55 protein-coding genes and 1 pseudogene (2 of these 56 cut by a window edge) are annotated in these 55,132 nt (G+C 63.2%); 25 read left to right on the forward strand and 31 right to left on the reverse strand.

The window, feature by feature from the left end:
- Nucleotides 1–691 carry the 5' portion of an IS110 family transposase gene (locus ACKWRH_RS19595; protein WP_445216185.1) on the reverse strand. 344 nt of this gene lie to the left of the window's left edge, so 691 of the gene's 1,035 nt are visible here — the first part of the coding sequence; the start codon lies at nt 689–691; the stop codon falls past the left edge of the window.
- Between the two features lie 900 nt (nt 692–1,591).
- On the opposite strand from ACKWRH_RS19595, the gene ACKWRH_RS19600 reads away from it, so the two are divergent.
- Both ACKWRH_RS19600 and ACKWRH_RS19605 read left to right on the forward strand, forming a co-directional pair.
- The gene (locus tag ACKWRH_RS19600; RefSeq protein ID WP_445221926.1) at nt 1,592–2,257 is read left to right on the forward strand and encodes a CPBP family intramembrane glutamic endopeptidase; all 666 of its coding nucleotides are present in this window, start codon (nt 1,592–1,594) and stop codon (nt 2,255–2,257) included.
- Nucleotides 2,258–2,693: 436 nt separating this feature from the next.
- A complete protein-coding gene (locus ACKWRH_RS19605) occupies nt 2,694–3,284 on the forward strand; it encodes a glutathione S-transferase C-terminal domain-containing protein (protein WP_445221927.1) in 591 nt (196 codons plus the stop codon).
- A 215-nt stretch (nt 3,285–3,499) separates the two neighbouring features.
- Here ACKWRH_RS19605 and ACKWRH_RS19610 read toward each other — a convergent pair.
- From ACKWRH_RS19610 to ACKWRH_RS19625, 4 genes are all read right to left on the reverse strand, one after another.
- Nucleotides 3,500–4,448, reverse strand: a protein-coding gene (locus ACKWRH_RS19610) for an IS630 family transposase (RefSeq protein WP_445215585.1) whose coding sequence is annotated in 2 segments (ribosomal slippage) — nt 3,500–4,111 and nt 4,113–4,448 — 948 coding nt in all. Because the reading frame shifts where the segments join, the coding sequence is not laid out codon by codon here.
- 214 nt (nt 4,449–4,662) lie between these two features.
- The gene (locus ACKWRH_RS19615) at nt 4,663–5,592 is read right to left on the reverse strand and encodes a hypothetical protein (RefSeq protein ID WP_445221928.1); all 930 of its coding nucleotides are present in this window, start codon (nt 5,590–5,592) and stop codon (nt 4,663–4,665) included.
- Between the two features lie 670 nt (nt 5,593–6,262).
- Nucleotides 6,263–6,586, reverse strand: coding sequence for a hypothetical protein (locus ACKWRH_RS19620; protein WP_445221929.1), 324 nt, complete (start codon nt 6,584–6,586; stop codon nt 6,263–6,265).
- 33 nt (nt 6,587–6,619) lie between these two features.
- The gene (locus ACKWRH_RS19625; RefSeq protein WP_445221930.1) at nt 6,620–6,781 is read right to left on the reverse strand and encodes a hypothetical protein; all 162 of its coding nucleotides are present in this window, start codon (nt 6,779–6,781) and stop codon (nt 6,620–6,622) included.
- Between the two features lie 502 nt (nt 6,782–7,283).
- Between ACKWRH_RS19625 and ACKWRH_RS19630 the strand changes: the two genes are divergently transcribed.
- The 5 genes from ACKWRH_RS19630 (at nt 7,284) to ACKWRH_RS19650 (ending at nt 16,099) form a co-directional block, all read left to right on the forward strand.
- Nucleotides 7,284–8,273 carry a formylglycine-generating enzyme family protein gene (locus tag ACKWRH_RS19630; RefSeq protein ID WP_445221931.1) on the forward strand — a complete coding sequence of 330 codons (990 nt, stop codon included), beginning with the start codon at nt 7,284–7,286 and terminating at the stop codon, nt 8,271–8,273.
- A complete protein-coding gene (locus ACKWRH_RS19635) occupies nt 8,270–10,786 on the forward strand; it encodes an arylsulfatase (RefSeq protein ID WP_445221932.1) in 2,517 nt (838 codons plus the stop codon). Before ACKWRH_RS19630 ends, ACKWRH_RS19635 begins: the two co-directional genes overlap by 4 nt.
- 123 nt (nt 10,787–10,909) lie before the next feature.
- Nucleotides 10,910–12,376, forward strand: a complete 1,467-nt coding sequence (locus ACKWRH_RS19640) for a DUF1254 domain-containing protein (RefSeq protein WP_445221933.1) — start codon at nt 10,910–10,912, stop codon at nt 12,374–12,376.
- Nucleotides 12,377–12,547: 171 nt separating this feature from the next.
- Nucleotides 12,548–13,981 carry a DUF1254 domain-containing protein gene (locus tag ACKWRH_RS19645; RefSeq protein ID WP_445221934.1) on the forward strand — a complete coding sequence of 478 codons (1,434 nt, stop codon included), beginning with the start codon at nt 12,548–12,550 and terminating at the stop codon, nt 13,979–13,981.
- 495 nt (nt 13,982–14,476) lie between these two features.
- The gene (locus ACKWRH_RS19650; protein WP_063983614.1) at nt 14,477–16,099 is read left to right on the forward strand and encodes an ABC-F family ATP-binding cassette domain-containing protein; all 1,623 of its coding nucleotides are present in this window, start codon (nt 14,477–14,479) and stop codon (nt 16,097–16,099) included.
- A gap of 189 nt (nt 16,100–16,288) precedes the next feature.
- Here the strand turns inward: ACKWRH_RS19650 and ACKWRH_RS19655 are convergent, their stop codons facing one another.
- A complete protein-coding gene (locus ACKWRH_RS19655; RefSeq protein WP_445222439.1) occupies nt 16,289–18,505 on the reverse strand; it encodes an alkaline phosphatase family protein in 2,217 nt (738 codons plus the stop codon).
- A gap of 458 nt (nt 18,506–18,963) precedes the next feature.
- Between ACKWRH_RS19655 and ACKWRH_RS19660 the strand changes: the two genes are divergently transcribed.
- Together ACKWRH_RS19660 and ACKWRH_RS19665 are read left to right on the forward strand one after the other, a co-directional pair.
- On the forward strand, nt 18,964–19,740 hold the full coding sequence (locus tag ACKWRH_RS19660) for a class I SAM-dependent methyltransferase (protein WP_445221935.1): 777 nt from the start codon (nt 18,964–18,966) through the stop codon (nt 19,738–19,740).
- A 72-nt stretch (nt 19,741–19,812) separates the two neighbouring features.
- Entirely contained in the window at nt 19,813–20,688 is an 876-nt protein-coding gene (locus ACKWRH_RS19665) for an MBL fold metallo-hydrolase (RefSeq protein ID WP_445221936.1), read from the forward strand.
- 285 nt (nt 20,689–20,973) lie between these two features.
- On the opposite strand, the gene ACKWRH_RS19670 is transcribed toward ACKWRH_RS19665, so the two are convergent.
- Together ACKWRH_RS19670 and ACKWRH_RS19675 are read right to left on the reverse strand one after the other, a co-directional pair.
- Nucleotides 20,974–21,468 carry a hypothetical protein gene (locus tag ACKWRH_RS19670; RefSeq protein ID WP_445221937.1) on the reverse strand — a complete coding sequence of 165 codons (495 nt, stop codon included), beginning with the start codon at nt 21,466–21,468 and terminating at the stop codon, nt 20,974–20,976.
- A gap of 86 nt (nt 21,469–21,554) precedes the next feature.
- The gene (locus ACKWRH_RS19675) at nt 21,555–22,664 is read right to left on the reverse strand and encodes a DUF937 domain-containing protein (RefSeq protein WP_445221938.1); all 1,110 of its coding nucleotides are present in this window, start codon (nt 22,662–22,664) and stop codon (nt 21,555–21,557) included.
- Between the two features lie 929 nt (nt 22,665–23,593).
- Here ACKWRH_RS19675 and ACKWRH_RS19680 point away from each other — a divergent pair.
- Nucleotides 23,594–23,857: a DUF3551 domain-containing protein gene (locus ACKWRH_RS19680; protein ID WP_445222440.1), complete on the forward strand. Its 264-nt coding sequence runs from the start codon at nt 23,594–23,596 to the stop codon at nt 23,855–23,857.
- A 102-nt stretch (nt 23,858–23,959) separates the two neighbouring features.
- Here the strand turns inward: ACKWRH_RS19680 and ACKWRH_RS19685 are convergent, their stop codons facing one another.
- From ACKWRH_RS19685 to ACKWRH_RS19695, 3 genes are all read right to left on the reverse strand, one after another.
- A complete protein-coding gene (locus ACKWRH_RS19685; RefSeq protein ID WP_445221939.1) occupies nt 23,960–24,316 on the reverse strand; it encodes a PilZ domain-containing protein in 357 nt (118 codons plus the stop codon).
- Nucleotides 24,317–24,669: 353 nt separating this feature from the next.
- Complete coding sequence (locus ACKWRH_RS19690) at nt 24,670–24,918, reverse strand: hypothetical protein (RefSeq protein WP_445221940.1); 249 nt, start codon at nt 24,916–24,918, stop codon at nt 24,670–24,672.
- A gap of 116 nt (nt 24,919–25,034) precedes the next feature.
- On the reverse strand, nt 25,035–25,994 hold the full coding sequence (locus tag ACKWRH_RS19695) for an alpha/beta hydrolase (protein WP_445221941.1): 960 nt from the start codon (nt 25,992–25,994) through the stop codon (nt 25,035–25,037).
- A gap of 125 nt (nt 25,995–26,119) precedes the next feature.
- On the opposite strand from ACKWRH_RS19695, the gene ACKWRH_RS19700 reads away from it, so the two are divergent.
- Nucleotides 26,120–26,797, forward strand: a complete 678-nt coding sequence (locus ACKWRH_RS19700; protein WP_445221942.1) for a nitroreductase — start codon at nt 26,120–26,122, stop codon at nt 26,795–26,797.
- Nucleotides 26,798–27,219: 422 nt separating this feature from the next.
- Here the strand turns inward: ACKWRH_RS19700 and ACKWRH_RS19705 are convergent, their stop codons facing one another.
- From ACKWRH_RS19705 to ACKWRH_RS19715, 3 genes are read right to left on the reverse strand one after another with little or no spacing between them, the layout of a single operon-like run.
- On the reverse strand, nt 27,220–28,341 hold the full coding sequence (locus ACKWRH_RS19705) for an HD-GYP domain-containing protein (protein WP_445221943.1): 1,122 nt from the start codon (nt 28,339–28,341) through the stop codon (nt 27,220–27,222).
- 42 nt (nt 28,342–28,383) lie between these two features.
- The gene (locus tag ACKWRH_RS19710; protein ID WP_445221944.1) at nt 28,384–28,716 is read right to left on the reverse strand and encodes a PilZ domain-containing protein; all 333 of its coding nucleotides are present in this window, start codon (nt 28,714–28,716) and stop codon (nt 28,384–28,386) included.
- On the reverse strand, nt 28,713–29,819 hold the full coding sequence (locus ACKWRH_RS19715; RefSeq protein ID WP_445221945.1) for a DUF2336 domain-containing protein: 1,107 nt from the start codon (nt 29,817–29,819) through the stop codon (nt 28,713–28,715). The genes ACKWRH_RS19710 and ACKWRH_RS19715 overlap by 4 nt, the downstream gene beginning before the upstream one ends.
- 302 nt (nt 29,820–30,121) lie before the next feature.
- Between ACKWRH_RS19715 and ACKWRH_RS19720 the strand changes: the two genes are divergently transcribed.
- Together ACKWRH_RS19720 and ACKWRH_RS19725 are read left to right on the forward strand one after the other, a co-directional pair.
- Nucleotides 30,122–31,051: a helix-turn-helix domain-containing protein gene (locus ACKWRH_RS19720; protein WP_445221946.1), complete on the forward strand. Its 930-nt coding sequence runs from the start codon at nt 30,122–30,124 to the stop codon at nt 31,049–31,051.
- A 51-nt stretch (nt 31,052–31,102) separates the two neighbouring features.
- A complete protein-coding gene (locus tag ACKWRH_RS19725) occupies nt 31,103–31,693 on the forward strand; it encodes an NADPH-dependent FMN reductase (RefSeq protein WP_445221947.1) in 591 nt (196 codons plus the stop codon).
- Between the two features lie 5 nt (nt 31,694–31,698).
- On the opposite strand, the gene ACKWRH_RS19730 is transcribed toward ACKWRH_RS19725, so the two are convergent.
- The 3 genes from ACKWRH_RS19730 to ACKWRH_RS19740 all read right to left on the reverse strand — a co-directional run bounded on the left by ACKWRH_RS19730 (nt 31,699) and on the right by ACKWRH_RS19740 (nt 35,292).
- Nucleotides 31,699–33,780: a methyl-accepting chemotaxis protein gene (locus ACKWRH_RS19730; RefSeq protein WP_445221948.1), complete on the reverse strand. Its 2,082-nt coding sequence runs from the start codon at nt 33,778–33,780 to the stop codon at nt 31,699–31,701.
- Between the two features lie 100 nt (nt 33,781–33,880).
- A complete protein-coding gene (locus tag ACKWRH_RS19735; protein WP_445221949.1) occupies nt 33,881–34,666 on the reverse strand; it encodes a 2-keto-4-pentenoate hydratase in 786 nt (261 codons plus the stop codon).
- 14 nt (nt 34,667–34,680) lie between these two features.
- Nucleotides 34,681–35,292 carry a TetR/AcrR family transcriptional regulator gene (locus ACKWRH_RS19740; protein ID WP_445221950.1) on the reverse strand — a complete coding sequence of 204 codons (612 nt, stop codon included), beginning with the start codon at nt 35,290–35,292 and terminating at the stop codon, nt 34,681–34,683.
- Between the two features lie 103 nt (nt 35,293–35,395).
- On the opposite strand from ACKWRH_RS19740, the gene ACKWRH_RS19745 reads away from it, so the two are divergent.
- On the forward strand, nt 35,396–35,878 hold the full coding sequence (locus ACKWRH_RS19745) for a tautomerase family protein (RefSeq protein ID WP_445221951.1): 483 nt from the start codon (nt 35,396–35,398) through the stop codon (nt 35,876–35,878).
- A 40-nt stretch (nt 35,879–35,918) separates the two neighbouring features.
- The gene (locus tag ACKWRH_RS19750; protein WP_445221952.1) at nt 35,919–36,695 is read left to right on the forward strand and encodes a crotonase/enoyl-CoA hydratase family protein; all 777 of its coding nucleotides are present in this window, start codon (nt 35,919–35,921) and stop codon (nt 36,693–36,695) included.
- 22 nt (nt 36,696–36,717) lie between these two features.
- On the opposite strand, the pseudogene ACKWRH_RS19755 reads toward ACKWRH_RS19750, so the two are convergent.
- Nucleotides 36,718–37,154 (reverse strand): annotated as a pseudogene (locus ACKWRH_RS19755) (DUF1810 domain-containing protein).
- 190 nt (nt 37,155–37,344) lie between these two features.
- On the opposite strand from ACKWRH_RS19755, the gene ACKWRH_RS19760 reads away from it, so the two are divergent.
- The 3 genes from ACKWRH_RS19760 (at nt 37,345) to ACKWRH_RS19770 (ending at nt 39,919) form a co-directional block, all read left to right on the forward strand.
- Entirely contained in the window at nt 37,345–38,328 is a 984-nt protein-coding gene (locus ACKWRH_RS19760; RefSeq protein ID WP_445222441.1) for a DUF2778 domain-containing protein, read from the forward strand.
- Between the two features lie 64 nt (nt 38,329–38,392).
- Entirely contained in the window at nt 38,393–38,650 is a 258-nt protein-coding gene (locus tag ACKWRH_RS19765; RefSeq protein WP_014495671.1) for a hypothetical protein, read from the forward strand.
- Between the two features lie 177 nt (nt 38,651–38,827).
- On the forward strand, nt 38,828–39,919 hold the full coding sequence (locus ACKWRH_RS19770; protein ID WP_445221953.1) for a TRAP transporter substrate-binding protein: 1,092 nt from the start codon (nt 38,828–38,830) through the stop codon (nt 39,917–39,919).
- A gap of 147 nt (nt 39,920–40,066) precedes the next feature.
- On the opposite strand, the gene ACKWRH_RS19775 is transcribed toward ACKWRH_RS19770, so the two are convergent.
- From ACKWRH_RS19775 to ACKWRH_RS19800, 6 genes are all read right to left on the reverse strand, one after another.
- Nucleotides 40,067–40,849, reverse strand: a complete 783-nt coding sequence (locus tag ACKWRH_RS19775) for an ABC transporter ATP-binding protein (protein WP_028151793.1) — start codon at nt 40,847–40,849, stop codon at nt 40,067–40,069.
- Nucleotides 40,837–41,892, reverse strand: coding sequence for a dihydrodipicolinate synthase family protein (locus ACKWRH_RS19780; RefSeq protein WP_445221954.1), 1,056 nt, complete (start codon nt 41,890–41,892; stop codon nt 40,837–40,839). Before ACKWRH_RS19780 ends, ACKWRH_RS19775 begins: the two co-directional genes overlap by 13 nt.
- Before the next feature lie 6 nt (nt 41,893–41,898).
- Complete coding sequence (locus ACKWRH_RS19785; RefSeq protein WP_445221955.1) at nt 41,899–42,720, reverse strand: GNAT family N-acetyltransferase; 822 nt, start codon at nt 42,718–42,720, stop codon at nt 41,899–41,901.
- Nucleotides 42,707–43,744, reverse strand: coding sequence for an NAD-dependent epimerase/dehydratase family protein (locus tag ACKWRH_RS19790; protein ID WP_445221956.1), 1,038 nt, complete (start codon nt 43,742–43,744; stop codon nt 42,707–42,709). Before ACKWRH_RS19790 ends, ACKWRH_RS19785 begins: the two co-directional genes overlap by 14 nt.
- Nucleotides 43,745–43,774: 30 nt before the next feature.
- Nucleotides 43,775–44,545 (reverse strand): ABC transporter permease, encoded by a 771-nt coding sequence (locus ACKWRH_RS19795; protein WP_445221957.1) that lies wholly within the window; start codon nt 44,543–44,545, stop codon nt 43,775–43,777.
- A gap of 84 nt (nt 44,546–44,629) precedes the next feature.
- Nucleotides 44,630–45,277, reverse strand: a complete 648-nt coding sequence (locus ACKWRH_RS19800; RefSeq protein ID WP_028151788.1) for a TetR/AcrR family transcriptional regulator — start codon at nt 45,275–45,277, stop codon at nt 44,630–44,632.
- A gap of 99 nt (nt 45,278–45,376) precedes the next feature.
- Here ACKWRH_RS19800 and ACKWRH_RS19805 point away from each other — a divergent pair, with 99 nt between their 5' ends.
- A complete protein-coding gene (locus ACKWRH_RS19805) occupies nt 45,377–46,393 on the forward strand; it encodes an ABC transporter substrate-binding protein (RefSeq protein WP_445221958.1) in 1,017 nt (338 codons plus the stop codon).
- A 40-nt stretch (nt 46,394–46,433) separates the two neighbouring features.
- Here the strand turns inward: ACKWRH_RS19805 and panB are convergent, their stop codons facing one another.
- Nucleotides 46,434–47,255 carry a 3-methyl-2-oxobutanoate hydroxymethyltransferase gene (gene panB, locus ACKWRH_RS19810; RefSeq protein WP_445222442.1) on the reverse strand — a complete coding sequence of 274 codons (822 nt, stop codon included), beginning with the start codon at nt 47,253–47,255 and terminating at the stop codon, nt 46,434–46,436.
- A 476-nt stretch (nt 47,256–47,731) separates the two neighbouring features.
- Here panB and minC point away from each other — a divergent pair, with 476 nt between their 5' ends.
- The 4 genes from minC (at nt 47,732) to ACKWRH_RS19830 (ending at nt 49,942) form a co-directional block, all read left to right on the forward strand.
- Nucleotides 47,732–48,430: a septum site-determining protein MinC gene (minC, locus tag ACKWRH_RS19815; protein ID WP_445221959.1), complete on the forward strand. Its 699-nt coding sequence runs from the start codon at nt 47,732–47,734 to the stop codon at nt 48,428–48,430.
- A 21-nt stretch (nt 48,431–48,451) separates the two neighbouring features.
- Nucleotides 48,452–49,267, forward strand: a complete 816-nt coding sequence (gene minD, locus ACKWRH_RS19820; protein WP_445221960.1) for a septum site-determining protein MinD — start codon at nt 48,452–48,454, stop codon at nt 49,265–49,267.
- Entirely contained in the window at nt 49,264–49,545 is a 282-nt protein-coding gene (gene minE / locus ACKWRH_RS19825) for a cell division topological specificity factor MinE (protein ID WP_063983590.1), read from the forward strand. Before minD ends, minE begins: the two co-directional genes overlap by 4 nt.
- A gap of 211 nt (nt 49,546–49,756) precedes the next feature.
- Entirely contained in the window at nt 49,757–49,942 is a 186-nt protein-coding gene (locus tag ACKWRH_RS19830; protein ID WP_445221961.1) for a hypothetical protein, read from the forward strand.
- 25 nt (nt 49,943–49,967) lie between these two features.
- Here ACKWRH_RS19830 and ACKWRH_RS19835 read toward each other — a convergent pair whose 3' ends face one another.
- Both ACKWRH_RS19835 and ACKWRH_RS19840 read right to left on the reverse strand, forming a co-directional pair.
- Nucleotides 49,968–50,216 (reverse strand): hypothetical protein, encoded by a 249-nt coding sequence (locus ACKWRH_RS19835; protein ID WP_445221962.1) that lies wholly within the window; start codon nt 50,214–50,216, stop codon nt 49,968–49,970.
- 110 nt (nt 50,217–50,326) lie between these two features.
- A complete protein-coding gene (locus ACKWRH_RS19840) occupies nt 50,327–50,716 on the reverse strand; it encodes a hypothetical protein (RefSeq protein ID WP_028151781.1) in 390 nt (129 codons plus the stop codon).
- Nucleotides 50,717–50,844: 128 nt separating this feature from the next.
- On the opposite strand from ACKWRH_RS19840, the gene ACKWRH_RS19845 reads away from it, so the two are divergent.
- Nucleotides 50,845–51,627, forward strand: a complete 783-nt coding sequence (locus tag ACKWRH_RS19845) for an SDR family NAD(P)-dependent oxidoreductase (RefSeq protein ID WP_445221963.1) — start codon at nt 50,845–50,847, stop codon at nt 51,625–51,627.
- 95 nt (nt 51,628–51,722) lie between these two features.
- Here the strand turns inward: ACKWRH_RS19845 and ACKWRH_RS19850 are convergent, their stop codons facing one another.
- The gene (locus ACKWRH_RS19850; protein WP_445221964.1) at nt 51,723–51,953 is read right to left on the reverse strand and encodes a DUF6894 family protein; all 231 of its coding nucleotides are present in this window, start codon (nt 51,951–51,953) and stop codon (nt 51,723–51,725) included.
- A gap of 377 nt (nt 51,954–52,330) precedes the next feature.
- Nucleotides 52,331–53,380 carry a hypothetical protein gene (locus ACKWRH_RS19855; RefSeq protein ID WP_445221965.1) on the reverse strand — a complete coding sequence of 350 codons (1,050 nt, stop codon included), beginning with the start codon at nt 53,378–53,380 and terminating at the stop codon, nt 52,331–52,333.
- A gap of 335 nt (nt 53,381–53,715) precedes the next feature.
- Between ACKWRH_RS19855 and ACKWRH_RS19860 the strand changes: the two genes are divergently transcribed.
- A complete protein-coding gene (locus ACKWRH_RS19860) occupies nt 53,716–54,333 on the forward strand; it encodes a L,D-transpeptidase (protein WP_445222443.1) in 618 nt (205 codons plus the stop codon).
- Between the two features lie 67 nt (nt 54,334–54,400).
- Here the strand turns inward: ACKWRH_RS19860 and ACKWRH_RS19865 are convergent, their stop codons facing one another.
- Nucleotides 54,401–54,832, reverse strand: a complete 432-nt coding sequence (locus ACKWRH_RS19865; protein WP_247310940.1) for a COG4315 family predicted lipoprotein — start codon at nt 54,830–54,832, stop codon at nt 54,401–54,403.
- Between the two features lie 121 nt (nt 54,833–54,953).
- A protein-coding gene (locus ACKWRH_RS19870; RefSeq protein ID WP_445221966.1) for a MarR family winged helix-turn-helix transcriptional regulator crosses the window boundary here: on the reverse strand, nt 54,954–55,132 show its final stretch. It continues 286 nt past the right edge of the window; the window shows 179 of its 465 coding nt (coding positions 287–465); its start codon lies off the right edge, out of view; the stop codon is at nt 54,954–54,956.

The raw sequence follows: 55,132 nt of genomic DNA on the forward strand, positions 1-55,132 counted from the left end.
ATTTGTAGGTAATAGCCACTAGGGGACCAACGCCTGGCACTGTCATCAGCCGGCGACAGACCGCATCGTCACGCACAGCTGCCAGCACAGCCTTGTGTAGCCTTCCGTATTCTGCCTTCAGGGTCGATCGCGCCGAAAGCATCGCATCGGCAATGCGCTCCAATGTCGCCTGGCCCGCAACCAGCTCTCGAATCCGCGCTTCGAAATTCCTTCGCGTCACCGGACCAACCTTCAGACCGAAGCCGCGCAAAATCCCTCGGATACTTAGTTCTACATCGATGAGCCGCCCGAGAAGCTGTTTGCGTGCGATCAGGAGTGCCCGGATCTCTTGCGCGTCAACCGACTTTACGTGTACCGATCGATACCACCCCATCCGGATCAACTGGGCGATCCCGCGGGCATCCTTCCGATCCGTCTTAACCGTCATTGCAGACAACGCGGCCTTCACGTGCCGCGTTTCCAGCAGAACTGTTTCGAATCCTGCACCTCTCAGGCCCGCATGCAGCCATTGCGACAGCGGCCCAGCCTCCAGCCCGATCCGCTTCACTGCAAAGCCGAGCGCCTCAAAAAGCTCAACTAAGGCGCCGGGCTCGCTTGCGACCTTTGCTTCCCTCAGGATCTTACCCTGGGCGTCCACAACACACACGCTCGACAGTTCCAATGACACGTCGATTCCGGCATAATTGTCCACGGCTGTCCTCCGTCTCCAGATGCTTGGGGCCGACTCAAATCGTGACCCCGTTTCATCATCTATCGGGGGACAGCCACCATCATGACCCCTTGCTCGGAGCCGGGCCCATTACCGCATCTAGTGGGGTGATTTCGCCTTTTGGACCGATACCGTTGCAAAAGTCGAAAGTTGCAGCGGTCCAAATGTTTAGCGAAAGCCTGAAGTGCAAAGAGGTCGACGATTCACATAGCCTCAGTCGCGCCACCGAAGTCGCCCATGAATTTGGCGCAAGGCGACGAGGTCCCTCAGATCATTGCGCGAAGAACGCGCCAGCGGCCCTCAGAGTTTGACGTCTCCTGCAAAACGACTTTTGCAACACAATCGACCCAAAGCAGACGCGCGTCCGTCAATCAGCCGCCGCCAAACTTGGATGGATCATCGTAGGCAGGAGGATCGTCGTGATCGGTCCGCAGACCTCCCGGAACGGAGTCGTCGCGATAGATGCGCACGCCGCCCGGAGTGATATAGCTCGGGGTGACAGCCTGGCCAGGACGCGTGATGGCTTGTCGCGGGATGTGATGCCACCTTGGGGCGGCGTTCGCAGAAGCACACGACGCGATCACAAGGCATAATCCTAAGACAAAACGCATTGCATTTTCTCCAAGCAGCTAGCCCTGTTCTATGTGGTGCGCGCGCCGCTCCTTGCTTTCACGTTTGAACGACGCTTTTGGCCCATCGCTTCTGCTGATGCGGTGTAGCCAAATGTCGGTTCATCGGGGCATACCGGAAGTTTGCAACCGAGCGTCAAACCGGACGCGATTGACCCTAAGCGGTCATCAGAGGCGGACAACCAACGATACCGGCATGGACGCTTCGTTCCAACTGTCTTAGGTTCAAGCCGCAGGTAATCTACAGGCGAGCATGGAAGAACGCTCCTCCGGCAATTCTAAAGAGCGCGCGAATAATCGCTCCAATACGCAACCGTTAATATGGTGGTTCATTCTAGCCCTTATGGCGCTAGTTGCGTCACAAGTCATGCGGCTGCATCAACATCAAGCGCTAAGTTGGCTTCTCTGGGACTATGCGGGTCGGATCGCTGCTCTCACCATTTTGGCGGCAGTGCCTTCTGCTCGGATCGCTGCATTTCGAACAGGTGAACGTCAAAGTTCACTTTTTGAGATTGTCCTTTGGATCGTCGGAATTTGCTTGCTAGATCGCTTTGTCCAGTTGCCGCAATCTCTCCTCAATGCGGCATTCCCTACAACCGTTCTCGGCGCATATCCGCACCCGACCGGATGGCTAAAAGCGTTCGATCTTTTTTTTGGCTTAGCCTTGGTAGCTATCAGCGAAGAAGTCATACTTCGCCGATACATCCGGCTAGCATTCCGGCCTTATCTGGGTGACGGCATCTTTGCCGTTCTCACTACGTCAGTTTTGTTCGGCGCAATTCATTGGTGGGCCGGCCTTGGTAATGTCGTTTCTGCGGCCACTGTTGGCCTTTTCCTCATGTTAATGCTGCGGCGGTCGGGTGTGCTATGGCCGGTGGCACTCGCGCATTACCTGCTAGATTTGATCAATTTCGCCTAACGCGCCTTGCAGGTTCGGATGTCTTACGACTGCTTCTGGCCCATCGCTTCAGTTTGCGCGCTACAGCGACATGTCCGGAGCGGGGAGTAGACCGGAAGTCGTCGAGCTACGGGCCAACCGACGCGATTTGACCCGTCGCGGACATTGCCCGCGCCTTGGCCGAAATCATGTCGGAGCTTGAAACTCCCCAGCAACACGATGTTGCTTCGGGCTTCGTCCCCAGTGAGACTCTCGGCTCGTCGTCAGGAACGGCATTGACGTGTTGATCGTTTGACGAAGCCACCGAGCCGCCTCTCCACGGACCCACAAGCCGCTGCTAGTTCCCCGGTCACTTCCGCTTGAGACAACGGGACGTGACGATTCGGTCCTGACCATGTCGCCTATCTTGCTAGGCGACATTCTAGCTTCCTATCGACCGACTAGTACGGAGACGCTCATGATGATCCTCTACTATCATCCCGGCGGCTGTAGCTTGGCTGATCACATCGTGCTGATCGAGACAGGCCTTCCATACAGACTCGTTAAAGTCGAACGGGGCAAGCGGACCGAGGATGGGCGTGACTTCATGACGATCAATCCAAAGGGTTTCATTCCCGCGCTGGAACTCGACGACGGGAGTGTCCTTACCGAGAATCTCGCCATTCTTGTCTATATCGCCCACCAAGCAGGGGCCCTGCTTCCCAGCGACGGTCTCGGCCGTTGGCGCGCACTTGAAGCCACTTCCTTCATGACCACCGAATTCCATGGCAATTTCAGGCCGTTTTTCCACGCTGACGCGACCCAGGCGGAAAGGGACAAGGCACGAAAATTGCTAGTCAAGCATTTCGCTACGATCGCCGGCCAGCTTGGCGATAGGCCGTTTCTGGTGGGCGATCGAATGACGATCGCAGATCCATATCTTGTCGTGATGCTGATGTGGGCTGAGAAGAACGAGATCGAGGTGCCGAAGCGGCTCAACGACTATCTCGCGCACATGAAGACGATTCCTTCGGTCGCCAGGGCGCTCACAGATGAAGGACTCGTCTGAGACCCGGCGCTATCCAAATCACTCGCGGCGGTTCGGAGCCGAACCGCTGGGCTGACGAGCGTTCTTTGGATGATTTCTAGACTGGTTTAACCTTGTGCTACTGGCCCAGAGCGGCCATCTCGGATTGTCCGCTTTCGTGCCGCTGCTGGGGTTAAGCAGACGTGAGCCCGAAGGATCTCGCTGCCTTTATGAGTACGCGCCCTACCTAGAGCGTTTCACATTTTGACTGAAGCATAACCGGCGTTGGCGAAGTAGTTGGCGCATTCGCGAGGCTGGATGTCGTGGACGAGGTGACCGATGTGGCGCCAAGTGTCCTCGATGGTGCGCTTCTGAGCTTGCCGCATCCAGTGTTTGATCTTGGAGAAGGCCTGTTCGATCGGGTTGAGGTCGGGCGAGTATGGCGGCAGGTACCAGAGCCTGGCGCCAGCAGCCTGGATCATCTGCCTGACAGCTTTCGACTTGTGGCTTCCGAGATTGTCGAGAATGACGATGTCGCCTTCGCGCAGGGTTGGCAGGAGAAGGTGCTTCACATAAGCGCGGAAGCATTCGCCGTTGATCGGGCCGTCGAAGACGCAGGGTGCCGTGAGTTGGTCATGACGGAGCGCGCCGAGGAATGTGAGGGTACGCCAGTGACCGTGTGGGGCGAAGCCGCGCAGGCGTGCCCCTTTGGGGCCCCAGCCCCGCAAAGGGGCCATGTTGGTCTTGATCCAGGTCTCATCGATGAAGACGAGCCGGCCCGGATCAAGTCCGGCCTGCCAGGATCGCCAACGCTGGCGCCTACGAGAGACGTCGGCGCGAGCCTGTTCGAGGGCGAACAGTGTTTTTTTTGAACCGCAGCCCTTCCCGACGCAGGAACAGCCAGACCGCGTTGTGTGAGACCTTGACCCCACGGGTTGCCAGTTCCGCCTTCAGACCATGCAGCGTCAGGTGCGGCGTCTGAGTGATCCGCTCGACGATGAAGGCGCGGTGCGGATCAAGCACAGGCTTGCGGTGACCGCCCATCTTGCCAGGCACAACCGAGCCGGTCGCCCGCTGCCGCTGTGACCACTTCACAACCGACGAGACCGCAACACCAAACCGTTCCGCCACAGACCGGCAGCTCTCGCCCGCCAAAACCGACGCCACCACACGCTCGCGAAGATCCAGGGAAAGAGGTCGGGTCATGCGATGCTGGCCTCCAATCCAGTCAGCATCTTGAATCACAATCCGCCAAAAACCGGAATCCCCTCCGATTCCATTAAGCAATGAAAGGCTCTAGGGGCGTGTGCTTGTAGAAGCCGCGTCCACTTACGCCAAATAGCGACCTCGAAGCGGGGCTGGACGAAGGTCGTCCTTGGGGCAGAGGCGGAGGTCCCCGCCGCTCTCCTACGTTCCCGCTTCATTTCACCGCAACATCGCGGTCGATGTCTTGCAGGTGCACGAAAGTTGCCCAGGCTTTTCGATATTCGCTATCTGCGGGATCGATCCCAAGCAAGGCGCGACACGCCTCCTTGATTTCGTCCGACGATGGACGCATCGCGACGTTTCCGGACGACCTGGCCTGGTTCCAGCGTTCCTCGACGCCTTTCGCCAAGGCGAGTGCTTCGGAGGGACTCCGTTTCCGGGTTGACCTTGCCAACGGGTGATCCGGAGGGAATTTGGGCCATGCGACGGGAGGCTGATCGGCTCGCCACGCACTCTCCTTGCCGGTCCCACGTTCTACCGGCAGGGTTGCCTGGGCTCCATTGGCCGGTTCAGGCGGGACAGTCCGTGCGGCCAACTCGCGGATCTGCTGATCCATGGTCCCGCCGGACGCCGTTGCACCTGCCGGGGATGCACGCGTCGTCAGACCTGACACAGTTGAGGTGCCGGCTTGCGGAGCGACCTTCTGAACGGTCTGCGCTACGGACAGCATGCCGGGCGAAAGAGCAGGCTTCTGCTGCGCGACCTTGTCATTTTCAGTGGGGCAAGGCCGAAATCCCGAACGCAGTTGCGTGATCCGGCCGTCGTCGTCAATGCGGGCAAAGTCAACGGCCACAGCGTAGACGAAAGCGGCATCGATGGATTGGCCGGATTTGTCTCTTGCGTTGACGGCGCCGCAGACATATCGCGCCGCGTCGGCCTCGACTGAGCGCAATGTGCTGAATTTGGCCGAGTCCGGATCGATCAGCACATGTCGAACTGCTGCGCGAGCTTTCATGTGCTCGGAGGAGAAGGCGCTGAGCACGACATCCGGATTGAACATGTCGGGCTGGTAGTACCACTTGTACTCCACAGCAAGGAATGCTGCGCCAAAGGCCGTCGCGATCAGGAGGGCAGATGCATTCATGGGCTTGGTCGGGTAATGGAACCCGGTCTGGTTGTTGTTGGTCGCCTAGACCATTTGCGATGGAAACTGCTAACAATTCGTAAATTGGTTGTTCCTGAGATTTTCAACAACTAATGGAGGAGCGATAGCCGGCTTCGCTCAGGGGGCAGTTCCCGGTGCGGGGCAACACACCGAGCAAGCTCAACTCAGGGGCTCAGGCCCAGGTGCGGCCGCCTGGGAGATAACATGTGAGAGCTGACTGACCGATGGAGTGTCCGACAACATGGGTTCTGTCCGGGGCTGGCGGCCTTCGCCGGAAGGCCTGGGCATCGGAGTAGTCGTACGTAGTTCGAGGCCCCCGGTATCGCCGCGAACGACGGCAAGATCCGCCTTACCCGAGGCCAATAGTTCCGACGCTTTGCCGACGTCAGGCTATCGATGACTTTCAACCGCGTGTGCGCATTCGATGCCGCCAGACGCGCTTGCCCTCGGGGCACGATGTTCTTGATCGACATCGAGACGTTCGCCCGACTTCCTGCAGCTGTTGCTGGAGGCAAAGGCCTGGGCGCGGTGCATCGAAGAAGGTTCGCCGGCTGGAAACGTGCGTAGCCCTCGCGGTGTCCCGTATGGATTCACTCAATCCGCGCGTTGTTCGCAGGACGGCGTCCTGGCGGGGCGTTACTGGTATCGCCTATTCCAACGGCTGCACCTTTGCTGCCATATCCGGAGCGCGGCTGACCCTGTAGTTGGCGTTGCTGCATTTCAGGACCCAGACGGCATGATCGGGCCTGGAGCGCTTAACATCTCTCGTGGCGCCGAGCGCCTTGTCGCAGGCAAAGCCCTGCGTGCGGATCTGCGCAGCAAGCATCTCCTTCGGCATTTCTTCCGCGGCTTGCGCGGCGGACATCGTCAGGTCGGTATGAGACGCGCTTCCGGTCAGAAGCGAGGCTGCAAGGAAAACCGCGCCAGCAAACAGATGGACAGGCGTAACGGCGTGGCGATCATCACACTGCATGTAAACCTTCCTCCCGATTGAACCTATTGGTTGCTAGAGATAGGCCGTGTAAGAGCTGACCCATACCAGGATCGAGGCGAGCAGACCGATCACGCCGGCATTGTCGGCAAAGGCGGTGGCGCTGCCGGACATGCCCAAGCGGAGCGCGTCACGGTCCATCCCGTCGGGGATGGAGAGGCACAGAATAATGACCATGGCTGGCCCTCATTCTAAGATTGTGCTAATGTGATGCTTGTGGAGGTAGTTGAAGCATCACCCTGCGGTAAGACTACAGGCCCATCACGTTTAATTCTAGCGCGCGTTTTTGATTCTGCAGACGCCATGCGGCGTTAACTGCAACCGATATTGCACGTCTCGATGCACGACCTCTCGCTTGGAAGCGAGAGTGGCTGCGCCTTACTACGCGCGTCCGGCCAGCGGCTACTATCCGGATCCGCTTTGTTATTGAGAGATCGACGAAAGGAAGGCTTCGAGACGCAGGCATCAGCGCTCGAAGTCGCGTTGCGTGTCCCGAGCGCGGATAGCGCGGCGGTGGCTTGATTTAGGTCAACGAATGCGTCCCGCTGCTGGTTCATCCAGCATCGGATGAGGGTTAGGCCAAGTCGTCGGGCGTCGCTTCTCAATGTCTCAAATGAGAGCCGCTTAAGTTTCAGCTCGGACCGGTGACTGGCAATAGGGATGCGTCTTCGGAGAAGTCATGACCCTTGCCGATGCGAATTCGTCATCTGATCATGAACAGCAGCAGCAGCAGTCTGCCGACGGCACCATGCTCTACGTTCCCGGCGGCACGTTCCGAATGGGGTCGGATCGGCACTATCCTGAGGAGGCGCCGGTTCATCGCGTGACGGTCGATGGATTCTGGATGGACCGCGCACCCGTGACCAATCGGCAATTCCGGCAGTTCGTTGAAGCAATGGACTATGTGACTTTTGCCGAAAAGCCACCGGACCCAAAGGACTATCCGGGCGCGCTGCCGCATATGCTCAAGGCTGGTTCTCTCGCATTTGCGACACCCAAGCGGCGGGTCGATCTGCGCAACTGGGGCGAATGGTGGACGTTCAAGTTTGGCGCCAATTGGCGGCGGCCCTACGGACCCGGCAGCTCGATCCGCGGGCTGGACGAGCACCCGGTCGTGCATGTGACCTCTAGGGATGCCGAGGCTTATGCCACGTGGGCGGGGAAGGAACTACCGACCGAGGCCGAGTGGGAATTCGCGGCACGCGGTGGCCTTGACGGAGCCGAGTTCGCTTGGGGCGACACGTTCATGCCCGGCGGACGCCAGTTGGCCAACACCTGGCAGGGCGAGTTTCCGCACGAGAATCTAGCGACCGACGGCTATGAGCGTACGTCGCCGGTGACGGCATTTCCTCCGAACGGTTATGGCCTTCACGACATGATTGGCAATGTCTGGGAATGGACGACCGATTGGTACGCGGCCAAGCATCAGGCCGATGCGCAGAAGGCCTGTTGCATCCCGCAGAATCCGCTCGGTGGTCGCGAAGACCAGAGCTACGACCCGTGCACGCCTAACATCAGAATCCCGCGCAAGGTGCTCAAGGGTGGTTCGCACCTGTGCGCACCCAATTATTGCCGCCGCTACCGGCCGGCGGCGCGCCATGCCGAGCCGATTGACACATCCGCCAGTCACGTTGGGTTCCGCTGTATCAAACGGGAGAACACGCCATGACCGATGAACAGAACAGGTGGCGACAGAAACAAAAATTGCTGCTGGCCACCGGCCTTGCGACATTGCTCGTGGCTTTGCCAAGCCTACTCACTGCGCAGGCCGCGGCGCAGCAAATCACCGGCACGCCGGGCACGCCCGGCGCTACGATGACACTCGATGGCAAGCAGCTTCCGCCCGAACCTCCGAAATTCGGCGGCGTCATCGAGGAGACCGCCAAGGACTCAAAACCATACTGGCCACCTTCCGTCGTGCCACCCAAGGGCGCGCCAAACGTGCTGCTGATCATGACCGACGACCAGGGTTACGGTGTGTCCGGCACCTTCGGTGGTGTCGTTCCGACCCCGGCGATGGATCGCGTCGCCAGGGCGGGTCTGCGCTATACACAGTTCCACTCGACGGCGCTCTGCTCGCCGACGCGGGCGGCGCTGATCACCGGCCGCAACCACCACTCGGTCGGGTTTGGTGTGATCGGTGAAATGTCGACCGGCTATCCCGGCTACAATTCCGTCATTGGCCAGGAGAGCGCGACGGTCGGGACTATTCTGCGGGACAACGGATTTGCCACCTCGTGGTTCGGCAAGAACCACAACACGCCAACCTATGTGTACAGTTCGGCCGGTCCGTTCGACCAATGGCCGATCGGTATGGGATTCGAATACTTCTACGGCTTCATGGGGGGCGAGACCGATCAGTGGACGCCCTATCTTTTCAAGAACACGACTCAGATTTTTCCGTGGGTCGGCAAACCCGGCTACAACCTCATCACCGACATGGCGGATGAGGCCATCAACTACATGAACGGCTTGAACGCGTCCGCTCCCGACAAGCCGTTCTTCGTCTATTACGTACCTGGCGGCACCCATTCGCCGCATCAGCCGAAGAAGGAATGGATCGACAAGTTCAAGGGCAAGTTCGACATGGGCTGGGAGAAGCTGCGCGAGCAGATCTTCGCCAACCAGAAGCGTCTCGGGGTTATCCCCGCGAACACCCAGCTCACCCCCTGGCCTGATACCCTGCCGAAGTGGGACTCGCTCTCACTCATACAAAAGAAATTATACGCGCGAGAGGCGGAGGTGTTTGCCGGCTACGCAGCCTATACCGACAATGAGATCGGTCGCGTCATCCAGGCGGTCGACGATATGGGCAAGCTCGACAACACGTTGATCATCTATATCAGCGGCGACAACGGCACCAGCGCCGAGGGCACGCTCGAGGGCACCCCGAACCAGATGACCGCCTACAACGGCGTCCTCAAGCTCCCCGAGGCCGAGTTGATGCTCCATTACGAGAACTGGGGCTCCGACAAGACCTACCCGCATATGTCCGTGGCGTGGTCGTGGGCCTTCGATACGCCGTTCAAGTGGACCAAGCAGGTTGCATCGCATTTCGGTGGGACCCGGCAAGGCATGGCTATCTCATGGCCCGGCCACATCAAGGACGTCGGCGGCATCCGTAGCCAATTTCATCACATTGTCGATATCGTGCCGACGATTCTTGAAGCCACTGGCATTCCCGCACCCGCGACGGTCAATGGTATCAAGCAAAAGCCGATCGAGGGCGTGAGCATGGCCTATACGTTCGACCAGGCCAACGCCAACGCTCCGTCAAAGCGCGACACGCAGTACTTCGAGATGTTCGCGAACCGCGGCATCTACCATGACGGCTGGTATGCATGCACGACGCCGCCTGTGCCGCCATGGCTTTTGGGAACGGCAAAGCTGCCCGAGATCAACGAATACAAATGGGAACTCTACAATATCGTCGAGGACTTTTCGCAGTTCAATGACCTCGCAGCCAGCAATCCCGACAAGCTCAAGGAGCTCCAGGCACTGTTTCTGACGGAGGCGGGGAAATACCAGGTCTTGCCGCTGGACAACTCGGTGCTGCCGCGCCTGACGACGCCGCGGCCGAGCGCGACCGCCGGGCGAACCGAATTCACCTACAAGGGAATGAATCCCGGCATCCCTGTCAACAATGCGCCTGACATCATGAACAAGAACTACACGATCACCGCCGAGATAACCGTCCCGCAGGGCGGCGCTGAAGGGATGATCGCGACTCTCGGCGGCCGATTCAGCGGCTACGGCCTCTATCTGCTGAAGGGCAAGCCGGTCTTTGTCTACAACATGCTGGATTTGAAGCGATACCGCTGGGAATCGGGCGTGGGTGCGCGGGACTGGTTGGGCACTGCGCTCAAGCCGGGCAAGCACACCATCGCGTTCGATTTCAAGTATGACGGCCCCGGTTATGGCAAGGGCGGCGCCGGCGTGCTGTCGGTCGACGGCAAGGAGGTCTCCCGCCAGTCGATCCCGCACTCGATCTCGTTCATCATGGCGATCGACGAGTCCTTCGACGTCGGGGTGGATACCCGCACTGGCGTGGATGACAGCTACAAGCTGCCGTTCCAGTTTACCGGCAAGATCGACAAGCTGACGTTCAAGCTTGGACCGACGCAGGTGTCGAGCGACGAGCAAAAGCTGATGCGGCACGCGTTGGAAAGAGCGAGAGACTAGTTCGTTTTGATCTGCGGGCGTCAGAGGATGCCCGCAGACTCATCCTTGCGCGGAGGCGCACGGAAATAAAGCAAGGCGGGCCGGGCCTGCTGGACGGAGCAGAACACATCAGGAGGAATCGACATGCCTCGGGGCATTCTGACACTGACTCTATCACTCTGCATCGGCACTCTGACAGCACCCGGGGCGCTCGCGCAAAGCGCCGCGCCGGCAATCACGGAGCAGGAAGCGCACGCGATCGCGGTCGACGCCTATGTCTATTTCTACTCGCTGCTATCGATGGACCTGACACGGAAGCAGTTCACCAACGTCGGGCCCGGCAAGGAAATGGCGAAGGGGCCGCCGAACACGTTCAGTAACGTGCCTGAATATCCACCTGCGGACTTCAGGGGTGTCGTTCGATCGAACTTCGACACCTTATATTCCAGCGCATGGCTGGACATGACCAAGGAGCCGGTTGTCGTCACGGTACCGGATACGAACGGGCGCTACTATTTGCTGCCGATGCTCGACATGTGGACCGACGTGTTTGCGTCGCCGGGCTGGCGGACGACCGGCACCAAGGCCGGGACGTACCTGGTAACGCCGCCGGGCTGGCGGCCAGATCTGCGCGAGCGGTTCGCCGAAGAATTCAAGCTTCCAACGGATACCCAGCGTATCGACGCGCCAACGCCTTACGTCTGGATCATCGGGCGTACCAAGACCGATGGCCCGCCGGACTACGATGCCGTCCACAAGATCCAGGCCGGCTACAAGGTCGCGCTGCTTTCCGAGTTCGGCAAAACGCCGAAGCCGGCCGAATTCAAGCCGGACCCGAGTGTCGACATGAAGACGCCGCCAAAGGTCCAGGTCGACACCATGTCGGCCGGCGTGTATTTCGCCTACGCCGCGGAATTGCTCAAACTCCATCCGCCGCACATCACCGACGAGCCGATCATCGCCCAGATGAAGAAGATCGGCATCGAGCCGGGGAAGAGTTTTGACATCGGCAAGCTCGATCCGGTGTTGCAACGCGCACTGGAGACCGCACCGCAGGATGGCCAGAAGCTGATGGCCTGGAAGGTGCCGACGCTCGCGCGGGTCGCCAATGGCTGGTCGATGAACACCGACACCATGGGCGTCTATGGCAATTACTATTTGAAGCGGGCGATTGTGTCGCAAGTGGGACTCGGCGCCAATCTGCCCGAGGACGCCATCTATCCCCTCAACCTCGGTGACGAATCCGGCAAGCCGCTTGATGGCGCGAACAAGTACACCATCACCTTCGAGAAGGGCGCTGCCCCGCCGGTCAACGCCTTCTGGTCGATCACCCTTTATGATCCGGAAGGCTTCCAGGTCGGCAATGTGCTGAACCGCTTTGCCGTCAGCAACTGGATGCCGTTCAAATACAATGCGGACGGATCGCTCGATCTCTACTTCCAGAACGAAAACCCGGGCAAGGACAAGGAAGCCAATTGGCTGCCGGCGCCGAAGGGGGCGTTCAATCTGACGATGCGACTCTACAGCCCGAAATCGGACGCGCTGACCGGAAAATGGAATCCCCCGCCGGTGATGCGGACGCCGACAACGGTCGGTCTGTCGGCCCAATAACGCCGCGATGAGCGCCGGCGCTTCGGCGCCGGCGTCCATATTTGATCTGTCGCTGAGAGGAGGGGAAGGCGGAAAGCAGGCTTGCCTTAAAGCCTGTGCGAGACCGGAACTATCATTCCTGACTATCACACCAATGCCGTTTCCAAACGCAAATGTAGCGGAGACTGTCCAATGAATGTTACGCGTCGCAACGTCACGATCGGCGGGATGAGCCTGCTCGCCAGTGCCTCCATGAGCACCATGAGCCACGCCGACTTCGGCGAGCTCCTCGGCATCGGCGAAGGATTCGAGGATTTCGCGCTCGCCACCGACGCCTACATCTTCGGCTACCCGCTGGTGACGATGGAAATGACGCGCAGGGTTCTCACCAACGTCGCGGCGCCGGCCGGGACCCGAGCGCCGATGGGGCAGATCATCAAGCTGCGCCAATACCCCAACGCGTCCTACAGGGACGTAACCGCACCGAACGCGGACACGCTCTACACCAGTGCGTTTTTCGACGTCGGCAAGGAACCGTGGGTATTGAGCATCCCGGACATGAAAGGCCGTTACGCGCTGTTTCCGATGCTGGATGGGTGGACCACCGTGTTCCAGGTGCCGGGCAAGCGGACCACCGGCACCGCGGCGCAGACCTATGCGATCACGGGCCCCGGATGGAAGGGCACGCTGCCTCCCGGCGTCAAGGAATACAAGTCGCCGACCAGCATCGTGTGGCTGCTCGGCCGCATCTATTGCACCGGCACGCCGGAAGACTATGCCGAGGTGCACAAGCTGCAGGACGAATTCAAGCTGGTGCCGTTGAGCTCCTATGGCAAGCCCTACACACCGCCCGCGGGCACCGTGGATCCGTCTCAGGACATGAAGACGGCCGTGCGCGAGCAGGTCAATCGCATGGATGCCGTGGCATATTTCACGCTGCTCTCCAAGCTGATGAAAGACAATCCGCCTGCCGCGGCGGATGCGCCGCAGCTTGCCAAGTTTGCCAGGATCGGGATCGTGGCGGGACAGGATTTCGATGCGAGCAAGCTCAAGGCGGACTTTGTCAAGCGCGTTCCGGAAATCGCCAATGACCGGATCATGCTCCAGTTCAAGGTCAACAAGGACATGAAGGACGAGAGCGGCTGGGGCTTCACGACCAAGACCGGCATCTACGGCACCGACTATCTGATGCGGGCGCTTATCACGGCCATTGGCCTCGGCGCCAACCGTCCGCAGGATGCGGTCTATCCGACTTCTCAGAAGGATGCGGAGGGCCGCAAGTACAGTGGTGCAAACAAATACGTCATACGATTTCCCAAGGGGCAGCTGCCGCCGGCGGAGGGATTTTGGTCACTCACGATGTATGACTCCGGCTATTTCTTCGTGAGCAATCCGATCAACCGCTACTCGATCAGCGCGCGGGAGCATCTGAAATCGAATCCGGACGGGTCCACCGATCTCTACATCCAGAAGGATTCCCCGGGGAAGGACAAGGAATCCAACTGGCTTCCGGCACCATCGGGCGATTTCGTCCTGATGATGCGGCTGTACTGGCCGAGCGAGAAGAACCCCTCGATCATCAATGGATCGTGGAAGATTCCGGCGGTGAGGAAGGCTGAAGCCTAACGAAAGGAGCGAAGAGAGCGGATTACCGCAGCGTAATTGTGCCGCCTTGAAAGGCGACGCATTGATGGCGCACTACACTGAAGCCCGCGCTTCGGCACGGGCTTCGGTGGGCGAATCCGCCTTGGCATTGCTTCCACCGTTCAATAGGAATTGACACGGGATTTGTCCTCGCCTTGCTTCGAAGGAAGCAGTTGGTATTTGAGCTTCGCCGTGCCGGCTCCGCCTCGGAGGCAAACAAGCGAACCGGCTCAAATTTGATCATAAACATCAGGATCGCCAAGGCGCACGGCTTGGCCCTGGCGCCAGCTACGCGGCCGCGCCCATGAAATCGTCGAGTTGGAGCATCAGGGTCCGCTTCCGCCCAAGAGCCCGAAGCTGCGGGTGAAATGGCGGAATCTGGCACCCGCGGGGTTAGAACCCGGGCCCGGCCGGGCTTCCCCTGGCGGCCGGCATGGCCTATGACGCTGCAACGCAAAAATCCCACAAAAAGACCCCATGATCCGCCTCGACAACGTCAGCAAGCAAGCCGGCCACCAGATCCTGTTCATCGAAGCTTCCGCCGCCCTCAACAAGGGCGAGAAGATCGGCCTCGTCGGCCCCAACGGTGCGGGAAAGACCACGCTGTTCCGGATGATCGCCGGTGAGGAACTGCCCGATGAAGGGCAGGTCTCCACCGATCGCGGCATCACCATCGGCTATTTCAACCAGGATGTCGGCGAGATGAGCGGCCGCAGCGCCGTGGCCGAGGTGATGGATGGCGCGGGTCCCGTCAGCGAGGTCGCAGCCGAGTTGCGCGAGCTCGAGGCCGCGATGGCCGACCCCGACAAGGCCGACCAGATGGACGAGATCATCGCGCGCTATGGCGAGGTGCAGCACGCGTTCGAGGAACTCGACGGCTACGCGCTCGACGGCCGCGCGCGCGAGGCGCTGTCCGGCCTCGGCTTCAGCCAGGAGATGATGGACGGCGATGTCGGCAAGCTTTCCGGCGGCTGGAAGATGCGCGTCGCGCTGGCGCGTATTCTTTTGATGCGCCCCGACGTCATGCTGCTCGACGAGCCGAGCAACCATCTCGATCTCGAAAGCCTGATCTGGCTGGAAAAATTCCTGCACGATTTCGAAGGCACGCTGCTGATGACCTCGCATGATCGCGAGTTCATCAACCGCGTGATCTCCAAGGTGATCGAGATCGATTCCGGGTCGCTCACGACCTATACCGGCGATTACGAGTTCTACGAACAGCAGCGGGCGCAGAACGAGAAGCAGCAGCAGGCGCAGTTCGAGCGCCAGCAGGCGATGCTCGCCAAGGAGATCAAGTTCATCGAGCGTTTCAAGGCGCGCGCGTCTCATGCCGCCCAGGTGCAGAGCCGGGTGAAGAAGCTCGACAAGATCGAACGGGTCGAGCCGCCGCGCCGCCGCCAGACCGTGGCATTCGATTTCCCGCCGGCGCCGCGCTCGGGCGAGGACGTCGTTGCCTTGAAGAACGTCTACAAGGGCTACGGCAGCAAGCGCATCTATGACGGCCTCGATTTCATGATCCGCCGCAGGGAGCGCTGGTGCGTGATGGGCGTCAACGGCGCTGGCAAGTCGACGCTGCTCAAGCTCATCGCCGGTGCGAGCGAGCCGGACGAGGGCACGGTGGCAGTCGGCGGCAGCGTCAAGATGGGCTATTTCGCCCAGCATGCGATGGACCTGCTCGACGGTGAGCGCACCGTGTTCCAGTCGCTTGAAGACCAGTTTCCGACCGCGGGGCAGGGCTCGTTGCGCGCGCTCGCCGGCTGCTTCGGCTTCTCAGGCGACGACGTCGAGAAGCGCTGCCGCGTGCTGTCGGGCGGCGAGAAGGCACGCCTGGTGATGGCAAAGATGCTGTTCGATCCGCCGAATTTCCTGGTGCTGGACGAGCCGACCAACCATCTCGATCTCGCCACCAAGGAGATGCTGATCACGGCGTTGGCGGATTTCGAGGGCACCATGCTGTTCGTCTCGCATGACCGCCACTTCCTGGCGACGCTGTCGAACCGCGTGCTGGAACTGACGCCGGAGGGCATCCACCAGTTCGGCGGCGGCTACACGGAATATGTCGCGCGCACCGGGCAGGAAGCGCCGGGGTTGCGGTCGTAATCGGAAGCCGTAGCCCGGATGGAGCGAAGGGCCATCCGGGATTCGTTCCACGCGAGCGGTCGCGTGATGCAGTTGCTCCGGCCCCGGATTGGGCTTCGCTCCATCCGGGCCGCAACCAAATCGAGAGACTCGCAATGAACTGGCGGGATGGGCGGCGGTACTGCGCCCATCCGTTGTGGCCGTAAAGCGCTACCGCAGGATCTCGCGCAGCACCTCGCCATCGACCTGGTGCGGCCGGACGCCCAGGATCTGCATGATGGTCGGCGCGACGTCGAGATTGTGCATGCGCCGGATCGTGGCGTTGTTGCGGATCTGCGGGCCGGCGGCGATGAAGGTCGCGCTCATCACCGGCAGCTTGGGATCGTGGCCGTGGGCACCGTAGAAATTGGGCATCGACAGCGCGGTCGTCGCCGCATTGAACGGAGCATCGCCGAGCCGGGCGACGCCGGGGCTCTGGATGCCGTCGAAATTGTAACCCGGGGCCATCAGCGCGAACACGTCGCCAAAGTCCTGACCGATGGTCTTGCTGGTGCACTGTCCGAGCCCGGCCTCGCACTGTAGCGGGCGGGTCTCGACCACCGTGAACAGCCGCCCGTCCTCGAGCGAACCGTTGAATTTTGGGTTGGGATCGACGGCATTCCTCACGGCCTCGGTGATCTGCGTCACCAGCGCCTTGTAGGTGGCAGGATCGACGGTGCCGCCCTGTTCGCGCTGTTGCAGGTTGACGTAGATGTTGGCCGCCGGACCGGAGGTGCGGATCGCCACTTTGGTGGTGTCGATGCCGGCGTTCTTCAGGATATTGGCCATGCTGACCGAGGTGTGGAACGGCGCAAAGCCGTGGTCGGACACGACGATGACGTTGCTGTCCGGCCCTGCAGCATCGGCGATCCGCTTCACCGCCTTGTCCGCGGTCTGATAGGCGAAGCGAATGTAGGACTTGTAGCGGGCGACCTTGGCTGCGTCCTGGTTGGCCCCGATCGAGTTCGGGTCCTTCGGGTTGGTGCCCTGGCGGGGGTCGGTGAGCAGGAACTGATGCTCGGAGCCGTCGGGCTGCTCGATATAGACCATCACGAGATCGGCGTCGGGATTGTTCAGGATGGCGCGCTCGCCGATATCCGCCTGATAGCGCACGAAGGTCTTGACCATGTCCTCGAACATCGCCTCGATCTCGATGTCCGGGAAATTGGTGAAGCCCGGGCTCAGCCGCTCCGGAATGCGGAAGTCGGCCTGCGGACGCCAGAAGCCGATATTGTTGTTGATGTCGTCGACGTCGGTCAGGACCGGTGCGTTGCGCGGAATGAAGTTGGCGCCGTAACGGGCGAAGCGCACCACCGAGAGATCGGGCGCAAGCTGCGAGACGAAGTAGGCCGCACCGACTTTGGCGCCGCTGCCGTCGAAGAAGAACGGCGCGTTCTCGCCACCGAACTTCGCATAGGCCGGTCCGGTCGCCGGGGGCTTGAACGGTCCAGCCGCGATGCCCCGCGTGACGTCGAAGAACACGAGCGTGTCGTAGTTCACCTTGCTGTCATTGGTGGTGTCGAGCGCCGCAACCCGGATCGCGTATTTAATGTCCTGGGTAGCCGCGTTGGTGCAGGTTGCGGTCGGAGCGGATGCGCATGAGAACGTCTCGATCGGCGCGGAGGTTGCCAGCACCGGGCTGAAAGAGAAGCGGCCAGCCGCCTGGAGGGCCGTGGCCACGGCCGGATCGGCGGCGAAGTCCGCCGATGTGAGCGAAAAGCCCTGGGCGCCGATGCCGCCGAATGCGCCGAACGGCACGGTGTAGTCGGTGATGCGGATGGGCTGGGCCGGTTGCACCACAGTGCCGTTGATCGAGATGTCGGCGCCGTCGCCGCCCGGCCACGTCGCGGTGACGACTTTCCTGCCCTGCTGGCGCAGTTGCACCCACAGCGGCAATGCCGTCGGACGCAGCGAGGGCCCGAGCGGGCTCTCGCGATAGCCGCCGATCGGCGCGGCGAAACCGCTGAGGCTCGACGTAACCGGCCCGACGATCGCCTGGTAGGTGTTCGAGGGAATGTCGTTGTGGACGGCGGTCGAGCCGGTGGCGATCTCGATATGCGAGACGGCGGTAAGTGACGGCGACGCCGTGATGTTTTGCCGCGCCACCGCGCCATGGCGGCTCAGCCGCGCCAGAGCGCCGTCGCGCGGCAGTACGCCTTCGTCGATAAATTGCTGGATGAAATCGGGCTTTGCACCGTCGAGCGAGATGACGACTACCGGCGGTGAGCGGTGACCGTGATGATGGTCCCGATCATGGTCGCGATCCCTGGAATTGTCGAAGCCGCGGTCGCGGCTGTTGTCCTCCTGATCGGCGTGCGCCGGAATTGCGGTGCCGGCCAGCGATGCGGCGAGCGATATCGACGAGATCAGGGAGAAGAACGCTTTCATGTCCACGTGGTGCCCATGTTTCTTGCTGCGCAACCCGCGCGGGTTTGACCTGGAATGACGCGGGGATTATCGAGCGTGGCCCACGACGCGCGTGTGACGCCTCGGCGACGTGTGTGCGTCGTTGAGATAACGCGGCGTGGCTGTGGTCACGTCACACCGAAACCAAGGTCCCGGCCGCACAGGCATGCGCGTATGAGCCTTGAGCACTGCGAACTCGCTCGTTACGCTGAAGAAAAAGCGGGAGGAGACGCGTGAAGCAACTGCGGATCGGCGACATCACCATCGATGCGGTGATCGAGCGGGAAGGACCGGGATTGCGGTCGTGATCGGCAGTGACCCGATCGGTTGCCGACATTGCAAGTGACCGATCCGCAACTGTGAAACGGTCGCGACCGCGCAAGCCTCGCGCAACCCTCACGGGCGATGGTCCGCTCTAGGCGAAGATCGCGGAACGGGGCATGATCACCAAACTGAAAGAGATTTCCGCGGCGCCTCTGCCGTGCAAGATCTGCAGCGCAGAGGCCGCACTGTTCGGCGTGGTCGACTTCGCCAAACATTGCAATGAAGCGCGCGGCAGGCGGCTGCCGCTGTTGGGGAAGCCGGTCTATTACCACCGCTGCCAAGGCTGCGGGTTCCTGTTCACCGATGCATTCGACGACTGGAGCGAGGCGAACTTCAAGACCGAGATCTACAACGACGATTATATCGAGGTCGATCCCGACTACAGGGAGGCCCGGCCGACCAGCTGCGCAAAACTGGTGCAAGACCTGTTTGGAGCCAGCAAGGCCGAGTTGCGCGTGCTTGACTATGGCGGCGGTGGCGGCCTGCTGAGCACGACGTTGCGCAGCTCCGGCTTCCTGGAGGCGCAGACCTTTGATCCCTTCGTGGCCGATTTCTCGCGGCCGCCGCAGGGGAAATTCGACATCGTCACCTGCTTCGAGACGCTGGAGCACATGCCCGATCCGACGGCCGGCATCGCCGCCATCGTATCGAGCACAAAGGAGACCGGGCTCGTGCTGTTCTCCACGCTGCTGCAACCGCCTGATTTCGAGACGCACGGCGTCAATTGGTGGTATGTCGGCCCGCGCAACGGTCACGTCTCGATCTTCAGCCGTGCGGCGCTTGTCCGTGCCTGGCAGAACCACGGCTATTTGACTGCCTCCTTCAACGACAATCTGCACATGGCCTTCCGCTCGTTGCCCGGGTTTGCCCGGCATCTGCTGAAGCAGGCCTGAGCGGCGGCCGGCGCATCTTGAACGCGGTGGTCTTGCCCGCTACGTTTTCTCCCAAAAAGGGAGCGAACAACCATGAAGCAACTGCGGATCGGCGACATCACCATCGATGCGGTGATCGAACGGGAAGGGCCGTGGCGGCGGCCGCAGGATTTCTTCCCGGCCTATGACGAGGGCGTGTTCGCCCGTCATCTGCCGACGATGGAGCCGGAGGTGTTCGATGCCGCGCGCGGCATGATGGTCATCACCTATCAGACATTTGTCGTGCGCACACCGCGCTACACCATCCTCGTCGACACCTGCACAGGTGAGGACAAGGGCCATCCGCCGCCGTTCGACTTTCCCGGCAAGGAGCGTTGGCGCAACGAATTGTTCGCACTCGGCATCTCTTTCGAGCAGATCGACTACGTCTTCTGCACGCATCTGCACATCGACCACACCGGCTGGAATACGACCTTGCGCGATGGCCGCTGGGTGCCGACGTTTCCGAATGCGAAGTACGTCTTTCACAAGGGCGAGTACGCGGCCTGGGAGGCGGAGAATGCCAAAGGCAACAACCCGCCCGGCACCGTCTTCCGCGACAACTGCCTTCCGATCGTCGAGGCCGGGCAGGCGCTGCTGGTGGACGACGACTACGCGCTCGATGACACCGTCACGCTGACGCCGACGCCGGGGCACTCACCCTGTCATTGCTGCGTGAACATCTTTTCGAAGGGTAGCCGCGCGGTGGTCGCGGGCGATCTCATGCATCACCAGATCCAGTGCCGCGAGCCGGACTGGTCGGCGAAGCCGGATTGGGATGCCAGGCAGTCGGCGGTCTCGCGGCGAAAGTTCTTCGCCTCCGTTGCGGACACCGACACGCTGATCCTGCCGATCCATTTCCCGGCACCGACGGTGGGGCTGATCAAGCCGCTCGGCGCCGCATTCGACTACCGGTTCAGGCGGGACTAAGCATGTACGGAAGTTGCTGCTTCGGCTGAAGCCGAAGTTTCGCACCGCTTTGATCACGGCCTGGGTCGCCGTCGATATGTGAAATGAAAAACCGCTGGCCTTTGGGAAGCCAGCGGCTCTGGTAGGGGCATTGTACGTAGTGGGTGCTACGCAAGCCCAATTTAGACCAATGTGCGGTTCGCGCTTATCCAGGTCAAACCTGGACAATCCGCAATTCGACCGGTTCGTCATCTTGCAAACCAATGGCGCAGGGCGCGGAGAGGTAGGGCGTGCGGTGCACCGAGATCAGATGCCAAGCGCGCTGGAGATTTCGCCGAGGGTTGCTTTCTCGGCGTCGCTGACCTGAACACCCCCACCGAACAACCCTCCGCCTTCCGATGCAGCCTCAGCCGTCTTTTGGCTAATCTGACGCAGCCAGCCCTTGAAAGCCGCGGCATCATCCGGAGCTTTTGCAGCAAGCAGCGCCGTGACCTCGCGCAACGATGCGATCGTCTTGCTCTTGATCTCGGTCTGCGTGCTCTTGCCGAGTTCTGCTTTCAACCCGTCATGAGCCGCGGCCCGGCCGTCGCTCGTCTGGAAGTCGGCGACCACAGCCTTTACCAAGGGGTTGGCATTGGGGTCGGTCGCCGCCTGGGCGAGCGCGGTGCCGCCGGCAAACGATTCCTTCAGAAGACCAAACAATCCGCTCGGTTCTGCAGCCGTAATGGCCATTCCCGCATTCATCGGGCTTCTCAGGAGGAGCGCCCATTCATCCTTGGTGAAATTGGTCTTGTCGGCCATGGAGTCTTTTCCTTTCATCTTGCGGGACGGGAGGCTGCGAAACACCTCCCGTCGCTGCAGTGTGGCGAGTTCATTGCTGGGACGTCTCAGACTTTCGCCAACTCGTCGAGCTTGGCACGAAGATTGTCGATCACGGGCTTCGCGATTGTGCCGGCCGGCGTTGCGGAGATCTTGTCGCACATCTCATTGATGGCCGGGGCCGCCGCGACGATCAGCTTGGCAAGCGCGCGTCGTCCTTCCGGAGAAAGCTTGGCCGCCCGCGCCGTGATGCCATCCAGCTGTGAGATGGCGTCGTTGATCTTCGGCAGGGCCGCCTGCGCGCTGGCTTGATCGGTGATGGTTGGCAGTTGGGCCTTCAGCGTACCAAGGGACGAATTGACCTGGTTCGCCAGATTCACCCCGTCAACGGTCAAATCCGCGGGCGCCATGCCCACGGTTCCGGCCGAGGGCGGCGTAACGTTTGTACTCTGAGCGACCGTCTGCTCGGTCGGACGCTGAAGCGCGTATATGGCAAGTCCGGCAACGATAACGAGTGCGCCGAGCCAATATGGCCATTGCGTCCGGCCGGCGGCCATGGCCGCCTGGCTCGCGCCCGTGGCGCCGGAAGCGCCGGCGATCCGGCTCCCTGTGGCGGCGGCTGTGGCCATTCCACTGCGCGCCTTGTCGATCAGGCCCGCGGCGCCGAGTTGATCACTGAGGCCCGATGGAATCGCCGCCATGATCTGATCTTTCTGCGAGCGCAGAAGCGATGCCAGTCCGTTTGCATCCATCCCGGCGTCTTGCTGCTGCTTGCTGAGCATACCCAGGACCAATGGTCCGACCATGGCGAGTAACGACTTGCCGCCGCCATCGCCCGTTCCCGCGAATTTGCCGATCGCCTGGGCCATGGTGTCCGTGGTTCGGCCTCCAAGCAGTCCGGACAACATGCTCGAACCGGTCTGAGCCAGGTCCGGGGCGCCGGCGCCGCGCAGCATATCCATGGGATTGCTGCCTTGCTGTTGGGACAGCAGTTTTGACAGTTGATTGGCGCCGGCCGGGGTTCCGACCAGATCCGACAGGCTGGCCAATATTGTCGGGATGGCCGCTATTGCGGCCTTCTGCGCCACGCTTCGGTCCATGCCAAGAAAGGAGGCGATCTGCGCAATGACTTCAGGGGTCAAGAGCTGTTGTGCAGCTGAAACGAGATTGACGGCCATGGCGGTCTCTCCACTACGTTGCAGGTGTGTTGATTGCCCCCCATCCCCAAATTTGATGTGACAGACGTCGATGGTTCCGAACGTCGCCTATCGCCCAAGTTGAGATTGCATTGATCGTCCGACTCTTTGATCCAGATCAAAGGTTTCCGGTGCAGGTCAAATGCGAAGAGTTCGGCGCGAGAAATCCAGTGCGCTGCGGCCCATCAAGCGGACCTAATTGAGAAGCATCGATGTTTCGCTGATGGGCCAAGATTGGCTATCGGCTCCGAGCACCGCAATGTCTGCTAGCGGGCATGATGACGCACGCGAGCGAGGCCTTTCGGCAGTATTGTCAGTCGAATGCACCTCCAGGCAGTGGGATTGTACCAGAAGACAATTGCCCGTCGCGCGGACTTCTACGTTACTGGCAGTGCGCGGGAGGGCCGCGGTCCGCGCCTCGATGACGGTCCCGGAACCCACACTCAACCCAAGTCCGGGGCCGTCGTTTTGGGTAATCGAAATTGATCAGAAGGATCGTCAACCGCGTATCGAACTTCGCCAGCTTCTTGCTCGCCATCCCCGGATGCGGGCGCGCGGCACTAGCTTGCCCGCGCTGCGGATGTGAAGCTTCCCGCGAGAACGTTCAGCGGGGACGAGCTTTGAGATGCTCTCACCTGATTTGCGAGCAATGCGGAAAGACCAGTGATATTGCAGGATGGCGGCTGCAGGGTCTTTCCGAGCAAGGCTCAGGGCCGCTTATCGGATGAGTTATGTCCGCCGGCCCGAGGGCGAGCGCAGAGGTGCCGATGTGGGCGCGCCGGAATCGTTCGCGCTTTCGTCGAGCGACGACACAGGGGCCAAGAAGCGTCGCAAAGCGTCTCCTGTGTCGACATGAGCGGCGGTCGAACCGGAAAGCTTGGACGATCCATTTGGAGGAGGCGGCGATGCGGATGCTCCGTTGGCTAATCCTGGGCAGTGCGGCGATCCTGGCGATCGCCTCGGCTGCAGCTCAAACTTACGATCCCAGCCACCCCGTCTGCCTTCAGAGATGGGAGTGGGGTGGCAGCACCTATTTCGAATGCGCCTATACATCATGGGATCAGTGCCGAGCGACGGCGATCGGACTCTCCGCGATGTGCGTGGAGAACCCCTATTGGCCGCGACCGCAGTGGAGGCTAACAGGCGGCCGCTTGCGTTCATCTGCCCCATACTGATGCGCCTGGCGACAGCGGCGAAGCAGCAGACTCCCAACCCCATGGAGCCGGTACGGGAAGTGCCCGGGCCTGTTCGATAGCATCGTCGGCGCGCGCGAGCAGTCAGGTCGACACTTCCGGGCTAAGGACCCCGCCGCGGCATACGAGCCGGCGATCAAGTCGCACCACATTTGCGGGCGCGCCGAAATCGTTCGCTGCTTTCTGCGAGCGACGACGCAGGAGGAAGGAAACGCCGCGGAGCGTCTGCTTTCTCCATACGACGCGGCAGAAGAAAATTCCGGAGTGGCCGTCGAACGACAACACAAACTCGTCGGCAAATATGTAGTACGGCGCGGAGATGCAGGCACCCAAGGCGTTGATATCACGCACCAGGCACGGATGAGTCTCGCGAAGTTCACCAAACGATAGCCGCGCCGCCCGGTTGATCGGTATGCGCTTCATTGCACGACGTTCGATCATGGCGAGATGCTCCCAATGAAAGATAACTTCCAATCGAACGATCGCAGCGATGGCGATCGCACTTGACGAAGTCACTTTCCCGGTCCCGCCGATATCCGGAAAACGGCAATTCCCGCACGTTGATCTGCGCGGCTTACGCTAACAAGCAGCGTTGTTGTCTTATTAAAATTGGATCGAGTTGGTGGTTAATTCGGATGGCTTGACGACAACGTTACAAGCGGACGTTCATGCTTTCGACCTGGTCCGGCCATCTGATTCTTTGCCACACGGACACACATATGCGGATGCCCGGGACAGGCCCGGGCACGACGGAGTTGCAGAGTGTCCGTGCAGCAGTGGCGAACCAGCAGCGATCAGGCGCCGACTTCGCACTTCTTCATGAAGCTGTTCTTGGCGGCGCCGGCGAGCGGCTTGCCGTCGGCGCTGACCGCCTTGGGCGCGCAGGCGTCGGCCTTGCACTTCTTCATGAACGAGGTCTTGGCGGCGCCGGCGAGTGCCTTGCCGTCCTTGCCGACCGCCTTGCTCTCGCAGGTGTCGTCCGCGAAGGCCGAGCCCGCTGCAAAGGTGGCGACGATCGCTGCGAGAAAAATCCGCTTCATCATGGGTGTCTCCCTAGGACAAAATTACCAAGCGGATTGGAGCCGCGAATCGTGGCGCAATCAAGCAGGATCGATGCGCGCCACGACCGACATCGCTGATTATTCCATTCATCTGCGGTTCAGATTCCGCGCGCGAGCAGTGCCTTGAAGTCGGCCCGTGCGCGCTGCGCCTCGGCCTTCGCGACCGCGGAAGCATCGCCAAGGCCGAAATAGCCGTGGATCAGGCCGGGGCCCTCATGGTGCTTGACGCGGACGCCGGCGGCCTCCAGCGCCCGTGCATAGGCCGCGCCCTCGTCGCGCAAGGGATCGAACCAGGCGGTCGTCACGATGGCCGGCGCGACGCCGGCGAGCTCCGCGCGCAACGGCGAGACCCGCCAGTCGGCGGCATCCTTGGGATCGGCGAGATAGTGGCCGCAAAACCATTCCATCGTCGCCCGTGTCAGAAAATAGCCGTCGGCATTCTCGGCGCGCGACGCAAAGCGCGCGTTCTCGCGCGGGTCAGCGTAGCGGCCGACGACGTCGGTCACGGGATAGACCAGCAGTTGTGCCGCGAGCGTGATGCCGGCGTCGCGGCAGGCGATCGCGGTGGCGGCTGCGAGATTGCCGCCGGCGCTGTCGCCGGCAACGCCGAGACGCTTTGCATCGCCGCCAAATTCCGCGACGCGGTTGAAGATGTCACTTGCGGCGGCTAACGCGTCCTCGAAGGCGCCGGGAAAGCGCGTTTCCGGCGGGCGCCGATAATCGACGGAGACGACGACCGCGCCGGTCTCGATCGCGAGATTGCGCGCCTGCCGGTCGTGGGTTTCGAGGTCGCCCGCGACCCAGCCGCCGCCGTGGAAGAAGACCACGGTCGGCGCAGGATTGGGGCCGACGCGATAGACACGTGCATCGAGCGGGCCGGCGCCGCCTTTCACCTTGATATCCTGCACGGTGTCGACGGGCGGCGGCGGCACCTCCGCGCGCGAGGCAGCCAGTGCGCGCAAGGCATCGCGCGCGCTCTGTGGCGTCATCGTGGTGGGATCGCGCAGCGGCAGCAGCGGAATGATCTGGGCGATGACGGGATCGAGCGGTGCGGGCATTTGGGGGTCCTCGCTGGGTTCTTGGTCTTGCTTGCGGGGTAGCATAGATTTGACGTACCGCATCGGCAACCGGTTACGCGTTACAATTGCAATGCCGCGGAATGAACGATCAGGGAGGTCAAGAGTTGGAATTCGAAACGCTGGTCCAGTCGCGCCGCAGCGTGCGCGGTTTCAAGCAGCAGCCGGTGCCGCGCGCGGTGATCGAGGCGATCATCGAGAGCGCCAAGCGCGCGCCGTCGTCGATGAACACCCAGCCCTGGCATGTGCATGTGCTCACAGGCCCTCCGCTTGAAGAGCTGCGCCGCCGCAACATGGAGGAGATGGTCGGCGGCGCCAAGGTCAAGCGCGACATCATCAGCCACGGCGAATATCAGGGCGTGCATCGCACCCGGCAGGTCGACATCGCCAAGAAACTGTTCGGCGCGATGGGGATCGCGCGCGACGACAAGCCGATGCGGCAGGACTGGGTACTGCGCGGCTTCCGCCAGTTCGACGCGCCGGTCTCGCTGGTGCTGACCTATGACCGCGTGCTGGATCCTGGCGCGGTCTGCCATTTCGATCTCGGCGCGCTCTGCTACGGCATCGTGCTCGCGGCCTGGGATCGCGGTCTCGGTTCGGTGATCAACGGGCAGGGCATCATGCGCTCCGACATCGTGCGCGAGGTCGCGAGGATTCCGGAAGACGAGGTCATCATGACATGTGTCGCGATGGGTTATCCCGACGACGGCTTCGCCGCGAACGCCGTTCGCTCCGATCGCGAGGGCAACGACGATTTCGTGCGTTATGTCGGCTTTGCCGACTAGGGCGAGAAGTCACAGATGCGCACTGCGAGCCGGCTGAGGCGACGGAAAGGAGATTATTCTCTCGTCGAAATTTTTGATGCCGAGCCGTTAGTGGCCTCTTGCAATCTCGATCGCGCGGGAGGAACAATACGCGCAGTAAAAGGTTTGTTGCTGGCGCGAGGGAATCGACATGCGGCGGCTGGCTAGCCTGGTTCGACGGTTCTTCGGTCCGCGACCGCGGTATCCGATCGATGATGATCCAAATCTTCCCTTCACACCCGATGAGCTCGGCAAGCTGATCCGGAGTGGCAGACGCGAGGACATGAAGCTGCTTGCGGAAGGACTGGCCTCCCGGTCGATTCCGCACCGCGCCAAATACCGGGCCACGCACTAAGCGCGGTTCGTGAAGAGGTCCTCGCGGCGGGATCGCTGCGCCTGCGCGGTCAGCGCGTGAGCGCAACCTCCTTGAACGAAGTTACGAGGGCCTTCTCCAGCTTGCCGGTCATCCCGCAAAGAATGTTGTAGGCCTCGGTGCGCGGCATCGTCGGCTTATAGTGCCGGTGTTCGATCAGCGCCGCGAAGATGTCCGAGATCGTCAGGATGCGGACGATGTCATTGATGCTCTCGCCGCACAGCGCGTCGGGATAACCGCTCCCGTCGAGATATTCGTGATGATGCCGCACGGCGTCGAGAATCTCGGGCGAGATTTTCTCGTGATCCTTCAGAAACTCGTAACCCGCCGCCGGATGCTTCTCGATCATGGCGCGTTCGTCGGTGTCGAGGCGGCCGGGCTTGTCGAGGATCGCAAGCGGAATCTGCGCCTTGCCGATGTCGTGGAACATGGCCGCGGAATACAGCCGCTCGAGATCGGTTCGCCCGACGCCGAGGCTCAGTCCGAAGTCGATCGCCACGCCGGTCACGAGCAGGCAATGCTGGTATGTTCCCTCATGGTGACGCCGCACGGTGGCCAGCCATTCGGACAGGCCGTGCTCGGTGATGCGGTCGGCGATCCTGCGGCCCGCTTCCTTCGTGCCGTCGACGTCGAGGGGCTCGCCGAGCGTGACGGCCGTGAACATCGAAGCGATGGCGGTCGCCGCGGCTTCGACGGCGTTGTCCGGTTGCGGTGCGTCACTTGAGGCGCCAGAGGTAAGCTCGGCCGGATCAGCCAGCGCTGCCAGCAGCTTGCTCTTGTTGATCGCCCCGGGAAGAACGAGGGTGGCGCCGAGTGCGTAGGCCTGCGAGATACCGACGTGAGACGAGTGCTCGACGAGGAAGATGCGCTTCGTGGCTTTCGCCAGCTTGCCGGCGCGCTTCTTGATGGCCGCGATGTTGCCGACGTCACGCAGCTCCGCGCGAACGACGACCGCGAACGGCACTTGTGACAGCCTGGCTTCCGCATCGAGTCGTTCGCCGGCGACGGTAAAATGCCGTTCGAGGGCCGAGCAGACGCCCGCCAATTTGTCGGACGAATCGGCCAGCACATGCACAAACGGGCGAACCGCTTCCGTCGTTCGGATACCGCCGTCGCTTTTGACGGGGCTGGATATGGTTCGGGCACTCTGCACGGCGGACCGGGACTATGATGACATTGAATGAGCTTCTGGAGCCTATTTGTTTGGCGTGGAGTTGGGGGCAGCAGCCGCTTTTGCGCTCGCCGGCTTCTTCTTGCCGTCTGCGGTGATGAAGTGCACGCCGGCCATGGTGCCGTCGATCCACACCAGTTCGCACCGCCGGTAAGCAAGCCCCGTCGATGACAGCAGCATGAAGAATTCCTTGGCCTGGAGCACGTCGAGCGTCCCTTCGACCTCGATCTTGGCGCCACTTTGCGACACGTCGAGCAGGAAGCAACTGCGTCGCCAGGTGCCGTCGGAGCCCATCAGATTGACAGCCTGCTTGTGATCCATCCGTACGCGAAGCGCCTTTCGACCGTCGAACCTCATCGGTTAACCCCCATTTTTGTGCCGCGATGTCCCGGATCGCTTGGGTTGGCACTCGCTGCAATTTCCCCCCAGCGCACTGTCCATTGGCTGGTCGACAAGAGAAGCGTTTCGAAGATCTGCTGCGCCCGTTCGCGCTCGACGAAGGAGAGCCGTGTGCCGCTGCGGTTGCTCAGGATCGCGAGCGTGGTGGCCCAGTTCAGCCGCGCGGCCCGGCAGGCCATGATGAGGCCCTCGCAATCGTCATCGGTCATGACGTGCTCCACGATCTCGATCGGAGCGCCCGAGAGCACCGACAGCGCCGTGAACAGATTGGCCGTCTCGCCGCGGATCGTGAAGCGGTTCACGGTGGAATCGTTGAGCTTGCCGACGCGGGCGAGGGCGACGATCTCCGGCCTTGCGCTCGCATAGTCGGCCGGGCAGGGCAGCTTGGGCGGAACCGGCGCGGCTGGTTGTGCGGGTGGAACGGCGGATGCGTTGGCCTTGGCCGGCGCCTTCTGGGCGGGCGACACGGAGAGCAGCTTCCGGACGACCAGGTCGGGCGTGCCGGGCCGCAGCACCAGCGCCTTTGCAATCTCGCCGTCCGGATCGGCCCTGGCGATCAGCGCAGCGTAAGCTGCCTCGGAGAATTGGGTTCCTGCGTTCTTGACCAGCGCGAGGCAGATCGGGCCGCCGCGCTTGATCAGCGCCTCGGTCACTTCAGGCTCGATCGAGTTGCGCGCGGCGATCGCGCGTTGATGCCGCTCGCCGCACGAGGCCGCGATCGTCGCGAGATCGGTGGCGGAGATCGCCTGCGATTTGAGGAGGACAGGACAGGCCACGTCCGGGTCGTCGTGTGAGGCAAGGCGCTGCAATGTCTCGGGCGGGGCCACCTTGAGCTCGGCAAGCGCGGTGCTGAGTTGAACGAGCGCCCTGGCCTCGACGCGTTCCGTCAGTCGCAGTAGAACGCCGTCGACCACACCGGCGAGCAGTTCCTGCGGCCGGTCGCGGCTACCGGTGAGCAACTGCACAATGCCCGAGAGGATGCGTGCACAGCGGTCGGGCGGGCACGTCGCGACCGCCTGTTCCAGCTCAACCAGACTATCAGCAGGCAAATTTGCCATCATGGCAGGGGCCTGACTCAAAAAAATCGCGACTATCCAATGACCTTCATTGCGCCTGACAGGCGTTAATTTGAAATTTAGAGCTTGATCGACGGGGTATCAGCGCACCGCTGGCGGCGCTGGAAACGCTATCGAAATTCGGCGAGGCTCGATGCGGCGACTTGTCCTTTGAACCGGCCCCTCGCCAACTGAACGAGATGAATTAGGATGATTCTTTCGGTCGAACGGGACAACCGAAAGGGGGGAACTCGGACCGGCAGCGCCGCCGGACGCGCGTTGGTTGCGACGCGACGTTTCACATTGCCATGAACAGTATTGCGCCCAAGGTATTTCGCTTCTCCGACGTCGATGAATTTCGAAATGCCATACGAGGCCTGAATTTCGAGTTCACGCCCTTCGTACGGAGGATTTCGGCCGAGCAGACCATACTGTCGCTACCCGGTTGCGACGTGAATTTCACGCGGGCGTTTCCCCGCGTCGTCGACGCGCAGCTCATCGAGAATTGCACCGCCATCGGATTCACGATGGACGAGCTCAACGTGCCCATCCGCTTCAACGGCTCGCAGCGCGCCCGACCGGTCATCGTCATCGGCAGCGGCGGCGCCGCCTACACCACCATCGAGGAGGTGCAGCGGCAAATTGCCTCGGTGATGTTCAGGCCGGAGGTGACGGATCGCGGCTGGCCGCACGCGGTATCCAGCTTCAAGATATTTGAAACGACGGCTGCGAGCCTGAACCGGCTGCGCAGCCTGGTCCGGGAGGTGCTGGCTGCTGCGTCGGAGCCGATCGGAGCCGCGGAGGTGCCGCTGAAGGCTGCAGCCATGAAGGAGTCCCTGCTTGGCGCCGTCGACGACGCGTTCGAAAGCGTCGTTCCCGCGCGATGGACCCTGCGTCCCAATGACGAACGCAACTTCAGGATCTTCCGGGAGATCCGTGCGCTTCTGTCCGACGACCTCTCGCAGCCGATCTACAGCGAGGAGATCGCGCGCAAGCTCAACCTGTCCGTCCGCACCCTGCACGACGTCGTGCGCCGCTATCGCGGCATGAGCCTGCATCGCTATTTGCGCCTGCGCCGGTTGTGGCTGGTGCGCCAGCGCCTGCTCGCCGGTGCGGACAGCGTCAAGGCCGTCGCGCTGGCGTTCGGCTTCTGGCATCTCAGCGACTTCTCCAGAAGCTATCGCGACCAGTTCGGCGAGACGCCGTCGCAAACGCTGGAGCTCGGACGACAACGGTAGCGCGGCAAATCGGTTGGGGCCGTATCGCTGTTTCGTGCTAGCGTGCCGGCCATGAGCAACCGCATCCTTGTCCTCTACGGCTCCTACCGTTCCGACCGCATGGGCGTCCGCCTTGCGAATTTCGTCATCGATCGCCTGCGCCAGCGCGGCGAGGAGGTCGAGTTCATCGACGCCAAGGCGATCGGCCTGCCGATGCTCGACCGCATGTACAAGGAATATCCCAAAGGGGCGGCACCCGAGGCGCTCGAGAAGCTGGCCGGGCAGATCCGCGGCGCCGACGGTTTTGTCTTCGTCACCGGCGAATACAATTGGGGCATCCAGCCCGGCCTGAAGAACCTCACCGATCACTTCCTGGAAGAGTGGTTCTGGCGCCCGGCCGCGATCGTGAGCTATTCGGCGGGCCGACTGTCCGGCGCACGCGCCTCGACCGCCTGGCATGGCACGCTGTCGGAGATGGGCATGGTCGTGGTGTCGAGCACCATCGGCGTCGGCCCGATCGCGCAGACGCTGTCGGCCGAGAGCGAGCCGATCGGCGAGGGCGGCAAGGCACTGGAGCGCTCGTTCCCGCGCTTTGCCGATGACCTGCTGTGGTGGATCGAGGCCGCCAAGACGCAGCGGACGCGCAAGGCGCCGCCGTACTAGGCTGACTAGGCGGCCCTGACCTCGCCGAGGAAACGGTCGAACTGTCCAGCCAAGTCGCGCGACTGGGTCGAGAGCTGCTCGGCCGCGCCCAGCACTTCCCTCGCGGCCGCACCGGTGTCGTCGGCGGCGCGCTGCACGCCCGATATGTTGCTGTTGACCTCCTGGGTGCCGCGCGCGGCCTCCTGCACGCTGCGGGAGATCTCCCGGGTCGCCGAGCCCTGTTCCTCGATCGCAGCCGCGATCGCGGTGCCGATCTGGTCGATCTCGGCGATGACGTCGGCGACGTTGCGGATCGCGTTCACGGTCTCGTCGCTTGCGGACTGGATCGCGGTGATCTGCTCGGAGATTTCGGTGGTGGCCTTGGCGGTCTGGCCCGCCAGCGATTTCACTTCGGATGCTACGACCGCAAAGCCGCGGCCGGCATCGCCGGCGCGGGCGGCTTCGATGGTCGCGTTGAGCGCCAGCAGATTGGTCTGCTCGGCAATGCTCTGGATCAGCGTGACGACGTCGCCGATCTTCTGGGCGCCCTCGGCGAGCGCGCGCGCGGTGTCGCCGGTGCGGCGGGCGTTGTCGACGGCGCGGGCCGCGATCTCGGTGCTTTGGGCCACCTGACGGCCGATCTCGGAGATCGAGGAGGTCAGCTCTTCGGTCGCGCTCGCGACCGTCTGCACGTTGGTCGAGGTCTGCTGCGAGGCGGCGGCGACGACCGCGGCCTGGCTGTTGGTCTGGGCCGCCGTCGAGGTCATCGACTGCGCCGTGCTTTCCATGGTGGAGGAAGCGCGGGACAGGCCGCCGACCAGCTCGGTGACCTTGGCCTCGAAGGCGCGGGTGAGCCCGTCGAGCGCCTGGGCGCGGCGCATCTTGCCGTCGTTCTCGGCCTGCTTCTCCGCCGCGAGCCGGTCGGCCCGGATCATGTTGTCCTTGAACACCTGGACGGCCGCGGCCATCGCGCCGATCTCGTCGGAGCGCTCGGAACCGGGGATATCTTCCGCAACGTCGCCGTCGGCAAGCCGCGACATCCGGCTCGTCAGGTTGACGATCGGGGCACACACGCGGCGGCGGACCACGGCGATGAGGCCGGCGCTGGCGATCAGCACAGCGAGCAGGCCGACGAGGGCGATGGTGAAGCTGGTGCGCGCGGCTGCCGACGCTCCGGCGAGGATCTGCTCGGCATTGTCGTAGAAGGCATCGCGAACATCGATGATGGTGCTGAGGCCGCGCTGGGTGGCGGTGTAATAGGTGTCCACGTCGTGCTCGTACTTGCCGGTGACCGCACCTTCCTTCACCAGCTTGAGCTCGCGGCCGAACTCCTCGATATAGACCGAGTTGAACTTCTCCAGTGCGGCGGCGACGTTCGCCGGAGTTGCGGGATTGCCGCGCAGCTCCAGCAGCGACATCACGATCTGATCGTTGCGGCCCTGCGAGCGGCTGATATCGGCTTTCTCGGTGTCGGTCGCCGGTTTCTTGCCGCCGACGAGATTCTTGTGCAGGCTGGAGTTGAAGCCGCCGACGTCGCGCAATGTCATCGCGATGTTGGCGTAGCTGGCCTGCCGGTAAGCGTCGCCGTTGAGGATCGCCATGCGGCGGACTTGCTCGTTGAGCAGTGCGGTCACGCCGCCGTTGAGCACGGCGTTGTCGGCGACGATCTTCTTGGCCGCGTCCTTGCGCGCCTCGACCGGTCCCGCCATCGCCTTGTCGATGGCCTCACGCAGCGCGGTGAACTTTGCATTGATGCCGTCGATGTTGCTGCCGATGGTGGCGCCGTCGTCGAACGGACCCGGCAGCTCCTTGCGCCGCGCATTCATCTTGTCGCGCGCGCCGTCGGTCTGCTTGCGCAGCTTGTCATGCTCGGAAAGCTGCGCCGGATCGTAGGTCGCCGGACCGTAGAGGATGTTGGTCGCAAAGCCGCGCTCGGGGTTGAGATAGCGCGGGATGTCGCTGACGGCGCGGACGATGGCGAGTCGGCCCTGCGCCTCGGCGATCTTGTCCATGGTCTGGTACTTCGTCACGGCGACGTAGACGGCGAGGCCGCCGCCCACGGTCGAGAGCGAGACGATGGCGGTGGTCAGGAGCGTACCGATTTTCATGATCTATCCGGCAATTGGCGCGGGGAGTATTATTTTGCACGGAAGATAGGCAGGCGATGTTAATCCCGGGTTTACGCTGGTGGCCCCGATTGCCGCGTCTTTAGGCGTAGGTCGCGCTCACAGTTCCGAGCGGACCGAAATCGGCGACGTATGTCTCGCCCGCCTTCGGCCGCAGCATGCCGGTGAGCGTGCCCGTGCTGATGGTCTGCCCCGCCTTGAGGCCGATGCCGGTCCGCGACAGCTCGTTGGCGAGCCAGGCGAGCGGCACCAGCGGATGATCGATCGCCTCCGCAGCGCTGCCACGCCGTCGCTCGACGCCGTCGCAATTGAGAACGACGTCCTGATTCGCGATGTCGCGGCTACGCCAATCGGCGATGGGCTCACCAAGCACGATCGTTCCGGACCCGGAGCCATCGGCGAGGATCGCGGGCATCGCTGGAAACGCCGCATCGTGAACGAAGCGGCATTCGGCGAGCTCGATGCCGGGATGCAGTGAAGCGACGGCATCGCCGACCTCTTCCACCGTATAGGGTCTTGCGCGCGGCGGCAGGTCGGCGCCGAGGCGTGCCTGGTACTCGACCTCCGGGATCGGGCTGCACTGCCTGGCATGCTCGACGCTCGCCGGTGAGGCCTGGATCAGGGGCGCGAACACTCGCCCGTAGATCGGCGAGGAGATGCGAAGCTGGCGCTGGAGCCCGGGCTTCATGCCGGCGATCTTCCAGCCGACGACGTCCCAGCCCAACTCCTCCTCCACCATCTGCGCGATGCGGTACGCCGTGTCGGCATCCGGCGGCACCAGCCGTTCCTCGAGGCCGCTCCGTTGACGGCCTTCGCGGCGCAAATCGGCGAGATGGCGGGCGAGTTCGCGTTGTCGGGAGGAATCCATCGGTACGTCTCCATCTATCCGGTAGTACGGGCGAGGGCGGTGGAGAGGACCGTCTCCAGCTCCTCTTGAACCTGATCGAGCGCATCCGCGCTGCGGCTCGCGCGGCACATCGCAACCGTGCCCTCGATCGAGGCGACGACGAGTGTTGCAAGCCGCTCCGCCCGTTCCGCAGCAAGGCCTTCGCGCAGCAAGGCCGCGTGCATGATCTGACGCCAGTCGGCGAACACGCCGTCAGCGAGATCGAGCAGATGCTGCTGCGCCGTCTCGTTGTCCTTGTCGGAGGCCTCGGCGACATAGCGGTCGACGGCGACGGCGAGCACCGGGCAGCCGGCCTCGAAGCCGCTTGCTTCCAGCCGTCGGCGCCACGATGCGACGAACGCTTTGAGGCCGTCGATCGTGCCGCGTTCGTTCATGGCCCTCTCCAAGGGAATGGACACCTGCTTGCCGGCGAAGGTCACGGCTTCGCCGATCAATTGCCGCTTGCCGTCCGGGAAGTGGTGACTGATCGATCCGCGCGGCGTCGCCGTATGGCGGACGACATCACGCATGCTGGTCGCGTTGACGCCGCGCCGGCTCATCAGGTCAGCGGCGCCGGCGATCATCTTGTCGCGCGTGGTGGTTGTCATCGAATGTCCCGCGGTTGGCTTCCTCATCTAGACTATGACGCTTGACATAGGCAAGCGTCGCTGAAATATGACGATTGTCATATTCGTGGAAGCGGAGATCACCTTGACCATCATCACCGTGACGGCACCCGCCGGCAGGCTCGGTCTGGCCCAGCGCCGCCGCCTTGCGGAAAGCCTGACCGACGCCGTGCTGGTGCCGGAAGTCGGTCAGCCTGCGCCGGCGGCGCGAATGGGTTTCCAGGTCCATTTCCACGACCTGCCGCCCGACTGCATGGCAATCGGCGGCCGGCTCCTGTCCGAGCAGGACACCCCCCGCGATGTCATGACCGTCAATATCGCGGTGATGAGCGCGGCCTGGCCTGCCGAGGTGCGGGCGGAGGTGATCCGCAACGTGCTGGCCCGGCTGGCGGAGGCCTGCGGCATGCAAGCGCCGTCGCCGACCTGGTGGGTCAATTTCGAGATCATCGACGAGGGAAGCTGGGGATCGCGCGGGGGCGTACTCTCAATCCTCCAGCTCCTGGACTCCGGCGTGTTCACGCCGGAGCGGATCGACGCGATCCGCTCGGCCGTTCAGCCGCCGGCCTGATTTGCTGCCAACATCAAGCGATCAATCTGGAGAAAAACGAATGAGCGAAGGTCAGATCCGCACCGAGGTGCACGGCCATGTTTTCAAGATCGTCATCGACAACGTTGCGAAGAAGAACGCGTTCACGCCGGCGATGATGGAGCAATTGTCCGATGCGTTGACCGAACTGCATGACAACGAGGCCTACCGCGTCGGCGTGATCTGGGCCGAGGGCAACGATTTCACCGCCGGGCTCGATATGCCGAAGTTCTTCGGCCCCGCCGCGGAGAAGCGTAACATCAAGGAGGGCAATGTCGATCCGTTCGGGCTCAGCAAACGCTGCCGAAAGCCTATTATCACCGCCGTGCAGGGCATCGTGTTCACCATCGGCATCGAGCTGATGCTTGCTGGCGACATCGTGGTGGCTGCCGCGGATTCGCGCTTCTGCCAGATGGAGTCCAGGCGCGGCATCGCGCCGCTTGGCGGTGCACATTTCCGCTTCCTCTCGCGCGCCGGCTGGGGCGATGCGATGTACCATTTGTTCCTGTGCGACGAGTTTTCAGCCGAGCGTGCCCACGCGATCGGCCTCGTGCAGGAGGTCGTGCCGTCGGGAGAGCAGGGCGAGCGGGCGATGGCGCTCGCCGCGATCATCGCGCGCAACGCGCCGCTCGGCATTCAGGTCACCAAGGAAGCCGCGGCGAAATATGTCGAAGGCGGTGAGGCGGCCGCGATTGCCTTCATTCCGAAAATCCGCGACCGCGTGCTCGCCAGCGCCGACGCGAAGGAAGGTATTCAGTCCTTCATCGAGCGTCGCGCGGCCGTCTTCCAGGGGCGCTGAGAAGGGCCGCTGATTCCGCGCGTTACGCCGGCCGATCGAGCTTCGACAGCATCTCCAGCGTGGCGCCGTCGCGCTCACCGGCGAAATACCGGGCGAGCGCCTCGCCGAAAACGGGCTCGTCGGACACGGCGCCGAACAGCGTCATCGACGAACGGAATTTGGCGTCGTCGGGCGCGCCGAGGATCGCGTTGATGGTCCGTCCTTCGACCGCGAGCATGAGGCGGGTGCATTCGATCAGGCGCGAGCCGAGGACAGGGTGGGCGAGGTAAGCCTCGGCCTCCGCCCGCGAGCCGATGGCGTAGCGCTGCGACATGGCGCTGAAACCGAGGCCGGCGACTGCGGGAAGACGAACCACATCCAGTGAGTCTGTTTCCGGCCCCGGGCCAGCTCCCCCTGGACGTCGCGAAAAACCGGGTCCTGGGCCCTGACGAAGCGCTCTAGATCGAAAGGATCGGTCATTGGATACCTCAAGGGGGGCTTGCCGGCCGCGATTATGCCTAACTTTTGGCTCCCAATGCGATAGCTGGTATAGAGTCTCCGGACGGGGGTTGGGCCCTCCGGGGGTCGATTTGGGGATCTGATGGTTTCCGACCGCGCAAGCGCCGAAAGGCTGTTGTCGCGCCGCCGTATTGGGCGAGCGGAGACGATACTGCTGTCTTTGGCAGCCGTCGCGCTGGCACTGGGAGCTGCCGCCTGGGTCGCGGACATCGGCGATTCGACGCCGCTGGTCACCGCCTCACTGCCTCCGGCCACCGCACTGCCTCCGGCCAATGGCCCTTCGTTTGACGACCGTTTCGCTTCGGTATCCAGCAGCCCGCCCGCCCGTGACTTCGGCCTGCGGTCGCTGGAGCGCTCGGCGGTGAGCGCGGTCCAGCTCAAGCTGCGCGACGCCAAAGCGATGCTGGCCCAAAAACTCCAGGGCGACGACTGGCGCTCGACCCTGACCGGCTCGACCCTGACCGATGACGACCGGCACGTGGTTGACGAGACCAGGCCGTCGCAGCGCGCCGACGTCATCCCGGTGCCGCGCTCGCGCCCGGCCCAGGCAGACCTCGCGTCCCAGATTGCCTCGAGCCAGGCCTATGCCGAGACCAATCCGAGGGTCGACAACCGCAATTTCTTCGAGAAGTTTACAGCCAAGATCAAGCTGGCCTCGCTGACTCCTGGCGACGGCCTGTTCGCCAAGGCGCCGGACCTCGCCGCCCTCGGCTACGATTCGCGCACGGCGGTCTATGACATCAAGGCCAAGGCGCTTTACCTGCCGAGCGGCGTCGCCCTGGAAGCGCATTCGGGCATGGGCGCGCTGATGGACGACCCGGAGCATGTCGACCAGCGGATGGTGGGTGCGACCCCGCCCGCGACCTACGATCTGAAGCCGCGTGAAAAGCTGTTCCACGGCATCCGCGCGCTGCGCCTGACGCCGACCGAGGGTACCAGCGCGCTTGGCCGCGTCGGGCTGCTCACCCACAGCTACATGCTCGGACCGCGCGGCGACTCCAACGGCTGCGTCTCGATCAAGGACTATGATCGTTTCCTCAAGGCCTGGGACAATGGCGAGTTCAACCGCCTGGTCGTGGTGCCGAGCCTGAGTGGATCGGCGATAGCCGCGCAACGCGCCAGCACCGACTCCTGATATTTGCCGAACGGCGGGGCTGCCGTTTCCCCTTCGTTAAGCCGTCATCCTCCAGAAGCAGCCCATGAGTGATCCCCAGAGTTCCGAGACCCCGCTGCGTACGACGTTCAAGATCAAGCTGAATGGCGACACGCTGGCGATTGCGACCGTCGGCCAAGCCTATCAATTCCTCACCAACTTCAAATCGGTCGAGTGGATGGAATTCCGCTCGCTCCATGAAGAGGCGGTCGCGGCGCTCGAAGGCGCGGCGGACAACGCCATGCTCGCGGTGCAGGCGACCAACGCCGTGCGCGCGCTGTTCGTGAGCGCGAAGCTGCTCTGAGCGGCCTTTCAACGCGCTCTCGTCGCCCGGATTGCGCTGCGCTCCATCCGGGCTACGGACGCCGGCAGGCCTTCCGCTCCCAGCTTGAACTCCGCTATAGGAACGGGCAAACGGTCCGCGAAGACCGTGGCCAGACGCCGATATGTTTGAAACTTACTCCCAGGGAGAGACCCCAACATGAAACGCCGTACATTCCTCAAGGGCGGCGCGGTCGCCGGCGCGACGACGCTGGTTGCTGCACCTGCGATTGCGCAAGGCGCGCCCGAGATCAAATGGCGCCTGACCTCGAGCTTCCCGAAGTCGCTCGACACCATCTACGGCACGGCGCAGACCTTTGCGAAATACGTTGCGGAAGCCACCGACAACAAATTCCAGATCCAGACCTTTGCGGCCGGCGAGCTCGTCCCCGGCCTCCAGGCGCTCGATGCCGTCAGCGTCGCGTCCGTCGAGATGGCGCAGACGCCGCTGTATTTCTACATCGGCAAGGAGCCGGCGCTGGCCTACGCGACCGGCGCGCCGTTCGGCATGAACCACCGCCACCAGGAATCCTGGTGGCATTTCGGCGGCGGCGCCGACCTCACCAACGAGGCGCTGAAGCCGTTCAAGACGCACGCCATCCTCTGCGGCAATTCCGGCACCCAGATGGGCGGCTGGTTCCGCAAGGAGATCAAGACCGTCGACGATCTCAAGGGTCTCAAATTCCGCATCGCCGGCATGGGCGGCCATGTGCTGGCCAGGCTCGGCATCGTGCCACAGCAGCTCGCCGGCGGCGACGTCTATGCGGCGCTGGAGAAGGGCTCGATCGACGCCGCTGAATTCGTCGGTCCCTATGACGACGAGAAGCTCGGTTTCCAGAAGGTCGCGAAGTACTATTACTTCCCCGGCTGGTGGGAAGGCGGCGCGATGCTGCACATGATCGTCAATGACGAGAAGTGGGCGAGCTTGCCGAAACAGTACCAGGCGATCGTCAATCAGGCTGCCTCGGCGGCCGGCGCCTGGATGCTGGAGAAATACGACAGCGTGAATCCGGCGGCCCTGAAGCGGCTGATCGCCAACGGCGCGGAACTGAAGGCGTTCCCGCAGCCGGTGCTGGAGGCCTGCTACAACGCGACCCAAGAGCACCTGAACGAGCTCGCCGCCAAGAGCGACCTGTTCAAGCGCACCAAGGAAAGCCACGACGCCTATATGAAGGAGTTGCTGTTCTACACGCAGATCGCGGAAAACTTCTACGACAACTATCTGCTCAGCAAGATGCGAAATAAGACTTGATGACGAGCAGGGCGCGGTGACTACGTCGTGCCCCGCTCTCGTAGGGTGGGCAAAGGCGCACTTGCGCCGTGCCCACGTTCTTTGCGTCAAGTGCAATGGTGGGCACGCTTCGCTTTGCCCACCCTACGGATTCTATCGTGTGGTGAATTACGCCGCGCCCAAACCCAGCTTCGCATAGATCCGCCGCGCATAGGCGCCGAATGCATCGGTCGTCTTGAGCGGCAGGTCGCGCGGGAAGGGCAGGTCGATCGGGAAGTAGTCGGCCATCTTCGCCGGGCCCGCCGTCAGCACGGCGCAGTGCGAGGACAGGAACACGGCTTCCTGGATCGAGTGCGTGACGAAGATGATGGTCTTGCCGCTCTCGCGCCAGATCCGCAGCATCTCCAGATTCATCTGCTCGCGCGTCAGGGCGTCCAGCGCGCCGAACGGCTCGTCCATCAGGATCAGTTTTGGATCGTGAATGAAGGCCCGCGCGATCGCGGTGCGTTGCTGCATGCCGCCTGAGAGCTCTCGCGGATATTTCTGCTCGTAGCCGGCAAGCCCGACCAGGTTGAGCAGATCGCGCGCCCGCTCGCGCGCGGCCTTGATCGGCAGGCCAACGATCTCGGCCGGCAACAGCACGTTGTCCAGGATGGTGCGCCACTTCAGCAGCAGTGCCTGCTGGAATACCATGCCGATGTCGCGGGTCGGATCGAACGGGCTTTTGGCATTGCCAATTCTGACGGTGCCGCCGTCGGCGCCGTGCAGGCCGGCCAAAATCTTCATCACCGTGGTCTTGCCGCAGCCGGAGGGGCCGACCAGCGAGACGAGCTCACCTTCCTGCACGTCCATCGTGACGTCCGATACCGCCAGGAACTCGGCGCCGCCGCTGCGATAGACCTTTCGGACGCCGCTCAGGCTGATGAAGGGCTCGGCGCTCATGCCAGCCATTTGCTCAGATTGGCGGCGACGAACGCATCGTCGCCGAGGTCGGCGTGCTCGCGATAGACGCGGTCGATCTCCTCTTTCTGGCCGGGGCTGAGGCCCTCGTTCGAGTCGAGGCACCACAGGCCCTGCATCAGGCCCTGACGCCGCAGCACCTCGTGGCAACCGGCGATGCAGCCGTGAAAATTGTTGGCGACGTCGAAGAAGGCGCTGTTGCAGTCGGTGACGCGGGCATCGAGGGCGAGCAGATCGGCCGGCACGGCCTCCTTGTGCCGCGCCGCCTTGCAGCGCTCGAACTGCTTGATGGCGCTGGCGGTCCACACCGACCAATGGCCGAGCAGACCGCCCTTGAAATAGGTGCGCGTGGTGATGCCGTTGTCGCGGAGATCGAACGGCAGCATCAGGTCGAGCAGGATGTGGTCGTCATTGCCGGTGTAGAGCGCGACGCGATCGAGCGCACCGGCCGCCGCGACGCCGCGCAACACGTCGAGCGTGCGATAGCGGTTGAACGGCGCGATCTTGATCGCGATCACATTGTCGATCGCGGCGAAGCGCTGCCAGAACCGGCTCGACAGGACGACCCCGCCGACGGCCGGCTGGAGATAGAAGCCGACCAGCGGGATCTCGGCGGCGACCGCCGTGCAATGCGCAATGATCTCATCCTCGGAGGCGCTCTTCATCGCGGCGAGGCTGAGAAGCCCTGCGTGATAGCCGATATCGCGCGCGGTGCGGGCTTCAGCCATTGCCTGGCTTGTTGGACCGGCGAGCCCTGCGACCATCGCCAGCGGTCGCCTGGTCCAGTTGGCTGCGGTCTCGGCGGCGAGTTCGAGCACCGGACGATAGAGACCGACATCGCGGATCGCGAATTGCGTGGTGTGGACGCCGACCGCAAGGCCGCCCGAGCCGGCGTCGACGTAATAGCGCGTCAGCGCGCGCTGATGCTTTTTGTCGAGCTGGCGCTCCGCCGTGAGCGCGAGGGGGTGCGCCGGCAGCACGGTGCCGTCGGCGATCAGCTTGCGGACGTCGCTGTTGATCTGGCTGTGGTGCATGATGTCCTATCCGAATTCAGGGCCGGCAACGGCGAATGGCGTTTCCTTGGCAGCGGTGGTGGCGGGGCCGAACCGCATGCGCTGGAACGGCCGCTCGATGATCCAGCCCGAGGCGGTCAATCCGTCCAGGAATGCGGCTTGCGACGCAACGGCATCGATCAGAACCGGGCCGGTCTCGGAGCGCGCGATCGCATGAACCAGGGCCAGCGCCGGCGCGGCATTGTTGGCAAACAACGGCCCGATATGGCGCGCGGTTCGGCCGTCGCGAACCAGCGCGATGGCGCCATGCGCTGCGACGATCCGCGAGCCGGAGCGCAGGGCGATGGCGGAGAGGAGCGCGGTGCGGTCGAAACCGGTCGCGCGCCGGTCCCGCGCCCGCAGCGCATCGATGGTTGCCGATGAAGACGGTGGGGCTGCGGCTCGCCCGGATTTCACCAGCTTCAGCCGGCGCAATTGCAGCGTCGGCGTGAAGCCGAGCGGGCCGTAGACCGCGGCGCCGTCGGGCGTCGCGTCGAGCCAGCTCGTCAGGCCGTTCTTGCGCGCGGTTTCCAGGCAGGCATCGACGAGACGGGTGGCGAGGCCGCGGCGGCGATGGGTGCCTGATACCAGCACCATGCTGATCCAGGCGTTGTTGCCGGAATAGGGCAGCAGCGCTGCGGTCGCGACCAGCCGCATGCCGTCGCGAATACCGAACACGACGCCATCGCGCAGGAAAACGCGCCAGTCCTCCTCGGTCTGGTTCCACTGCGCTTCCGTCGACAGCACCAGCCCGGCGATCGCGTCGTCGACGGCGAGCTTGAGGATGGGCGGACCGTCAGTAGCGTCCATCGCGCACCTCGTATTTGGTGGGCTTCCCGAGGCTTGGCATGGCGCGGGACACCCAGTCCGCGGTCCAGGCGATCAACTGCTCGGTGTCGACCACCGGCAGGCCGAACAGCTCGACAGCTTTCGACGTGTCGGTGAGCCACGCCGTCGGTTCTTCCTTGCCTGTCAGCACCGGCGCGCGGCCGAAGCGCGCGCCGAATTTTGCTGCGAGATCGCGCACCGCCAAAATCTCGTGGCCGCTGACATTGATTGGCGAGGTCGGTGCGGTGCAATGCGCAAGGCACCGCAGCGCCTGCGCGGACGCATCGCCCTGCCAGATGAAATTGACGTGGCCGAGACTGACATCGATCGGGGTGCCCGTCAGCACCTTCGTGGCGATATCGTGCAGCACGCCATAGCGCATGTCGATCGCGTAATTAAGCCGGAACAGCCGGCCCGGCGTCGAAAACTTGCGCGAAAAATACTCGAACATGCGCTCGCGGCCGACGCAGGACTGGGCGTATTCGCCGGGCGGATTCGGCGCCATGTCCTCGGTCGCGCCTTTGCCGTCGACGGGGACGAAGGGATAAATGCAGCCGGTCGAGAACGCCACGATGCGCGACGTCGGGAAGGCCTGCGCGACCAGCGCCGGCACATGCGCATTCATCGCCCAGGTCAGTGACAGGTCGCCCTCGGCGCCGAACTTGCGGCCGGCCATGAAGACGATGTTCGGCGCCTTCGGCAGGGCCTGAATCGCGCTCTCGTCCATCAGGTCGCAACTAATCGTCTCGACGCCGCGCGCGTGCAGCCAGTCCTTGACGCTCGCGTCGCTGAAGCGGGCGACGCCGATGACGCGGCGATCGGGTGCGGCGGCTTTCGCGAGCCCCGCCAGCGTCGGTCCCATCTTGCCGGCGACGCCGAGGATCATGATGTCACCCTCGACCTTCTTGAGGTCGTCGATCAGCGCCTGGGTCGGCCGGCACAGGAGATCGTCGAGGGCTGCGATATCCGGGATCGTCTTCGGCAGTGTCTGGCGGCTGAGCAGCATGGATCGGTCCTTGTCGTTAGTTCTGCCGTTTCAAGTTTGCCTCGTGTCGCCGACCACGAACATGCGTTCGAGGGCGAGGACCAGGCCGTAGAGAGCGACGCCGAGCAGGGTCAGCAGCACGACGGCCATCACCATCGCGGGCGTGTCGAGCGACGACTGCACCTGGATCATGAGATAACCGAGCCCGCGCTCGGAGGCGATGAACTCGCCGACGATGGCGCCGGCCACCGCGAGGATGGCGCCGACCTTCATGCCGGAGAACACGTAAGGCAGCGATCCCGGCAACTGGATCTTGCGGAACAGCGTCCAGCGCGAACCGCGCAGCGATTTGACGAGATCGAGCAGGTCCGGCTCGACCTCGCGCAGGCCGCGCGCGGTGGTCAGCAGGATCGGGAAGAAGCAGATGCTGAAGGCGATCAGAATGTTCGGCACGATGCCGTAGGAGAACCAGACGATGAAGAGCGGGCCGAGCGCGACCTTCGGGATCATGTTCATCGTCACGAACAGCGGCAGCAGCACGAGGCTGAGCAGCGGTGCCCAGCTGAAGATCACGGCCAGCGCGACGCCGACGAACGCGCCGAGCGCGAAGCCGCCGAGGATCTCGATCGCCGTGACCAGCGTGTTGGCGCCCCAGGCATAGCTCGCGGTGCCCAGCGTCTGCACCGTCGCGAGCGGGGAGGGCAGGATGAATTTCGGTACATGGAAGGCATCGACCGCGACCTGCCAGAGCACGAGCACGGCGAGATGCACGATCAGAATGATCGCAAAGCTGCGCGAGGTGCGTGCGCCGTCTCCGGTCACCGGTTGCTCCCTGTTGCCAGCGGCCACCTTGCCGCTGTTCGTCAGCCTAACCGGCCTTGCGGGAAGTTTCAACCAGTTGGTTGATTAAGGCCGGAGCGAATGCAGCAAGAGGTCGACGACATGCCTGCGGCGGGCGCGCCTTGCCGCCCGGCTCGACAGGTCCTTGCCGAAGATCGCCGACAGCGTCGGCGTGTTGGAGAGATAGAAATAGCTGAGGCCCGCGATGGAGATATAGAGCTGGATCGGATCGATCCCCTTGCGGAACATGCCGGCGCGGACGCCCTCGTGGAGGATGTGGGAGACGCTCTTCACCAGCGGCGAATGCATTGCCTCCAGCCGCGTCGAGCCGCGGACGTGGCGGGCGCCGCCGCGGTTCTCGTCGTTCAGAAGCACGATGAAATCGGGGTTCGTCGCGAGGTAATCGAACGAGGCCTCGATCAGCTTCCGGATCGCCTTTTCCGGCGGCAGGCCTTCGAGGTTGAGCTGGCGCTCCTGCTCGCGGATGTCGGCGTAGACCCATTCGAGCACGGCGAGATAGAGCGCGTCCTTGTCGCCGAAGTAGTGGTAGACGAGCTGCTTGTTGACGCCCGCGCGCTCGGCGATCTCGTCGACGCGGGCGCCGGCAAAGCCGTGCCGGGCGAACTCCAGGCGCGCCGCGGTGAGCAGCTTCTTGCGGGTGGCGACGGGATCGCGCCGCTGCGGCACGGTGTCGCCTGAACGTTTTGCGGGCATTTCCAACCAGACAGTTGACAAGTCGAGGGCGGCTTGTTGCATTGGTATCCTCACACGGGGAGAGCGACAAGCCGGGTCGCGGCAATGAGGAGGGATGCGATGAAGCGTTTGCAGGCTGCGGGCTCGGCTTTGGCATTGGCCCTGATGCTCGGTGTGCCGGCGGTGCCGGCGAGCGCGGGCGAGGCGGTCAATCTGATCCTGAACTGGACGCCGACGGCCGACCATTCGCCGTTCTATTACGCCAAGGCGCAGGGCTGGTTCGAGAAGGCCGGCATCGACCTGACCATCGAGGTCGGCAAGGGCTCCGGCGTCTCCGCCGCCAAGGTCGGCTCGGGCGGCTCAGCCTTCGGCATCGCCGATCTCGCCACCATGCTGGTCGCCAAGAGCAAGGGCGCGGACGATGTCGCGCTGATGAGCATCTACGCCAACACCGGCCAGACGTTTTATTGGCTGAAGAGCTACGGCGTGAATGGCGTGAAGGATTTTCCGAGCCACAAGATCGGCAACCCGCCCGGCGACGCCTCGCGCGTGATGTGGCCGGCCTTTGCGAAGGCCGCAGGCATCGCGCCTGATGCCGTCAGCTTCGTCAATATCGGCCCGACCGCGAAGATCGCAGCGCTGAAGAGCCATACCGTCGACATCATCAGCGACTTCTACAACGAGCACGATCTCAAGGTGATCGAGTTCGGGCCCGACCTCGGCTTCGTCAACTGGAAGGACATCGGGCTCAACCCCTACGGCAATTCGCTGATCGTCAACGGCGCCTATCTCCAGAAGAATCCCAAGCTGGTCGAGGAGTTCGTGCGCGTCTCGCAGAAGGCCTTTGCGGCTTGCGTCGCCGACGTCACGCCGTGCCTGAAGGCGCTGCTCGACCAGGTCTCCGGTCTCGACAAGGAGAACCAGGAGCGGCAGTGGGAGCGCATCAAGTATTTGATGACCGACGAGTTCACGACCACCAAGGGTCTCGGCTGGATCGACGGCGAGCGGATGAAGAAGGACTATGAGCTGGTCCAGACCTATCTCGGCATGGAGAAGCCGTTCGACGTGACCACGGCGTTCACGACCAAGATGCTGGATCCCGCCGTCAAGATGGACGCGAGCAAGGTGAAGAAGTAGGGGGAGCCGTGAGCGGTGCCTGACCGCTTGCTGCGCATCGTCAGCTTTTCTTCATCTCGTAGACGTGTTCAGGCCCGGGAAAGGCGCGTGACCGCACGTCGGTGGCATACCCTTCGATCGCCGCTTCGATGGCCGGACCAAGATTGCCGTAGCGCCGGACGAATTTCGGGGTTCGTGGCGACAGCCCGAGCATGTCCTCGAGCACGAGCACCTGACCGTCGCAGGCTGCGCTCGCACCGATGCCTATGGTGGGGATCACAATCGTCTCCGTAATCTTGCGCGCCAACGGTTCGGCCACGGCTTCGACAACGACCGAGAATGCACCGGCATCGGCGACGGCCTTCGCATCGTCCTCGATCGGGCCCCAGTCCACCTCGTTGCGCCCCTGGGCACGAAACGAACCGAGCGTGTTGATGGATTGCGGCGTGAGGCCGATATGACCCATCACCGGAATGCCGCTCCCGGACAGGAATGCAATCGTCTCCGCCATGCGAACGCCGCCTTCAAGCTTCACCGCGCCGCATTGCGTCTCCTTCATGATCCGCACCGCGGAGTTGAACGCCTGCTCCCTGGAGGCTTCATACGAGCCGAACGGCATGTCGACCACGACCAGCGCCTGCTTCGAGCCCCGCATTACCGCGGCGCCCTGAAGGATCATCATGTCGAGCGTAACCGGCACCGTCGTTTCGAAGCCGTGCATGACGTTGCCAAGGGAATCGCCGACCAGGATGACGTCGCAATGCCGATCCACCAGTGCGGCCGTATGCGCGTGATAGGACGTCAGCATCACGATCGGCTCGCCTTGCTTGCGTGCACGGATGTCCGGCGCGGTCTTGCGCCTGATGGAAGACTGAATTGACATGATCGGCTCCGTCCACGGGGGAGGCGGATCCAAACCAGATGTCACCACCGTGTCAATCCGGATGATCGGTCCTGCAATCACAATGGACGGCGCGAGGTGAGTGGGCAGGGGGGCGCACGCCGCCTCTACGGCGTCATTGCGAGCGTAGCGAAGCAATCCAGAGTCTCTCCGCGGAAGCAGGCCGGATTGCTTCGCGGCGCTCGCAATGAGGAGACCAAGGGGTCAGTGCTTCGACATTCTCAGTGTCATCGCCCGCGAAGGCGGGCGATCCAGTATTCCAGAGGCCGTGCCGTGATGCGGATAAGCCGCGGCGTACTGATGCCGCGGTCAAGCCGGGGCATGACAGTGGCGTGCTGGGCGAGAGCGCCCTGCCGCGAGCCAGCCACCCCCATGTGACTCCACGGAGAAATTAACCAGCCATTAACCAAATCCGCCGCATCGTTAACCATTCAATAACAAGGATCGAGTCGGCCGCTATGGAGGCTGCAGCAAAAGTCCAACGCCAAATGGTGCGCCTGCGCGGGCGCTCCTACGTGGCCTTCGTGTTCGTGCCGACGGTCCCGATCCAGGACTGGCTGCAGGAGATCGACGCCACGATTGCGCGCTCGCCGGGCTTCTTCGCCGGCCGGCCCGTGGTGATCGATCTGTCCTCGGTCGATCTCAGCCAGTCCGGCATCGGCCATCTGCTCAGCAGCCTTCACGACCGGAACATCCGGGTGCTCGGGATCGAGGGGGTGGAGGAGGGCCGGCTGACGCCGACCATGCCGCCGCTGCTCTCGGGCGGGCGCAGCTGCGTGGTCGAGCCGAGCGCGCCGAAGAAGGCCGAGGCGAAGGCCGTAACCAAGCCGACCTCGCTCCTGCTCGAAAGCCCGGTGCGCTCGGGCCAGACCGTGATCTTCCCGGAAGGCGACGTCACCATTCTGGGCTCGGTCGGCTCCGGCGCCGAAGTCGTCGCCGGCGGTTCCATCCACATCTACGGCGCCCTGCGCGGCCGCGCCATGGCGGGGGTCAACGGGCACACGAGCGCCCGCATCTTTTGTCAGAAGATCGAGGCTGAACTGCTTGCAATTGATGGATTTTACCAGACTGCGGACGACATCGACGCCGCCTTGCGCGGCAAGCCGGCGCAGGCCTGGCTGCAGGGGAATACCATGCGAATTACAGCACTGGACTGACCAGCAAAGGAGACATTTCAGATGAGTAAGGTACTGGTCGTGACATCAGGCAAGGGCGGGGTCGGCAAGACCACGACGACCGCTGCGCTGGGGGCTGCGCTGGCACAGAGCGGCGACAAGGTCGTCGTCGTCGATTTCGACGTCGGCCTGCGCAACCTCGACCTCGTCATGGGCGCCGAACGCCGCGTCGTGTTCGATCTCATCAACGTGGTGCAGGGCGTCGCAAAGCTGCCGCAGGCGCTCATCCGCGACAAGCGGCTGGAGAATCTCTGGCTGCTGCCGGCCTCGCAAACCCGCGACAAGGATGCGCTGACGGAAGAGGGCGTCGGCAAGGTCATCGACGATTTGCGCGACCGCTTCGACTGGGTGATTTGCGACAGCCCGGCCGGCATCGAGCGCGGCGCCTCCATGGCGATGCGCTTTGCGGACGAGGCCGTGATCGTCACCAATCCGGAAGTCTCCTCGGTGCGCGATTCCGACCGCATCATCGGCATGCTCGATTCCAAGACGGTGCGGGCCGAGAAGGGCGACCACGTCCAGAAGCACATTCTCATCACCCGCTACGATGCCACACGCGCCGCGCGCGGTGAGATGCTGACCATCGACGACATCCTCGAGATCCTGGCCACGCCCTTGCTCGGCATCATCCCCGAGAGCCAGGACGTGCTGAAGGCCTCCAATGTCGGCACGCCGGTGACGCTGTCGAACGCGGACGGCGCACCGGCCCGGGCCTATATCGACGCGGCGCGGCGGCTTTGCGGTGACACCGTGCCGATGCAGGTGCCGGCTGAACGCAGGCGCTTCATGGATCGCCTGCTGCGACGGAGGGCTGCATGAGCATGGGTCTGCTTCGGCTTCTCCGCGGCAAGAAGGCCTCGGCACCCGTCGCACGCGAACGGCTGCAGATCCTGCTTGCGCATGAACGCGGACTGCGCGGCCAGCCCGACCTGCTCGGCGTGCTGCGTGAGGAAATTCTCGCCGTTGTGTCCAGGCACGTCACGCTGGATCCGACCAAGGTCATCGTGCGCCTGGAGCGCGGCGACGAGGTGTCGACCCTGGAGGTCGATATCGAGGTGCCGAACGATTTGGAGCGCAAGCGCGCGGCGGTCGGGTAGGGGACGCGGCCGAAGACTTCCAGTTTGGGGTGGGTGAAAAGGCGGTTCGCTGGGCATAGCGGACCGCCTTTGTCTTGCTTCCTCGTCAGCTCGAATTCCAGGCCTGCCGATGTGATCGGCCGTGGGCGGAACGGGTCCTGCGCCGAAATCGTTGTCAGAGACCGCGGAGAGCCGAGGCAGGCGCTGCGGTTTCCTGAACAGGAGAGCGCCCATGATATCCGAGCTCCAGGTCCACACCATCGCGCGCCAGATGTTGGAAAAGCATGGTTTCGCTGCGATTGCGAAGGCGGCCGAACAGGCGCAGGCCTGTGAAGGCCGCGGCGAGGCCGATGAGGCCAAGGAGTGGCGTCACATCGAGGACGCCATGAAGATCATCCGCGGGCCGGCCAACAGCTAATAACACGCGGCAAGCGCGAGCGCGCTCAGCGTTCCCCGCGGTCGGCGCCCGGCTGCGAAGTGCGATTTTGTGTCTGCGGCTGGGGGCGCTCGCCTGTCTCTTTGCAGGGAAGCGGTTCCCACGAGCCGTCGGGCGCCTGCTGGTAGGCGCTACAGGATGTCGAGGTGGATTTTTCCTCGCCTTTCTGGGCATCGGAATTCTTCGCCAGGGCGGGCGCGGTCAGCACCGTGGCGGCCGCAAATGCGCCGGCGAAAACGAAATGGATACTCCGCATGTGAGCTCTCCTGTTCGAATTCAAAGAGGCCGCATGGTGTCGAGGATTATGACGATAGTTAGCCGCCGCGACGGTTCCGCCGCGGCGTGCTTAACGCCGCGAGAGAGCGCCTAGCCGCCCTTGCTGCGGATCAGGCCGGCAAGGTTGGTCTTCTGGGCCTCGCACCAGCCGGGCATGCCGAGGCGGCGCTGGTCCATGTCGGTCGCCTGCGTCGCGACCGCGACCTCGGCCATCAAATCGTCGTCCTGCTTCTCGCCCATCTTGCCGCCGGTGTGCATCCAGGCGATCGCCTTGCGCACCTTCTCGGTGGTGCCGTCCGGCAGCTGCATCTGCTGCGCCTTCTGCACGAGGTCCTGATAAACGAGATCGGTGTTCGGGCATTCGACCCTGGCGGCGAAGGCCTGCAAGACCATCGTCACATAGGTCGAGCGCGGATGGTCCGCGGCTTGGGCCGGCGCGGCGAGCAGTAACAGACCTGCGATCAGGAAACCGGTGCGCATCCTTGGTATCTCCTCCGTTTTTTGGGAGGCTAGCGTCCGGCAGGCCGCTCCGCAATGGTGCCGGGACGTATTTGTCGCTCCCCGGTGCGGTGCGCTATCGTCACCCCGTCCTGGCCACGGAGAGCGACATGAGCCTGTTGAGCACGCCGTTCGACCCCGCACGCGACACGGCCCTCGTCACCGGCGCAGGCAACGGCATCGGCCGCGCAATTGCGCAGGCGCTTGTCGGCGAGGGCGTTCGGACCGTGTTCGCCGATGTGAGCCTGGAACGGGTGAGTGCGGCGATCAGCGCGAGCGGCAGGCCTGAACTGGCGGTGCCGTGGGTCGGCGATCTCGCAAGGTCAGACGCTTGCGACGCCCTGCTGGCCGCCGCAGAGGCACTCGGCGAGGTCTCGCATTTCGTGCACAGCGCATCGCCGCCACGGCGGGAGGCCGACCATGCGCTCGCGGTCGACCGCAAGACCTGGCAGGAGATGCATGCCGTCAATCTCGATGCCGGATTCCATCTGGCGCGCGGGCTGGCAAAACGGCTGATCGCGGCGAAACGGCCGGGCTCGTTCCTGTTTCTCACCTCGCTGCACGCGGGCACGCCGCGCAACCTGCCGCATTACTCGACGGCGAAGGCGGGGATGGCGATGCTGGTGAAGGAGCTCGCGAAGACGCTCGGGCGTCACGACATCCGCGTCAACGCGCTGGTGCCCGGCGCGATCGCGGCGGGCGGATTCGTTGCCGATGCCTCATTGGCGAAGCACATCCCGCTCGGGCGTCTCGGCGAGGCCAAGGACCTCGCGCCGATGGCGCTTGCTGTGCTGTCGAACAAGCTCTCGGGTTACGTCACCGGCGCAGCCTTCGTCGTGGACGGCGGATTGTCGCTGACGAACTGGTTCGAGCCGCCGGAGCTGGACGACTAAAGCCCCGTTCCGATGAATCGAAACGGTGCTCTTGATGCTCGGTTCGACGCGCATTTGCGCGAACCGGTTTCCAAATCGCTCGAAAACGTTGTGGCCTAGCGTCGCCAGGCCGGCACGGGATCGAGCGGGGTGCGATAGACCTCCTTGTGATCGCGATCGGTGACGCGCACCGCGCACCCCTTCCGTTGCAACTCCGGCTTCACCTGCGACAGCTCGGTAGCCAATTGAACGGCGCGATCGGAAGCGACCTCGATATCTTCGAGGATGATTCCACCCTGGTTCTTGAACTCTTCACCAACCACGAGATCGAAGGAATAGTAGGGCATTCGAATTCCCCGGTGTGACGAATTGAGCTTCAGTGGAAGTCTCAACACATCTCGGATGATACCACTGAGTCGATATTTTCGAATGAACGGGTCGCGCAATCTCTGTGCTTATGGCGCAGAAATCATGTGCAGCATTCGCGCGCGTTAAGATTTTATTAAATATGTCGACGTGATCATAAGTCATGGAATTGCAGCAGAACCGGGCTCCGGGAACCGGCAGCTGCAAGAGAAGGCCGGCGGCATAAATCCCGACGGCCTTTTCTCTTGACGGAAGACGATCGAAATATCGGTCTCCGTAATTGCCCGGACTCAACGCAACGCATCGACTCGGACAGCTTGGACGATGTCGCGACAGCGACGCTACGCCCGCGCCTGGTCTAGCGCAGCGGCATCGGCGGACGCACGACAGGTCCGTCGTCATCGGCAACGGCTTGCGTCGTGGCGACCGGTGCTGCTGTCGGCGCGACCGCGGCAGCCTGCGAAGGTGCAGGCGGCGCAGGCGAATAGGCCGGCATGTAGGTCTGCGACACGACCGGCTTCGGCTTGCGAACCGGAGGCGCCGGAGACCGCGGCGGGAGCGTCGACACGCGCGCGCGCGGATCGACCGGCTTGACCTCAGCCACCGGCTTTGGCGCGGGCGGTTTGGCCATCTCGCGCGCCATCTGCTCCTGCCCGGCCTTCAACTCGGCGATGTTGGCCTTGAGCGCTTCGATCTGCTGCGCCATCGCTGCGAGATCGCGCGTCATCGATTGTACCGACTGCGATTGTACCGATTGCGCGGGATCGGACTGCGTTGCGACCGGCGCGGCTGCTGCAACCTGAACCGGAGGCGGCGTCGCAGATTGGGCAGATTGATCGGCCGCTTGGTCCGTCGCTGCTTGCTCCGCGGGCGGCGCGGCCTGTGCGGCGGTGACCGGCGCGGCGGTGACTGGCGCCGCCGTTCGCGATGTCGAAGGCAGCAGCGAGGTCAACGCAGTCAATGCTGGTTTCCATTCGGCGAGCATCTGCCTGGCCGTGTCGCCATGTTTCTCCCAGGCGACGGCGGCGCCCACGCTTCCGCCCGCAAGCAACATCGTCACGAACGCGCGGCGCAGCCATTTGCCGGCGGAGGATCGCTTCTGCCGGTTGCGATCGTCGCTGGCCGCGACGCGCACGGCGGTGTCGACCGAGGGCACTGCCGTCTGCGGCTCCAGGACGGGACTGAACTTCGGCTCCGGATTGATGGTGCGCTCCGGCGCGAACTTCGGATCTATTTTCGGCTCTGGACGGGTTGCGATCTCAGGGGCCAACGCGGGCGCGACGCTGATGGGGCGCGAAGCCAGCACCATGTCGGGTGAAATCTGAATGGCGTCATGCGGATCGTTGTCCTTGACCGTGTCCTTCACGATCTCATCGACGATTTGCCTGGAGTTCAGCGTCGCGAGCATTGCGGCTCCTTTAAAACGCGAGTGTTTAAAGTAGTGGTCGTCCGCATTGGCGCGAGCCGATCTGTTGAGGTCGACTCATCCCAAATCTGATGAGTCAAGCACATGACGCACGAGTCCAGCCGGGTTTGACCAAAGCAAGGCGAGGGGATGGAGACTGTGCGACGCTCTTTCGCCGTTTGTGGTGATGGAACCAGGCCAGTCGAACACGCGCACGTGTTCCCTCCGCCTTGTTTTCAGCACGATTTGGGCAGCATCTGGCGTCGCTGGGAGCGCAACTATCCGCTATCGGGGGGCCGGTGGTGCCAAAATCTCTTATCGTATTGTTCGTCATTGCCATGCTTCCGCTTGCCGGCTGCATGCAGACGACGCTTTCTCCATCGACGGATGCGAGCATGACGCCGCGCGACCGGCAGTTGCTTGCGCACACGCCCTACGCGCAGGCGAACGTGCCTGAGCAATATCTCCGTCATATCGTCGACTATCCGCGCAAGGAGCAGCCGGGCACGATCCTGGTCGATACCGATGCGCGCTACCTCTATTTCGTGCTGCCCGAAGGCAAGGCGATCCGCTACGGCGTCGCGGTCGGCGAGGAAGCCATGGCCTTCTCCGGCGTTGCGCGCGTCGGTCGTCTGGCGGAATGGCCCGACTGGGTTCCGACAGCGGACATCCAGGCGCGGCTCGGGCCATATCCAGCGCGCGTCGCCGGTGGCCCCGCCAATCCGCTGGGCGCGCGGGGCATCTATCTCTACCTCGGCAACAAGGACACGCTCTACCGTATCCACGGCACCAACCAGCCGGAATATATCGGGCAGGCGATCTCGTCCGGCTGCATCCGGATGCGCAACGAGGACGTGATCGATCTGTTCGACCGGGTGAAGATGAATGCGACGGTGGTGGTGCTGCCGCCCGGGCAGAACGCGCGGGTCGATGCGGGGTCTAGCTGGCGCGGCTAAGCGCAGTGCGATCGGTCAGTCCACGGCTCACGAGACTTTCGTCGTGGGCAGGGCTGCCGGTTGAGACCTAGTTCTCAGGCCGGGCGACGCGCCATTGCAGCGTCGTGGCATTGCCGTTGGCATCGCCTGGCGCCTTGTCAGCCGGCGAGGTGTAGAGCGGACGATAGCGGTACGCCCACATCTTGCTGCCGTCGTTGCGGCTGATCACGGTGAAGTCGCCGATGGCTTTGGCGTCGACCGTTGCGGGGAGCGGTACCCAGCTCTCGGCGCACTTGCCGTTGCAGTTCGACGTCTTGCCGGTGGTGTCGCGCTCGTAAGTGTAGAGCGTCATGCCCTTGAGGTCGACGAGCGTGGGGCCCTGCTTGGTCAGGATCACCTTCGCCGGTGCGGTCGTGGCCTCGGGCTTCGGCGGAGCAGGGTCGCCGCCGCCATGGCCGTTGGCAAGCGCGGGACCGGCCGAGAGCGCGATGGCCGTCGCCGCAATGAGGAACCTGAACATCCGAAACTCCCGAGCGGCAAAGTTAATCGCGCATTAAACGCCGAATGTTGTCGACCGTAGCAGCCGAAGGTTAGTTCCAGGTTTCGCGGCACTGCGACAATTACGGATGGAAATACGGGGGTTATGCCTGCACCTCGCGCAGCGGGGCGCGGCTGAGCTCGTTGCCGGCGGCAATGGCCTTGTGCAGGAGCCGCATCAGCTCCTCGCCTTCCTTCGCGCTGAGACCGCGCAGCATGACGCGCTGGGCGGACTCCACCGCCGGCGTGATCTTGCGCAGCGTGCGTCGGCCCTCGTCGGTGA

The organism is Bradyrhizobium sp. Pa8, from assembly GCF_052588265.1.

Bases quoted from the DNA above. Each gene is read 5' to 3' on its own strand.
- ACKWRH_RS19600 (WP_445221926.1), top strand. From the start codon at position 1,592: ATGGAAGAACGCTCCTCCGGCAATTCTAAAGAGCGCGCGAATAATCGC.
- ACKWRH_RS19605 (WP_445221927.1), top strand. From the start codon at position 2,694: ATGATGATCCTCTACTATCATCCCGGCGGCTGTAGCTTGGCTGATCAC.
- ACKWRH_RS19615 (WP_445221928.1), bottom strand. From the start codon at position 5,592: ATGAATGCATCTGCCCTCCTGATCGCGACGGCCTTTGGCGCAGCATTC.
- ACKWRH_RS19620 (WP_445221929.1), bottom strand. From the start codon at position 6,586: ATGCAGTGTGATGATCGCCACGCCGTTACGCCTGTCCATCTGTTTGCT.
- ACKWRH_RS19625 (WP_445221930.1), bottom strand. From the start codon at position 6,781: ATGGTCATTATTCTGTGCCTCTCCATCCCCGACGGGATGGACCGTGAC.
- ACKWRH_RS19630 (WP_445221931.1), top strand. From the start codon at position 7,284: ATGACCCTTGCCGATGCGAATTCGTCATCTGATCATGAACAGCAGCAG.
- ACKWRH_RS19635 (WP_445221932.1), top strand. From the start codon at position 8,270: ATGACCGATGAACAGAACAGGTGGCGACAGAAACAAAAATTGCTGCTG.
- ACKWRH_RS19640 (WP_445221933.1), top strand. From the start codon at position 10,910: ATGCCTCGGGGCATTCTGACACTGACTCTATCACTCTGCATCGGCACT.
- ACKWRH_RS19645 (WP_445221934.1), top strand. From the start codon at position 12,548: ATGAATGTTACGCGTCGCAACGTCACGATCGGCGGGATGAGCCTGCTC.
- ACKWRH_RS19650 (WP_063983614.1), top strand. From the start codon at position 14,477: ATGATCCGCCTCGACAACGTCAGCAAGCAAGCCGGCCACCAGATCCTG.
- ACKWRH_RS19655 (WP_445222439.1), bottom strand. From the start codon at position 18,505: ATGAAAGCGTTCTTCTCCCTGATCTCGTCGATATCGCTCGCCGCATCG.
- ACKWRH_RS19660 (WP_445221935.1), top strand. From the start codon at position 18,964: ATGATCACCAAACTGAAAGAGATTTCCGCGGCGCCTCTGCCGTGCAAG.
- ACKWRH_RS19665 (WP_445221936.1), top strand. From the start codon at position 19,813: ATGAAGCAACTGCGGATCGGCGACATCACCATCGATGCGGTGATCGAA.
- ACKWRH_RS19670 (WP_445221937.1), bottom strand. From the start codon at position 21,468: ATGGCCGACAAGACCAATTTCACCAAGGATGAATGGGCGCTCCTCCTG.
- ACKWRH_RS19675 (WP_445221938.1), bottom strand. From the start codon at position 22,664: ATGGCCGTCAATCTCGTTTCAGCTGCACAACAGCTCTTGACCCCTGAA.
- ACKWRH_RS19680 (WP_445222440.1), top strand. From the start codon at position 23,594: ATGCTCCGTTGGCTAATCCTGGGCAGTGCGGCGATCCTGGCGATCGCC.
- ACKWRH_RS19685 (WP_445221939.1), bottom strand. From the start codon at position 24,316: ATGATCGAACGTCGTGCAATGAAGCGCATACCGATCAACCGGGCGGCG.
- ACKWRH_RS19690 (WP_445221940.1), bottom strand. From the start codon at position 24,918: ATGATGAAGCGGATTTTTCTCGCAGCGATCGTCGCCACCTTTGCAGCG.
- ACKWRH_RS19695 (WP_445221941.1), bottom strand. From the start codon at position 25,994: ATGCCCGCACCGCTCGATCCCGTCATCGCCCAGATCATTCCGCTGCTG.
- ACKWRH_RS19710 (WP_445221944.1), bottom strand. From the start codon at position 28,716: ATGAGGTTCGACGGTCGAAAGGCGCTTCGCGTACGGATGGATCACAAG.
- ACKWRH_RS19715 (WP_445221945.1), bottom strand. From the start codon at position 29,819: ATGATGGCAAATTTGCCTGCTGATAGTCTGGTTGAGCTGGAACAGGCG.
- ACKWRH_RS19720 (WP_445221946.1), top strand. From the start codon at position 30,122: ATGAACAGTATTGCGCCCAAGGTATTTCGCTTCTCCGACGTCGATGAA.
- ACKWRH_RS19725 (WP_445221947.1), top strand. From the start codon at position 31,103: ATGAGCAACCGCATCCTTGTCCTCTACGGCTCCTACCGTTCCGACCGC.
- ACKWRH_RS19730 (WP_445221948.1), bottom strand. From the start codon at position 33,780: ATGAAAATCGGTACGCTCCTGACCACCGCCATCGTCTCGCTCTCGACC.
- ACKWRH_RS19735 (WP_445221949.1), bottom strand. From the start codon at position 34,666: ATGGATTCCTCCCGACAACGCGAACTCGCCCGCCATCTCGCCGATTTG.
- ACKWRH_RS19740 (WP_445221950.1), bottom strand. From the start codon at position 35,292: ATGACAACCACCACGCGCGACAAGATGATCGCCGGCGCCGCTGACCTG.
- ACKWRH_RS19750 (WP_445221952.1), top strand. From the start codon at position 35,919: ATGAGCGAAGGTCAGATCCGCACCGAGGTGCACGGCCATGTTTTCAAG.
- ACKWRH_RS19765 (WP_014495671.1), top strand. From the start codon at position 38,393: ATGAGTGATCCCCAGAGTTCCGAGACCCCGCTGCGTACGACGTTCAAG.
- ACKWRH_RS19770 (WP_445221953.1), top strand. From the start codon at position 38,828: ATGAAACGCCGTACATTCCTCAAGGGCGGCGCGGTCGCCGGCGCGACG.
- ACKWRH_RS19775 (WP_028151793.1), bottom strand. From the start codon at position 40,849: ATGGCTGGCATGAGCGCCGAGCCCTTCATCAGCCTGAGCGGCGTCCGA.
- ACKWRH_RS19780 (WP_445221954.1), bottom strand. From the start codon at position 41,892: ATGCACCACAGCCAGATCAACAGCGACGTCCGCAAGCTGATCGCCGAC.
- ACKWRH_RS19785 (WP_445221955.1), bottom strand. From the start codon at position 42,720: ATGGACGCTACTGACGGTCCGCCCATCCTCAAGCTCGCCGTCGACGAC.
- ACKWRH_RS19790 (WP_445221956.1), bottom strand. From the start codon at position 43,744: ATGCTGCTCAGCCGCCAGACACTGCCGAAGACGATCCCGGATATCGCA.
- ACKWRH_RS19800 (WP_028151788.1), bottom strand. From the start codon at position 45,277: ATGCCCGCAAAACGTTCAGGCGACACCGTGCCGCAGCGGCGCGATCCC.
- ACKWRH_RS19805 (WP_445221958.1), top strand. From the start codon at position 45,377: ATGAAGCGTTTGCAGGCTGCGGGCTCGGCTTTGGCATTGGCCCTGATG.
- panB (WP_445222442.1), bottom strand. From the start codon at position 47,255: ATGTCAATTCAGTCTTCCATCAGGCGCAAGACCGCGCCGGACATCCGT.
- minC (WP_445221959.1), top strand. From the start codon at position 47,732: ATGGAGGCTGCAGCAAAAGTCCAACGCCAAATGGTGCGCCTGCGCGGG.
- minD (WP_445221960.1), top strand. From the start codon at position 48,452: ATGAGTAAGGTACTGGTCGTGACATCAGGCAAGGGCGGGGTCGGCAAG.
- minE (WP_063983590.1), top strand. From the start codon at position 49,264: ATGAGCATGGGTCTGCTTCGGCTTCTCCGCGGCAAGAAGGCCTCGGCA.
- ACKWRH_RS19830 (WP_445221961.1), top strand. From the start codon at position 49,757: ATGATATCCGAGCTCCAGGTCCACACCATCGCGCGCCAGATGTTGGAA.
- ACKWRH_RS19835 (WP_445221962.1), bottom strand. From the start codon at position 50,216: ATGCGGAGTATCCATTTCGTTTTCGCCGGCGCATTTGCGGCCGCCACG.
- ACKWRH_RS19840 (WP_028151781.1), bottom strand. From the start codon at position 50,716: ATGCGCACCGGTTTCCTGATCGCAGGTCTGTTACTGCTCGCCGCGCCG.
- ACKWRH_RS19845 (WP_445221963.1), top strand. From the start codon at position 50,845: ATGAGCCTGTTGAGCACGCCGTTCGACCCCGCACGCGACACGGCCCTC.
- ACKWRH_RS19850 (WP_445221964.1), bottom strand. From the start codon at position 51,953: ATGCCCTACTATTCCTTCGATCTCGTGGTTGGTGAAGAGTTCAAGAAC.
- ACKWRH_RS19855 (WP_445221965.1), bottom strand. From the start codon at position 53,380: ATGCTCGCGACGCTGAACTCCAGGCAAATCGTCGATGAGATCGTGAAG.
- ACKWRH_RS19860 (WP_445222443.1), top strand. From the start codon at position 53,716: ATGCTTCCGCTTGCCGGCTGCATGCAGACGACGCTTTCTCCATCGACG.
- ACKWRH_RS19865 (WP_247310940.1), bottom strand. From the start codon at position 54,832: ATGTTCAGGTTCCTCATTGCGGCGACGGCCATCGCGCTCTCGGCCGGT.